This window comes from Rhizobium sp. 2YAF20 (assembly GCF_052114685.1).
Lineage (GTDB): Bacteria > Pseudomonadota > Alphaproteobacteria > Rhizobiales > Rhizobiaceae > Rhizobium.
Genome location: NZ_JBFRFF010000033.1, coordinates 1 through 56651, shown reverse-complemented (window position 1 = coordinate 56651; position 56651 = coordinate 1). Strand labels below are relative to the sequence as shown.

General features: G+C 56.2%; 55 protein-coding genes and 1 pseudogene (1 of these 56 running past the window's edge). 26 read left to right on the top strand and 30 right to left on the bottom strand.

Going from position 1 to position 56651, the window contains the following annotated elements; genetic code table 11:
* From AB4Z52_RS27500 to AB4Z52_RS27470, 7 genes are all read right to left on the bottom strand, one after another.
* Positions 1–182: the beginning of an AAA family ATPase gene (locus AB4Z52_RS27500; RefSeq protein ID WP_442221058.1), read on the bottom strand. 1807 nt of this gene lie to the left of the window's left edge; the window shows 182 of its 1989 coding nt (coding positions 1–182); the start codon lies at positions 180–182; its stop codon lies beyond the left edge, outside the window.
* A gap of 56 nt (positions 183–238) precedes the next feature.
* Positions 239–832 carry a hypothetical protein gene (locus AB4Z52_RS27495; protein ID WP_442221057.1) on the bottom strand — a complete coding sequence of 198 codons (594 nt, stop codon included), beginning with the start codon at positions 830–832 and terminating at the stop codon, positions 239–241.
* Between the two features lie 253 nt (positions 833–1085).
* Positions 1086–1859: an alpha/beta fold hydrolase gene (locus tag AB4Z52_RS27490; protein ID WP_442221056.1), complete on the bottom strand. Its 774-nt coding sequence runs from the start codon at positions 1857–1859 to the stop codon at positions 1086–1088.
* A gap of 66 nt (positions 1860–1925) precedes the next feature.
* Positions 1926–2444, bottom strand: coding sequence for a Dps family protein (locus AB4Z52_RS27485; RefSeq protein ID WP_442221055.1), 519 nt, complete (start codon positions 2442–2444; stop codon positions 1926–1928).
* A 27-nt stretch (positions 2445–2471) separates the two neighbouring features.
* A complete protein-coding gene (locus tag AB4Z52_RS27480; RefSeq protein WP_442221054.1) occupies positions 2472–2657 on the bottom strand; it encodes a hypothetical protein in 186 nt (61 codons plus the stop codon).
* A gap of 262 nt (positions 2658–2919) precedes the next feature.
* On the bottom strand, positions 2920–6108 hold the full coding sequence (locus tag AB4Z52_RS27475; RefSeq protein ID WP_442221053.1) for an efflux RND transporter permease subunit: 3189 nt from the start codon (positions 6106–6108) through the stop codon (positions 2920–2922).
* Between the two features lie 5 nt (positions 6109–6113).
* Positions 6114–7256: an efflux RND transporter periplasmic adaptor subunit gene (locus AB4Z52_RS27470; protein ID WP_442221065.1), complete on the bottom strand. Its 1143-nt coding sequence runs from the start codon at positions 7254–7256 to the stop codon at positions 6114–6116.
* A gap of 240 nt (positions 7257–7496) precedes the next feature.
* Here AB4Z52_RS27470 and AB4Z52_RS27465 point away from each other — a divergent pair, with 240 nt between their 5' ends.
* From AB4Z52_RS27465 to AB4Z52_RS27450, 4 genes are all read left to right on the top strand, one after another.
* Positions 7497–8459 carry a GlxA family transcriptional regulator gene (locus AB4Z52_RS27465; RefSeq protein WP_442221052.1) on the top strand — a complete coding sequence of 321 codons (963 nt, stop codon included), beginning with the start codon at positions 7497–7499 and terminating at the stop codon, positions 8457–8459.
* Between the two features lie 92 nt (positions 8460–8551).
* The gene (locus AB4Z52_RS27460) at positions 8552–9370 is read left to right on the top strand and encodes an alpha/beta fold hydrolase (RefSeq protein ID WP_442221051.1); all 819 of its coding nucleotides are present in this window, start codon (positions 8552–8554) and stop codon (positions 9368–9370) included.
* A 129-nt stretch (positions 9371–9499) separates the two neighbouring features.
* Positions 9500–10258 (top strand): SDR family oxidoreductase, encoded by a 759-nt coding sequence (locus AB4Z52_RS27455; RefSeq protein WP_442221050.1) that lies wholly within the window; start codon positions 9500–9502, stop codon positions 10256–10258.
* A gap of 79 nt (positions 10259–10337) precedes the next feature.
* The gene (locus AB4Z52_RS27450) at positions 10338–11576 is read left to right on the top strand and encodes an MFS transporter (RefSeq protein WP_442221049.1); all 1239 of its coding nucleotides are present in this window, start codon (positions 10338–10340) and stop codon (positions 11574–11576) included.
* A gap of 106 nt (positions 11577–11682) precedes the next feature.
* Here AB4Z52_RS27450 and AB4Z52_RS27445 read toward each other — a convergent pair whose 3' ends face one another.
* From AB4Z52_RS27445 to AB4Z52_RS27430, 4 genes are all read right to left on the bottom strand, one after another.
* The gene (locus AB4Z52_RS27445; RefSeq protein ID WP_442221048.1) at positions 11683–12549 is read right to left on the bottom strand and encodes an aldo/keto reductase; all 867 of its coding nucleotides are present in this window, start codon (positions 12547–12549) and stop codon (positions 11683–11685) included.
* A gap of 495 nt (positions 12550–13044) precedes the next feature.
* A complete protein-coding gene (locus AB4Z52_RS27440; RefSeq protein ID WP_442221047.1) occupies positions 13045–14328 on the bottom strand; it encodes a c-type cytochrome in 1284 nt (427 codons plus the stop codon).
* Between the two features lie 21 nt (positions 14329–14349).
* Positions 14350–16242: a monovalent cation:proton antiporter-2 (CPA2) family protein gene (locus AB4Z52_RS27435; protein WP_442221046.1), complete on the bottom strand. Its 1893-nt coding sequence runs from the start codon at positions 16240–16242 to the stop codon at positions 14350–14352.
* 3 nt (positions 16243–16245) lie between these two features.
* Positions 16246–16788: an NAD(P)H-dependent oxidoreductase gene (locus AB4Z52_RS27430; RefSeq protein ID WP_442221045.1), complete on the bottom strand. Its 543-nt coding sequence runs from the start codon at positions 16786–16788 to the stop codon at positions 16246–16248.
* Positions 16789–17679: 891 nt separating this feature from the next.
* Between AB4Z52_RS27430 and AB4Z52_RS27425 the strand changes: the two genes are divergently transcribed.
* From AB4Z52_RS27425 to AB4Z52_RS27415, 3 genes are all read left to right on the top strand, one after another.
* Positions 17680–20406, top strand: coding sequence for an ATP-binding protein (locus tag AB4Z52_RS27425; RefSeq protein WP_442221044.1), 2727 nt, complete (start codon positions 17680–17682; stop codon positions 20404–20406).
* 289 nt (positions 20407–20695) lie between these two features.
* Complete coding sequence (locus AB4Z52_RS27420; RefSeq protein ID WP_442221043.1) at positions 20696–20935, top strand: DUF2188 domain-containing protein; 240 nt, start codon at positions 20696–20698, stop codon at positions 20933–20935.
* A 4-nt stretch (positions 20936–20939) separates the two neighbouring features.
* Complete coding sequence (locus tag AB4Z52_RS27415) at positions 20940–21659, top strand: response regulator transcription factor (protein WP_442221042.1); 720 nt, start codon at positions 20940–20942, stop codon at positions 21657–21659.
* Positions 21660–21805: 146 nt separating this feature from the next.
* On the opposite strand, the gene AB4Z52_RS27410 is transcribed toward AB4Z52_RS27415, so the two are convergent.
* Both AB4Z52_RS27410 and AB4Z52_RS27405 read right to left on the bottom strand, forming a co-directional pair.
* On the bottom strand, positions 21806–22663 hold the full coding sequence (locus AB4Z52_RS27410; RefSeq protein ID WP_442221041.1) for an alpha/beta fold hydrolase: 858 nt from the start codon (positions 22661–22663) through the stop codon (positions 21806–21808).
* Between the two features lie 25 nt (positions 22664–22688).
* Positions 22689–24089 (bottom strand): dihydrolipoyl dehydrogenase family protein, encoded by a 1401-nt coding sequence (locus tag AB4Z52_RS27405; protein WP_442221040.1) that lies wholly within the window; start codon positions 24087–24089, stop codon positions 22689–22691.
* A gap of 223 nt (positions 24090–24312) precedes the next feature.
* Here AB4Z52_RS27405 and AB4Z52_RS27400 point away from each other — a divergent pair, with 223 nt between their 5' ends.
* The 8 genes from AB4Z52_RS27400 (at position 24313) to AB4Z52_RS27365 (ending at position 29225) form a co-directional block, all read left to right on the top strand.
* Positions 24313–25149 (top strand): alpha/beta fold hydrolase, encoded by an 837-nt coding sequence (locus tag AB4Z52_RS27400; protein WP_442221039.1) that lies wholly within the window; start codon positions 24313–24315, stop codon positions 25147–25149.
* A 133-nt stretch (positions 25150–25282) separates the two neighbouring features.
* A complete protein-coding gene (locus AB4Z52_RS27395) occupies positions 25283–25618 on the top strand; it encodes an SH3-like domain-containing protein (protein WP_130709462.1) in 336 nt (111 codons plus the stop codon).
* Position 25619: 1 nt separating this feature from the next.
* Entirely contained in the window at positions 25620–26273 is a 654-nt protein-coding gene (locus tag AB4Z52_RS27390) for a nitrile hydratase subunit alpha (RefSeq protein WP_442221038.1), read from the top strand.
* Entirely contained in the window at positions 26273–26614 is a 342-nt protein-coding gene (locus tag AB4Z52_RS27385) for a nitrile hydratase (RefSeq protein ID WP_442221037.1), read from the top strand. The genes AB4Z52_RS27390 and AB4Z52_RS27385 overlap by 1 nt, the downstream gene beginning before the upstream one ends.
* 1 nt (position 26615) lies before the next feature.
* On the top strand, positions 26616–27383 hold the full coding sequence (locus AB4Z52_RS27380) for an aquaporin (protein WP_442221036.1): 768 nt from the start codon (positions 26616–26618) through the stop codon (positions 27381–27383).
* On the top strand, positions 27380–27811 hold the full coding sequence (locus tag AB4Z52_RS27375; protein ID WP_442221035.1) for a DUF302 domain-containing protein: 432 nt from the start codon (positions 27380–27382) through the stop codon (positions 27809–27811). Before AB4Z52_RS27380 ends, AB4Z52_RS27375 begins: the two co-directional genes overlap by 4 nt.
* A 212-nt stretch (positions 27812–28023) precedes the next feature.
* Positions 28024–28665, top strand: coding sequence for a hemerythrin domain-containing protein (locus tag AB4Z52_RS27370; protein WP_442221034.1), 642 nt, complete (start codon positions 28024–28026; stop codon positions 28663–28665).
* Positions 28650–29225 (top strand): NADPH-dependent FMN reductase, encoded by a 576-nt coding sequence (locus tag AB4Z52_RS27365; RefSeq protein WP_442221033.1) that lies wholly within the window; start codon positions 28650–28652, stop codon positions 29223–29225. Before AB4Z52_RS27370 ends, AB4Z52_RS27365 begins: the two co-directional genes overlap by 16 nt.
* 44 nt (positions 29226–29269) lie before the next feature.
* Here the strand turns inward: AB4Z52_RS27365 and AB4Z52_RS27360 are convergent, their stop codons facing one another.
* The 10 genes from AB4Z52_RS27360 to AB4Z52_RS27315 form a co-directional block, all read right to left on the bottom strand.
* Positions 29270–30142, bottom strand: a complete 873-nt coding sequence (locus tag AB4Z52_RS27360; RefSeq protein ID WP_442221032.1) for a hypothetical protein — start codon at positions 30140–30142, stop codon at positions 29270–29272.
* Positions 30139–31218 (bottom strand): molybdopterin-binding protein, encoded by a 1080-nt coding sequence (locus AB4Z52_RS27355; protein WP_442221031.1) that lies wholly within the window; start codon positions 31216–31218, stop codon positions 30139–30141. Before AB4Z52_RS27355 ends, AB4Z52_RS27360 begins: the two co-directional genes overlap by 4 nt.
* Positions 31218–31913 (bottom strand): XdhC family protein, encoded by a 696-nt coding sequence (locus tag AB4Z52_RS27350; protein ID WP_442221030.1) that lies wholly within the window; start codon positions 31911–31913, stop codon positions 31218–31220. Before AB4Z52_RS27350 ends, AB4Z52_RS27355 begins: the two co-directional genes overlap by 1 nt.
* The gene (locus AB4Z52_RS27345) at positions 31913–32221 is read right to left on the bottom strand and encodes an XdhC family protein (protein ID WP_442221029.1); all 309 of its coding nucleotides are present in this window, start codon (positions 32219–32221) and stop codon (positions 31913–31915) included. The genes AB4Z52_RS27350 and AB4Z52_RS27345 overlap by 1 nt, the downstream gene beginning before the upstream one ends.
* A 72-nt stretch (positions 32222–32293) precedes the next feature.
* Complete coding sequence (locus AB4Z52_RS27340; protein WP_442221028.1) at positions 32294–34447, bottom strand: molybdopterin cofactor-binding domain-containing protein; 2154 nt, start codon at positions 34445–34447, stop codon at positions 32294–32296.
* A gap of 11 nt (positions 34448–34458) precedes the next feature.
* The gene (locus AB4Z52_RS27335) at positions 34459–34908 is read right to left on the bottom strand and encodes a (2Fe-2S)-binding protein (protein ID WP_442221027.1); all 450 of its coding nucleotides are present in this window, start codon (positions 34906–34908) and stop codon (positions 34459–34461) included.
* Between the two features lie 22 nt (positions 34909–34930).
* Complete coding sequence (locus tag AB4Z52_RS27330) at positions 34931–35401, bottom strand: c-type cytochrome (RefSeq protein WP_442221026.1); 471 nt, start codon at positions 35399–35401, stop codon at positions 34931–34933.
* On the bottom strand, positions 35376–36536 hold the full coding sequence (locus AB4Z52_RS27325; RefSeq protein WP_442221064.1) for an MFS transporter: 1161 nt from the start codon (positions 36534–36536) through the stop codon (positions 35376–35378). Before AB4Z52_RS27325 ends, AB4Z52_RS27330 begins: the two co-directional genes overlap by 26 nt.
* A gap of 84 nt (positions 36537–36620) precedes the next feature.
* Positions 36621–37448, bottom strand: coding sequence for an alpha/beta fold hydrolase (locus tag AB4Z52_RS27320; protein ID WP_026157650.1), 828 nt, complete (start codon positions 37446–37448; stop codon positions 36621–36623).
* 164 nt (positions 37449–37612) lie between these two features.
* Positions 37613–38059 carry a helix-turn-helix domain-containing protein gene (locus AB4Z52_RS27315; protein ID WP_017996728.1) on the bottom strand — a complete coding sequence of 149 codons (447 nt, stop codon included), beginning with the start codon at positions 38057–38059 and terminating at the stop codon, positions 37613–37615.
* Positions 38060–38424: 365 nt separating this feature from the next.
* On the opposite strand from AB4Z52_RS27315, the gene AB4Z52_RS27310 reads away from it, so the two are divergent.
* Positions 38425–39213, top strand: coding sequence for an SDR family NAD(P)-dependent oxidoreductase (locus tag AB4Z52_RS27310; protein ID WP_442221025.1), 789 nt, complete (start codon positions 38425–38427; stop codon positions 39211–39213).
* Between the two features lie 182 nt (positions 39214–39395).
* On the top strand, positions 39396–42152 hold the full coding sequence (locus AB4Z52_RS27305; RefSeq protein ID WP_442221024.1) for an ATP-binding protein: 2757 nt from the start codon (positions 39396–39398) through the stop codon (positions 42150–42152).
* 40 nt (positions 42153–42192) lie between these two features.
* Here the strand turns inward: AB4Z52_RS27305 and AB4Z52_RS27300 are convergent, their stop codons facing one another.
* Both AB4Z52_RS27300 and AB4Z52_RS27295 read right to left on the bottom strand, forming a co-directional pair.
* Complete coding sequence (locus AB4Z52_RS27300; protein ID WP_130794393.1) at positions 42193–42951, bottom strand: SDR family oxidoreductase; 759 nt, start codon at positions 42949–42951, stop codon at positions 42193–42195.
* A gap of 215 nt (positions 42952–43166) precedes the next feature.
* Positions 43167–45653: an MFS transporter gene (locus AB4Z52_RS27295; RefSeq protein ID WP_442221023.1), complete on the bottom strand. Its 2487-nt coding sequence runs from the start codon at positions 45651–45653 to the stop codon at positions 43167–43169.
* 272 nt (positions 45654–45925) lie between these two features.
* Between AB4Z52_RS27295 and AB4Z52_RS27290 the strand changes: the two genes are divergently transcribed.
* Positions 45926–46588, top strand: coding sequence for a response regulator transcription factor (locus AB4Z52_RS27290; protein WP_130732297.1), 663 nt, complete (start codon positions 45926–45928; stop codon positions 46586–46588).
* 6 nt (positions 46589–46594) lie between these two features.
* On the opposite strand, the pseudogene AB4Z52_RS27285 reads toward AB4Z52_RS27290, so the two are convergent.
* The 3 genes and pseudogenes from AB4Z52_RS27285 to AB4Z52_RS27275 all read right to left on the bottom strand — a co-directional run bounded on the left by AB4Z52_RS27285 (position 46595) and on the right by AB4Z52_RS27275 (position 47994).
* Positions 46595–47228 (bottom strand): annotated as a pseudogene (locus AB4Z52_RS27285) (nucleotidyltransferase family protein).
* 4 nt (positions 47229–47232) lie between these two features.
* Positions 47233–47592 (bottom strand): response regulator, encoded by a 360-nt coding sequence (locus tag AB4Z52_RS27280; RefSeq protein ID WP_017965619.1) that lies wholly within the window; start codon positions 47590–47592, stop codon positions 47233–47235.
* Positions 47593–47691: 99 nt separating this feature from the next.
* Positions 47692–47994, bottom strand: a complete 303-nt coding sequence (locus tag AB4Z52_RS27275) for a hypothetical protein (protein WP_442221022.1) — start codon at positions 47992–47994, stop codon at positions 47692–47694.
* 27 nt (positions 47995–48021) lie between these two features.
* Here AB4Z52_RS27275 and AB4Z52_RS27270 point away from each other — a divergent pair, with 27 nt between their 5' ends.
* From AB4Z52_RS27270 to AB4Z52_RS27235, 8 genes are all read left to right on the top strand, one after another.
* Positions 48022–49743, top strand: coding sequence for an ATP-binding protein (locus AB4Z52_RS27270; protein ID WP_442221021.1), 1722 nt, complete (start codon positions 48022–48024; stop codon positions 49741–49743).
* Positions 49744–49857: 114 nt separating this feature from the next.
* Positions 49858–50445 carry a TetR/AcrR family transcriptional regulator gene (locus AB4Z52_RS27265; protein WP_442221020.1) on the top strand — a complete coding sequence of 196 codons (588 nt, stop codon included), beginning with the start codon at positions 49858–49860 and terminating at the stop codon, positions 50443–50445.
* A 382-nt stretch (positions 50446–50827) separates the two neighbouring features.
* Positions 50828–51658 carry an alpha/beta fold hydrolase gene (locus AB4Z52_RS27260; RefSeq protein ID WP_442221019.1) on the top strand — a complete coding sequence of 277 codons (831 nt, stop codon included), beginning with the start codon at positions 50828–50830 and terminating at the stop codon, positions 51656–51658.
* Between the two features lie 28 nt (positions 51659–51686).
* Complete coding sequence (locus tag AB4Z52_RS27255) at positions 51687–52406, top strand: hypothetical protein (RefSeq protein ID WP_442221018.1); 720 nt, start codon at positions 51687–51689, stop codon at positions 52404–52406.
* Positions 52407–52596: 190 nt separating this feature from the next.
* The gene (locus AB4Z52_RS27250; RefSeq protein ID WP_442221017.1) at positions 52597–53010 is read left to right on the top strand and encodes a GlcG/HbpS family heme-binding protein; all 414 of its coding nucleotides are present in this window, start codon (positions 52597–52599) and stop codon (positions 53008–53010) included.
* Between the two features lie 391 nt (positions 53011–53401).
* A complete protein-coding gene (locus AB4Z52_RS27245; RefSeq protein WP_442221016.1) occupies positions 53402–53881 on the top strand; it encodes a sigma factor-like helix-turn-helix DNA-binding protein in 480 nt (159 codons plus the stop codon).
* Positions 53882–54257: 376 nt separating this feature from the next.
* The gene (locus tag AB4Z52_RS27240) at positions 54258–54560 is read left to right on the top strand and encodes a UBP-type zinc finger domain-containing protein (RefSeq protein ID WP_442221015.1); all 303 of its coding nucleotides are present in this window, start codon (positions 54258–54260) and stop codon (positions 54558–54560) included.
* Between the two features lie 23 nt (positions 54561–54583).
* Positions 54584–56239 carry an FAD-dependent oxidoreductase gene (locus AB4Z52_RS27235; RefSeq protein ID WP_442221014.1) on the top strand — a complete coding sequence of 552 codons (1656 nt, stop codon included), beginning with the start codon at positions 54584–54586 and terminating at the stop codon, positions 56237–56239.
* On the opposite strand, the gene AB4Z52_RS27230 is transcribed toward AB4Z52_RS27235, so the two are convergent.
* Together AB4Z52_RS27230 and AB4Z52_RS27225 are read right to left on the bottom strand one after the other, a co-directional pair.
* The gene (locus AB4Z52_RS27230) at positions 56145–56360 is read right to left on the bottom strand and encodes a hypothetical protein (RefSeq protein WP_442221013.1); all 216 of its coding nucleotides are present in this window, start codon (positions 56358–56360) and stop codon (positions 56145–56147) included. The genes AB4Z52_RS27235 and AB4Z52_RS27230 overlap by 95 nt on opposite strands.
* A gap of 40 nt (positions 56361–56400) precedes the next feature.
* A partial coding sequence (locus AB4Z52_RS27225; RefSeq protein ID WP_442221012.1) for a transposase domain-containing protein occupies positions 56401–56651 on the bottom strand: 251 nt, incomplete at its 5' end.

Sequence of the window (56651 nt, the reverse complement as noted above, 5' to 3'; positions counted from 1 at the left end):
AACGCACCGGCGGAGGGCCCATAATCTCTGGCCGGTTGGCCGGGTGGCGTCAACATAACCACCAACCCTGTCGCACCTAGTGCGAAGGCAGGATGGGCGTTTAACGCTCTGGTGAAGGTGCAGAAGAGTGCATAGTGCAGGACCGACGAGCAAATCGTCTCATTCTTGGTGCTAATAGGCATGGGTCATCCTTTGCTGCTCGCGGCAGCGACAAATACTGAATGGAAATGAAGGTTGTTCAGTCGCGCTTGCGGCGCACTATCGACTCGGGCCCGATCAAACGTTCGTCCAGGTCCATTTCGATGAACCTGTGCAGCACCATCGAGGCCAAACCGGCTACTGGCTTGATCTCTCGAAAGACGATGAGCGCTTCCGCTACCGTCAACCTAGAGCATTCGTCTAGAGCTGCGAGTAGTCGGATGCGATCTGATAAAGGAGCCCCATATCGGGCGTAGCGCAACAGATCCTTGGCGTTCTTCAGCCGAATACGTGGAAGCGCTGAAGCCGCGATAGCCTCATAAGGGAAACCAGCATCGATGGCTTTCGACTGCGTCCAATCCGGCGCGTCGTCGCGAACGCCATCGATCACAAAACGCAGGTGTGCCCTTTCGACCACGAAATCAGGTTTGTAGACCTGCCCATCGTGGGACAGCGCAAGGGACCGGCATGACCACGATAGAACATCGTCGTCGACGTCCAGCAGGCACCCGATGTCCCGTGCCAGCTGATCTCTGAACAGCACTGGTCCCACGCAACGAACCGTGCTGAGAGGATAGAAAATTTGGACAGAATTATTCTGCGCGAAATCGCGCGACGAAGAGACGCTCATCATGAACCCTCGAAAACACACGAAACAACAGCCTCCGCGATTGCGGAGCAGTTCAGCGTGCTATTCGTATCTGGGTCCGAGCGATCATCTTCATGATGAACAAATACGGAACAAAAATCAGGCTGTCAATTGAAAAATGCGGCCGTTAAGCTAGCGGCCGCACGTCATTTTGTCATTGAAAACTCGATCACGCTCCGACTTCATCAATGTGGGCGACGTCGAATGTGTGAGCTTCTCGAATCTCGAAGGCGTCAACTCACTTGGCTGTCGCCGCCTCTTCGATGATCTTCGCAACCTTGTCGGGATGGGAAACCATGACGACGTGCGATGCGCCCTTCACAACGACGGTATCTTTGGACTTGGCACGTTCCGCCATCCAAGCAATTGCTTTCGGCGGGATGTTTTTGTCGGCGTCACCGTAGATGAACCAGGAAGGGATGTTCTTCCACGCGGCATTTTCGGACTTCTCCCCGAGCGCAGCCGACGTGACGGGGCGCTGAGTTGCCGCCATCAATTTCGCAGAAGCTTCCGGAACGTCGGCGGCAAACTGGCTATGGAACTTGTCCTGCTGAATATACAGGTCCTCTCCTCCATCATTCAGCGCCACAGGTGCCGCAAGCGTGCCACCAAGCGTGCTCCCAGGAAACTTACCTGAGAGTTCGATGGCGGATTCGCCAGTGTCTGGCGCGAATGCGGAGACGAAGACCAGCGACTTTACCTTGAACGGGTCCGCAGCCTCGGAGATGACCGATCCGCCGTACGAGTGACCGACCAGAACCACCGGCGTCTTAAAGCTGGCGACGAGATGGCGCACATAGTCGCCATCGGATTTAACACCTCGGAGAGGATTCGCGACCGCTGTTACGGAGTATCCATCAGCTTCCAGCTTTTTGATCACGCCGTTCCAGCTTGACGCATCTGCGAACGCGCCGTGGACGAGGACGATTGCTGGCTTTTCGGCAGCATTCGCCGAACCGGTCATACCGAGTGCCGTGGCGCCGAGCAGCGCGGCAGTTATCAACTTGATCATGGGAATTACCTTTTTGCTTTAGGGAACGTTGTTCGGTGAGGCAGACCTTGCTTTTGCGGCTCAAGGTCACCCGTTTGTGGAACGAAGGGTCTCAAAGAGGAACCACACCCTCATCTCGCCTTGGTCGATCCAGTTTTCGAGTAGGCTGGCGGTCGCAACATCGCGATATTCGTCGCAGACCTCATGCAAGGCCCGCATCCGGGCGATGAGAACGCCGTTGTCCTCGCGTAGCTCGGCGAGCATCTCATGCGGGTGAACAAAGTCTGCGTCGTTGTCAGTGATACGCTGCCGTCGCGCTATATCGCCGATGGAACGCAGTGTCGTACCGCCGAGCTTTCGAACTCGTTCGGCCAAGGGGTCCGTGATGGCAAAGAGTTCTTCGCCATGGGTATCAAGGAGCAGGTGATAGCTCCGAAAATTCGGCCCCGACATGTGCCAGTGAAAATTCTTGGTCTTAATATAAAGCGCGAAGACGTCAGCTAGCAGCGTTGTGGCAGCAGCAGAAATGTCATTCACCGCTTCCTCGCCCAACCCAGTCGGCGTTTTAAGCGCAGCGGCGCGGTGCAAGTGATCGATTTGGTCCATTGAAAAGTCCTTCTGCGTTTCTAGAGTTCATTCCATTCTGCCCGATGCCATTGGATCGCTTGCTGGGAATGACTCCAGCAGCCCCTCATCAACGAGTTCATCTGCAGTGGTGCGTTTTGCGTGGGGCATCTCAAGTGGCATATCGGCCATCTCGGGCATGACTTCGATGCCATCGCGGACCTCGGCTCGACTGCCGAGATTTTTGCTGTCCATTTCTAGATCTCCTTTTGCCTTTGGTGATCTTTGCGAAATGCAACGAAAACATCTTGGACATTTCAGCTCCTGCGCGGTCTGCAACGGCGCCTTATCACCCTCGAAGATTGATAGCTGACCACCCATTTAGGATGTCGCGGCACCGCCAGCGACCAGATCGCTGTCTCGATCCGGCAAGCTAACCATCCTTTTTGGGGCCGCTTACAGGACCAAACAAAACGGCGCCCCAGAGGGCGCCGCATGGAAAGGTGCGATAGGGGGATCACTCGGCTGCTTGTTGATGCTCAATGATTACGTCGTTATCTTCCTCGGCTGTCCGCGGCGAATATCTCGATCGAAGAACCACATAAAAGACCGGCGTTAGAAACAGGCCAAACACTGTTACACCGAGCATGCCGCTAAACACTGCTGTTCCAAGTGACTGACGCATCTCTGCGCCGGGGCCTTCCGCTACGGCTAGCGGGAGCACGCCGAAGATGAACGCCAAGGCGGTCATCAGGATCGGCCGGAGGCGGAGGTGGCTGGCCTCCACTGCGGCCTCAACCGCAGACTTACCATTTTCCTGGGCCTGACGAGCGAACTCAACGATCAGGATTGCGTTCTTGGCCGCGAGACCAATCAGCACAACAAAGCCGATTTGCGTCAAGACGTTGTTGTCCATGCCTCTCAGGTAAACACCCGTGAGAGCTCCGAGAACCGCAAGTGGAACGATCAGAATGATTGCCAGGGGAAGTATCCAGCTCTCATACTGCGCCGACAGCGCCAGGAAGACGAACACCACGGAAAGGGCAAAGATCCAGAGCGCGCTGCCTCCGATATGCGTTTCCTGATAAGCGAGCTCGGTCCACTCGAATGTAGTGCCTGGCGGAAGAACCTTCGCTGCAATGCCTTGCATCTTGGCAATCGCCTCCCCTGTCGAGACACCGGGAGCGGCATTTCCCTGAAGCGGGACGGAAACGTACATGTTGTACCGCTGCACCAAAGTGGGCCCACTTGCCTCCCGTATATCTGCGAGGGTTCCGAGCGGCACCAGAGCGCCTGTTGCGGAGCGCACTTTCAGATCAAGCATGTCATCTTTCTCAAGTCTGAACTTCTTGTCCGCCTGAGCTCGGACTTGATAGACACGGCCAAAAGCATTGAAATCGTTGACGTATGATACACCAAGGTTGCTCGATAATGTCTCGAAGATGTTGGGGATCGGAACATTCAAGAACTGCGCCTTATCCCGATCAATCGACAAGAAATATTGCGGGCTCGATTCAGAAAATGTTGTGAAGACTCCAGTCAAGCCCGGCGTCTTGTTGGCCATCACTATCATCTGTCTTGCCAGCGCGAGCGCACGCGTCATGCTGGAACTGTCCTGGTCCATCACCTGCATTTTGAAGCCACCGGAATTACCGATGCCCTGCACTGGCGGCGGCGGAATAGCGATGATGAAGGCCTCGTCGACGGCCTGGAGATTTTTGTAAAGGGTTTGAATGATCTTCGTTGATGTGTCCCCGCTCTTCAATCGCTCGTCGAATGACTTGAACGGTGTGAAAATCACGCCTGCATTAGATGCATTGGTGAATGTTGCGCCGCTGAACCCGGCGAACTGAACGGCGTTAGCAACGCCTGGGGTAGCCCTCGCGATTTCACCCGCTTTTTTGATCACCGCATCGGTTCGTTCCAGCGAAGCTCCGTCGGGAAGCTCGACTACGACGATTGCATAGCCTTGGTCCATGATCGGGATGAAGCCACTTGGCACCTTCGTGCTCAAGAACCATGTGGCGACCAACAAACATGGGAAAACGATCAAGGCACAAGTCAGTCCGGTTTTCGTGCTAACGATATGACGGATGCTCGTTGAATAGGCACTACTCACTCTGTCAAAGCCGCGGTTGAAGAGCTCGGCCGACTTATGACCGATTCTTCCCGCGATGCTTCGCTTAGCAGATTCGTGTTCATGCCTCTTCAGCACCAGTGCTGCCAGAGCGGGAGACAACGTCAGCGAGTTGACTGCCGAGATCGCCGTTGCGATCGAGATGGTCACTGCGAACTGCTTATAGAACTGTCCGGAAATTCCGGGAATGAAGGCGGTCGGCACAAACACGGCGATAAGCACAAGCGAGATAGCGACGACGGCCGTCCCGACCTCGTCCATCGTCCGATGAGCTGCCCGCCGCGGACTCATACCCGCGGCGAGGTTTCGTTCAACGTTTTCCACTACGACAATCGCATCGTCGACCACAATGCCGATTGCCAGCACCAAGCCGAACAGTGTCAGCATGTTCAGAGACATGCCAAACGCCGCGAGGAAGGCGAACGTACCGACAAGAGAGACCGGGATGGCAACGATGGGCACTATTGCGGTTCGCCAGGATTGAAGGAAGATGAGAACCACGAGCGCGACGAGGACAATCGCTTCGCCGATGGTGCGGTAAACCTCATTGATCGAAGAAGCCACGAAGTCGGTGGTGTCGTAGATGATGCGATACTCAAGACCAGGCGGGAACTGAGCTGACAGGTCCTTCATGATCGACTTGATCTGAGCTGCTGTCTCCAGCGCGTTCGTCCCTGGCCGTGCAAAGATGCCCATACCGACCGCTGGCTTGTTGTTCACATAGGCGTTGGTAACGTAGTCGCGGGCTCCAAGCTCAATGCGAGCAACATCTTCGAGCTTCACGAGACGCCCGTCGGGTGTCGACTTGACGATGACATATCGGAATTGTCGGGCGTCGGAGAAGCGGCCATCTGTCCTGACAGTATACTGAAAAGGATTATCGACCGCTGCCGGAGGAGCTCCAATTGAGCCGCCGGAAACCTGAACGTTCTGGTCACGCAGTGCACTCACAACATCGTTCGATGTCATACCGTAAGAGGACAGCTTTTCCGGATCCAGCCAGATGCGCATAGCGTATTGGCGTTCGCCGAAGATTTGAATGTCGCCGACACCCTGCAGGCGTACCAGCACATCTCGAACACGGTTTCTCGCGTAGTTGGAGGTGAAGAGCTGGTCATACCTCCCGTTGGGAGAAAGCAGGTGGACCACCATCAGGAGGTCAGGCGAGCTCTTGTTCGTCGTCACTCCCAATCGCTGGACTTCTTGCGGAAGTCTTGGGAGAGCAATCGCAACGCGGTTTTGGACCAGGACCTGCGCCTTATCCAGATCAGTACCCAACGCAAAGGTTATTGTGAGGGTCATCGCGCCGTCGGCACTGGAATAGGACGACATGTACAGCATGTCTTCCACGCCGTTGACTTCCTGCTCAATCGGCGTGGAGACCGTGTCAGCTATCGTCTGAGAATCTGCGCCTGGGTATGAGGTGCGGACGACGATTGTTGGGGGCGCGATTTCCGGATACTGCGCGACTGGCAGTTCGAAATAGGCAATTGAACCCACGATAATCAGCAGGAGCGAAATGACCGACGCAAAGATCGGCCTATCGATAAAGAAGTGTGCGAACCGCATCTCAGCTACTCCGCATTCACGGCGGTCAGCGGTGCTGACTCAACCGGATCTTTGTTTTCAGGCGGAAGGGTCGTTTCTTTCGGGTCGACCTTAACGCCTGGGCGGACGCGTACGACGCCCTTCACAACTAGACTCTCGCTACCGTCGAGGCCGCTTCTGACAACACGGTATCCGTCGATTCTCGGACCTGGCCGGATCGCTTTTGTCGACACGACATTGTCCTTGCCAACGACGAAGACAACACGTTCGTCTTGATCGGAGCTAATTGCCTCGTCCGGTATCAAGATCGCCTTGTATGAATTTGAACCTTCAAGCTCGACCCTGCCGAACAACCCTGGCTGAAGCACAAAATCAGGATTTGCAAACCTGGCGCGGGCGCGAAGGGTTCCTGTTGCCGCGTCGACCTGATTTTCAGCAAAATCGAGCGTGCCGGTATAGGCCGTCCCGTCCCGGTCGCCCAGCCTAACCGAGACCTTCAAACCTCCGCCACCGCTCTGCAGGACGGAGCCGTTTTCGCGGGCGGTTTCGGCGTAGCTCAGAAGACGACGTTCATCTATGTCGAAATAGAAGTCGATCGGGTCAAGCATGACGATCGACGTGAGGACCGTCTGATCTGCGGTGACGAGGTTGCCGACAGAAATCATATGGCGGTCGATGCGGCCGCTCAGTGGCGCAACAATCCGGCTGTATGTCATGTCGAGCTCAGCGCGGTCGACACTCGCTTGAGACCCTTGGAGATTTGCTTGCGCCGAGTCCAGTTCCCTCCGCCGATCATCGAGGGTCGCAACCGTCTGGCTCCCCGACTTAACCAGAGCGTTAACGCGATCGAATTGGGCCTGCGCATAGGTTAAGCCTGCATTTGCTACAGCGAGGCTGGCCTTAGCTTGGCTCAAAGCAGTCACAAAGGGACGTTGGTCGACTTTGAACAGTTCATCACCGTCCTTGACCAACTGGCCGTCTTTGAAAGCAATGCTCTGCAGATAGCCACCGACGCGCGAACGGATATCGACCTGTTCGGCGGCTCGAAACCGGCCAATAAATTCATCCCTATCTGTCACGTCGCGAACCAGAGGCTTCGCTACAACCACCTGCGGAGCTACCTCTTGGGCATTGACGAAGTCCCTCAGAGCCAACGTCCATCCGGCCATACAAAGCGATAATACAAGAATTCGAGCTTTCATTTTCCACCTCACAAGTTGCAGCGTAACAAGGGCTGACGCCGACCGAGAATGAATGCGGGTCTGGCATTGTGAAAGCAGACTGACAGCACAGCAGTGCCAGTTATTGTACAATCAACGACTAATGTCCGGTCTTAGAACTGCGCTCTTGACCAAGACAGGCCCATGTCTCAAATACGGTGTATGCGGCACTTTAAGACGGAGCGATTGATGCGATCTGTGGGCTTTATTCTTGAAGACGGTTTTCAGGTCATGGGGCTTGCCGCCCTTTCGGCGTTTGAGTTCGCCAATCAGGATCAGGGTATGGAGGCCTATAAGCTGACGGTAATGTCCGAGAAGGGAGGCACCGTTCGATCGTCGCTGAAGATTGGCGTGGAGACCGAACCCCTTGGTGATTTTCCCGACACGCTAATGGTTGTTGGCGAGCTGACCCCAAGCCCCTCTTCCCCAATGTTGCGAGATTACATCTCCAAGGCGGGCACAGAATCGCGGCGAGTTGCCGGGCTTTGCACCGGAGCTTTTCTGCTGGCCGAAGCGGGACTGCTGGATGGGAAGGTGGCGACTACACATTGGGCACACGCTCGCGACCTCCAGAGACGGTTTCCCCTGGCGCATGTCGATGAGGATCGAATTTTCACGCACGATGGAAACATCTGGACATCCGCAGGCATGAGTTCGGCGATCGATCTCACGCTGGCTCTGATTGAGGACGACTTTGACGCGGCCGTTTCACGGTCGATTGCGAGGAAGCTCGTAGTCTATCACAGGCGGCCTGGAGGCCAGTCGCAGTTCTCGGCGCTCTTGGAGCTTGAGCCAAGGTCCGACCGAATTCGTCGCGCCTTGATTTATGCGAAGGAACATCTCCGCAATCCGTTGACAGTTGAGGAGCTGGCGGAGGCCGTCAGTTTGAGCCCAAGACAGTTCAGTCGCCTTTTTAGGGAGGAGACTGGCCAATCGCCAGCGAAAGCGGTCGAGATGTTACGTCTCGAGGCCGCGAAAGCCATGTTGGAAGACGGTCGCCACCCAATGGAGATTGTAGCTCGCGACACGGGATTTTCCGATCGAGACAGGATGCGCCGCGCGTTTCTTCGCACACTGGGACAACCACCACAAAGCTTGAAGCGGGCATTAAAGCTCATGGATGGCGAAGATGTCGAGTTAGCGGACGCATGAGTCAAAGTCCTAAAACGACGGATACCTGTCATATGAGACAAACTGAACTTTGGCTACAATGGGCCAGCAGTAGGTACGTCGGGAGCCAATAAATGCCTTCAGGGCCGGAGATCCACTCAGTCCAAACCAAGCATGGTGAAATTGCTATCCGGACCAATGGCCCAGAAAGGGGCACGCCGCTTGTCCTCCTTCCTCGTTTCAGAGCCACAATGGACGATTGGGATCCGGCGTTCATCAAATCGATTTCCCGCGACCACCAAGTCGTGCGGTTTGACAATCCGGGCGTCGGTTTGTCTCAGGGCAGTTCGCTCAACAGCATAAAATCCATGGCCAGCGTTGCCGCGGAGGTAATTCTCCAAGTCGCTCCGCGTCATGCTGATGTTTTGGGTTGGTCTCTCGGGGGCGCGGTCGCCCAGCAGCTTGCCTTGGATTATCCCCACCTATTGCGTCGGATGATCCTTGTCGGAGCGACGCCAGGCGCAATCGCCGAAGGACCGCGCCAACAACCCCGTGTTGCTACCGTTTTGGCGAAGCAGCAAAACGACGAACAAGACTTTCTCTACCTCTTTTATCCCGAGACGGAAGCTGCGGTGTCATGCGGTCGAACCTCGATCCGCCGGATCGCAAACCAGCCCGACAGATCTCCAGGAGTAAGCGCCCTCGCCTTTATGGAGCAAGTTCAAGCCTTCACGCGCTGGCCAGGAATACTACATCGAGCAAGAGAACTTAAATTGCCAATACTCGTCGTCGCAGGCGCACAAGATATTGTAGCCCCCGCCTATTGTTCGTTTGTCCTGTCTCAGCAGGTCCCCGACGCGAAATTCATCGTTTACCCAGACTCGGGTCACGCGTCGCTCTTTCAACATGCCGAAGAATTCATTGAGGACGCAACGCGCTTCCTCGAAGCGTAACGAGACATCGAATGTCCGAAATCGCCGTTTCAATGGCATTTGAGCCACCACGATTTTCCGCCATCATTCTCCCATCGAAACACGGTTGCCAAGCCAGAAAGTTGGCACCGAAAATAGATGGAGCGACTAATGAAAATGACTGGCAACACAATCTTCATCACGGGCGGCACTTCGGGGATTGGCCGCGCCCTTGCTGAAGCGTTTCACAAGCTTGGCAACAAGGTGATCATCGCCGGTCGCCGCAAGGCGATGCTTGATGAGGTTTCGGCCGCCAATCCAGGAATCGACGGAATCGAGCTGAATATCGCCGACGCTGCGGATATCGAGCGGGTGGCGACAAAGCTGATCTCTGAATATCCGAAACTCAACGTGCTCATCAATAATGCGGGTATTATGCCGTTCGACGATCCGGCAGGCAAAATCGACGATTCCGTTTCGCAGAATATCATCGAGACAAACCTGCTTGGCCCAATTCGCCTGACCTCGGCACTTGTCGACCACCTCAAGACCCAATCGGACGCGACTATCATTCATAACACGTCCGTTCTTGCGTTCGTGCCTCTTGCTGGAAACGCGGTGTACTCCTCGACCAAGGCTGCGCTGCATTCCTATTCACTGTCCCAGCGTTTTGCGTTGCGGGACACCAACGTGAAGGTTCAGGAGATCGCTCCGCCGTGGGTTGACACAGACCTCGTTAAGAAGAGCGGCGATCCACGGGCAATGCCGCTGGATGTGTTTATCGAAAAAACGATGGCGGGCCTCGCCACCGACGCTCCAGAGGTCTTCGTCGAAGAAATCACAGCTCTTCGCGATAACCCGGGCCTGAAAGAACATCAACTCGTTCACGACTTCAACGCGGCCCTCGTAGCAGACCCAATCCCCGTTTGAATATTGGACAGTAAACCATCGGCCTTCCCGCCGGTTAGACGGGAAGGCCGAGAAGAACGCAGTTAAGGGTACCTTCATCATGTCTGACCGCCTGAATCTGACACCGAAGATTGCCACTGAGACACTTTCCTCGACGTTGGGATCCCCTGATCCAACGCCATCTTTGATGCCTGCCTATTTTCTAGCGCTTGGAACATTCGCAATAGGCACAGAGGGTTTCATGATCGCGCCTCTGTTGCCGACAATTGCCGCTGATCTCGGCATGAGCCTGTCAGCGACCGCGATGCTCGTGGTTGTCTTCACGATCACTTTGGCCATAAGTTCCCCGACCACCACGGTGATCACTGGGCGTCTACATCGCCGCGACACATTGTTAGTTGCCATGACTATTTTCGCCGTGGGCAACTTCGTGGCAGCATTCTCGGCAACGTTCTCCACCCTTCTGGTTTCTCGCTTACTTATGGCCGTCGCAGCAGGACTATTCGTTCCGAACGCGAACGCTCTGGCTGGGGCAATCGCCAGGCCCGCTCGAAGAGGAAGAGCGCTTGCTATCGTCAGTGGTGGCATGACCATCGCGATCGCTTTGGGATTACCGCTGGGATCCCTGGTCGGTCACGCCTTTGGATGGAGGACGACGTTTCTCGCCGTCGCTGTGATGGGCCTTGTGGCGATCGTCGGTATTATTGTGGGGATCGTCCGCACGGCGGGTGAAGGCATGTCCGTCGCAAGTTTGTCGGAGCGCATAGGCGTCATTCGGCAAGCGCCAATTCTCAAATTGCTTGCCATCACTCTGTTCTGGTCAATTGGGGCCTATACCGCCTACCCTTACATCGCACCATACCTCACTACTGTCTTGGGTTTTGGTACCTCAGGGATTGGCGCTGCGGTCTCAATGTGGGGATTTGCGGCAGCGATAGGTGTGACCACTGGTGGCGCCCTGAACGACCGGTTCGGATCAGGAAGGGTCGTGACGGCGTCGCTCATTCTGCTCGGCTGCTCGTTTGCTGTTTTGGCAGCAGTGACCGTCCTTGGTCCAGCAGCGGCTCAAATACCTGCCTTAGTGGCTATCGGCGTCTGGGGTTTCAGCGTCTGGTCCTTCTTCCCCGCTCAGATGGCCAGATTGATTGCAGCATCGTCTCCTTCTCAGGCTTCGGTATCGCTATCCCTGAACACTTCGACAATGTATCTGGGCTTCTCGATCGGAAGTGCGCTGGGTGCGGGGATTATTGGCCTCGATGCTGTGTGGGCCATTGGTATTGCAGCTGCTGTTGCAGAAGCAATCTCGCTAACGCTAAACTACCTTTTCGCGAGGAAATAGAACTGGCATTGACGGCATAATTTCCCTGATGAAGTTATTCAAAAACATCAGCCTTTTGCCTGTCGGCCCGACAAACTCAAGCGAGCTTGTCGGGCCGATTGCTGTGTCACTGGCGACCGGCTGCATCGAGGGATGCGAACTCCTCGTCGCTAAGTTTGATGCCTGCCGCAGCGACATTTTCTTCCAAATGGCTTACTTTTGACGTGCCCGGAATCGGAATGATTACGTGGCTTCGTTTCAGCACCCATGCCAATGCGATCTGGCTCGGGGTCGCCCCGTGGTTCTCAGCAATAATGTCAAGCACGGAGCCACGCTTGGTGAGTTGGCCAGCTGCCAGAGGGAACCACGGGATAAAGCCGATCCCATTCTCCTCACAGTAATCAAGAACGTCCTCGCTGGAACGATCGACGAGATTGTATCGGTTCTGAACCGTAGCAACTTTGAAATATTTAGAAGCCGCCTCGATCTCCTCGACTGAGACCTCGCTCAGGCCAGCATTCGAAATAACGCCGGTGTCGAGCAGGCTTCGGATGGCGACAAACTGTTCATCGCGTGGGACACGCGGGTCGATCCGATGCAATTGCCACAGCCCAATTTTCTCGACACCAAGTCGCTCGCGACTTTCGTGAGCACGGGCCACCAGCTTTTCGGGACGGCCATCCGGTGCCCACTGATCGGGGCCGGGCCGGGTCAACCCGGCTTTCGTGGCAATCAACAGCCGATCGTAAGGGTGGAGAGCTTTTCGGATCAGTTCTTCTGATACGCCGGGCCCATAGGAATCGGCCGTGTCAATAAAGTTGACGCCCAACTCTGGTAATTTCTTGAGTGTCCGTTCGACTTCAGCTGGGTCTTGCGGCTGACCCCAAACACCTCGACCGGTGATCCGCATTCCGCCGAAACCCAACCGATTGACTACCGTCGAGCCTATCGCAAAGGTACCGGCTTCGGCTGCATTTGAATTCTTATCTGACATAGCTGAGATCTCTCAATTGCGACGATTTTCGACTGCCGACAGGCGCCTCCCTCCCTCGTATAGGCGCTGGCCGGGACTTTATTGTAAGATTGGAGCGTTTTGGGTTCGGTATGAACCGCCAACCCGCCGCTGGGGTGCCGGATACTACAGTCGATGCAAACAGCACCGCACTAATGTCCGCTTACAATCAGAGACACATCCTCGTTCGTCGAGCGGAGCAGATAATGTGACCTGAAGCGGCAAACTTTCTGGCGCTTCAGACGAAAGGAGCCGTTCAATTCAAATCTTCTTGGCGCTCACGTGACAAACGGCAACCCGCTGTGTAAGCGAAGGCCAGCGGCTTTGAACAATGTGCTGGGTCACAACGGCGGTGCAACCGCGAAAGCTGTCGGTGCACTTTCCGCGTCCGTCCGATCGCAACCCACCTCCTGAACGGCAGTCTTGAATCATCCTTCCGGCCCTTTGGGAGCCACTTTGTCAACATGACCTGGTAGTTCACTTCCGTGCCTTCGCAACGTCTTCTGCTGTAACGGCGCCCTTCTTCTTACCAATGTCGTCAATGACGAAGTTCGCCAACGCTGCGATCTCCGCGTCATTGTAGATCGCCCCAAACGCGGGCATCGTCCGACCCGGCGCTGCCATACTGTCTGAAGATCCTTGAAGGACAACCCGGATAAAATTGCTGCCATCGACATCAGCCAACGCATGGGCGCCAATAATATTTGCCCGGCTGTTCACCAATCCGTCACCGCCGAGCCCGTGACAGCTGGCGCACGCACCAGCAAAGATCCGCGAACCAAGCCCGTCCGAATTTTTGGACGAAGCGTTCTGGATCCAACTCGTGCGCTTCACTCGAACCTTCTCGTCGCTCTCTATTGGAGGAACCGTCCGTAGATATGCGACTATAGCCTCGATGTCCGATGTTGGGAGCTTGCTCAAGCTCAGGTCGACCGCTTCACGCATCGCACCGCCCGCGGGTCCGTGCCCGTTAGCATGCCCCTTTGATAAGAAGGAACTGATCTCATCGTTTGTCCAGAGGCCGATCCCGCTATCTGGATCGGACGTGATGTTCCAGGCTTTCCAGCCATCCACTTCGCTGCCCGACAACGCTTCGCTCTGTTTGCGCTGGAACATCAAACCTCTCGGTGTATGGCACTCGCCGCAGTGCTCGAGCGCCTCCACAAGATATGCTCCCCTATTCCATTGCTCATCCTTAGATGGGTCATTCTCGAAAGGACGAGACGGGAGAAAGAGGAGGTTCCAACCGCGCATAAGCCAACGTTGATTAAAGGGAAACGCAAGCGAGTTTGATGGCGCGTCCTCACTCACCGGTGCCAGTGTGCGGAGATACGCCCGGACCGCCAAGATGTCGTCAGTCGTCATCAGGGCGTAGGACGCATACGGAAACGCGGGATATAAGTTCTCGCCGTGAGCCCCTACCCCGGAACGCACCGCACGGACGAACTCGGCGTCACTCCAGGCACCGATCCCATGCTCTGGATCTGTCGTTATATTCGATGAGTAGATAGTCCCGAACGGCAGTTTGAAGGGCAAGCCTCCGGCAAACGGTTTCCCGCTTTTCGTCGTGTGACAGGCAGCACAATCCGCCGCGATCGTCAGATGTTCGCCTCGTGCAATCAGGGCTGCGCCGGTGGGCTGCAGTGCACTCGCCGAAACATCTGGCAGGGAATGTGGCCAGAAGAAAAAGAAACCGGCACCCGCCCCACCTACGCATCCCAGAGCCACAGCGGCGATTATCAGTTTCTGAAAACGCTTCATTCCAACCGCTCCTGTGGCAATTTACTGCCGCGATTGCTCAGCTTTCAGAGCGTGACTATCGTCGAGCACGGGTGGTGTCCAACCCCGTCGAACCAAGTCGTTGTACGCCGTTCGGTTGCCGAGCATCGCATTTTCGATGACTTTCCCGATGTCATTAAATCCGGCGATGAAGTCAGGATTGTCAGATACGGGCGTGACGCCATCAAAAAGGGGCGCCATCCGTTTCAATCCAGCTAGGTCTTGCTCGATAAACACGTTTCTTCTCTTTTCGACCTCATAGGGGTGCATGCCCAGCGACCGCAATGTCAGGACCGCGGCCTCCAAAGAACTACCGAAAAGTTCTCGAACGATGTAATCCGCGCCAGCATCGGAGAGGCGATAGTAGTGCAGCCGATCGTAAGCCCTGGCGACAATCTTGATACCCGGGTTGGTTCGTCGGGCGTAGGTCACGATCTGAACCGCGCGATCTGGATCGTCAATTGCAACAACGATGACGTCCGCTTTCGTGAGGCCCGCCGAGTCAAGGAGGTCAGGCCGCCCCGCGTCTCCAAAAAATGACCGTATTCCGAACTTTCGCAGATCATCAACCACGTCTGCGCGGAAATCGAGCACGACCGGCTTGTGTCCGTTCGCCAGCAGCATCCGGTTTACAATTTGGCCGAAGCGTCCAAGTCCGGCGACGATGACAGTGCCCTCTTCGGGCTCGTCGTCGGCCCGGGTCGCACCGCGACTGTCCAGCAAGGTCACGATGCGATCAAATAGGATGAACAGACCGGGCGTCAGGACCATCCCCAACGTGATAACAAGTATCGAAATCGAGACCATCTCCTCCGAAAAGATATTTCGTTCTCGTCCCAATGAGAGCAACACAAAGCCGAATTCTCCCGCTTGGGCGAGGCCGAGTGCGAATAGCCAGGCTGCCGTCGCCCGAAGTCGGAATAGCGATGCCAATGGTAGGAGAACGCCAACCTTGATCAACATCATCGCCAACGTCGCGACGAGGACGATCGCCCAATGCTGCAGCAGTATCGAAAGGTCGATCTTTGCACCGACCGTCATAAAGAAAAGACCGAGCAGAAGCCCTTTGAAGGGCTCTATATCGTTTTGAAGTTCGTGCTTAAACTCGCTGTTTGCCAACACGACGCCTGCGAGGAAGGCGCCTAGAGCTGGGGAAAGGCCAACTGCGGACATCAGGGCCGCTATGGCAACGACTACTAGCAGGGCGGCAGCGGTGAAAACTTCCCGAAGGCCTAGTTGTGCTATTGCGCGAAAGACGGGCCGCGAAAGATAGTGTCCGGCGGCCACAACGAAGACAACAGCTCCCAGCGTCAAGAGTGCAGATGCCCACCCCGGTATCGTCGCAAAAAATGTTTCTCCATGAGCACTGTTAGTGATAGTGGTGACCGAAGCAAGTATAGGAATACAGGCCAGCATAGGAATGACTGCCAAATCCTGAAAAAGCAGGACCGCAAAACTCGCCCTTCCACCGTCGGACTCCAGGAGCCCTTTCTCTTCAAGGGTCTGCAGAACGATTGCAGTTGAAGATAACGCGACGACACAGCCGAACAGTGCGCTTTGCTGCCAAGAGAACCCCAACAACCTTCCGAAGACGCCGACTGCCACGAGAGTCAGAACGACTTGCAGGCCGCCCAAGCCGATGAGCTTGCCTCTGAGCCGCCAGACCATCTGCGGATCGATTTCCATCCCAATGAGAAAGAGCATCATCACGATGCCAAATTCCGAGAATTGTTCGAGATATTCAGATCCCGCCCCAGAGACGTGAAGGACGGGACCGACAATCACGCCAGCGGCGATGTAGCCGACAACTGAACCAAGCCCAAGCCGCCGCGAGAGGATGACGGCGAAGACGGCTGCGGCGAGATATGCCAGGGCATAGAACGTTAAACCCTCCATAGCCTAGTGCTCCGCCATGATCGGCAAATCAGCCGGGAATATTGCGTCGCGGGCCAGCGCCTCATCAAGATCAAGCTGGTTGGCTGTGATCGCCCTTAAGAGAGCGCCGTATGATGCAATATGTCGCTGCGCCTCCATCGTGCCGATGTGATTGGCGGCGTGAAGAACAAATGGGGGCAGGAACTTCATTCCGCAGAGCGTCGCGGTTTGCTGCAGAGGCAGCAGGAACTGGCGAAGGGGGTAGTTATTGCCACCAGTGGTCGAGTAGTCGGTTTCGCGACCACCTGTGGTGACGCAAATAAGCGCGAACTTGTCAGCCAGCAGCTTCCCCTGTGGACCATAGGCGAATCCGTACTCCAACACGAGGTCCTGCCACTCTTTCAGAAGCGAAGGCGTCGAGTACCAGTAGATCGGGAATTGGAAGACAATGACATCGTGGTCCAGCAAGCGTTCCTGCTCTCGATCGATATTGATCTGGAAGCGAGGATATTCCTCATAGAGATCAACGAACGTCAAACCGTCGACTCTACGGGCCACATCGGCCATTGCGAGATTAATACTCGATTTCCGTTGTGCGGGATGCGCAAACAGAACTAGGACACGCATTCTGGTACCTTCTCTTGCCACACAGTCCGCGAACCAATTCGCCACCACGTCAACGGTGCGGTGTCATCGTCATTAAAGGGTTGGTCTCTCCATTTATTGGACGATCCGGCAGGAGCGAGCAAACACACACGCCGCACTCGATTTTGACAAGAATTCTCCACCCACTCGGTTAGCCTCCAACGCGTCAAAGGAGGCTCCGATGCCCGAAACGCTTACAATTACTGAGATGAGGTCAGATCCATTAATAGCACTGCTGAACCGAGCCGATGGTATCGACCCCAGAAGTTTCATGAAGCTGCTCGATGAGGCTGCGCAGAAATTGAATAAATACAGGGGTTCCGGCCAGGTTGGGCCAGCATTATGGCATCGCAAGTAGGAGGTTGAGGGGGGAGCATTTCTACCACCTTGCCCGAGAGGTCTTCGCGCTCGTCACCCGCGATCCTGTTATCTGATGGCTTTCTAGCGCTCCACACATCCTGCGAAAGCGCGGGATCTCGATCGGGGATTCGGAGACCCTACTCCACAGCCCGGCGTTTTTGTCATCGTTTCGCGTGCAGAGCCTGTTATTGCTCGCGGTATGGCTCCAAGTCGATTTCAGTCATCGATTTGGGGGCGCATATTTATAACGGGGCCGTTTATGATTCCACCACATCGACCTCTGGCGAGCTGATGAGAAATGAGGCAGTATTCTACAAGGCTGAAGAGGGAAAACTCGATCCAAAACTACGAATTAGAACTTCTTGAAAGACCGGCCGAAGACCTGTAAGGGCAGGCGCGGCGGTGCAGAACCCGAAACTGAAAAAGTAAGCCAAGCTGAATCTTGGGGGCGGCATGTCAGTCTTATATTTCGATAGCTTCGAGCTAGATATCGAAAATCGGCGGCTGTCTGCGGATGGGAAAGCACTTCGCCTTGGTAGCCGAGCCTTTGATATTCTTGCCGCACTTGCCACGCGGGCCGGACAGGTGGTCAGTAAAGAAGAGCTTATTCGGACGGTTTGGCCAACCACGATCGTGGAAGAAGGTGCGCTGAGAGTCCATCTCGTCTCGCTTCGGAAGTCACTCGGGGATGAAGCTCGGAAATTTATCGAAAATGTTCCTAGCCGAGGATACCAGTTTCTACCGGCTGTCAGAGTAAGTCCTTCCGCGACGACAAACCGTCCAGCGAATCCGATCGATAAGTCGACATTGCCGAGAACGGCTACCAAGCTCCTTGGTCGGGAAGATTTTATACGAACGACCGCTGAGTTTTTTAAGACAACGAGGCTCCTTACGATCGCTGGTGCTGGCGGCATTGGCAAAACATCCGTCGCAATAGCCGTGGCCAGATTGCTAAGCGAGCAGTATCGCGTGCTGTTCCTGGATCTCGCCGCCCATTCCACTGGCGAGACATTGCTGCCATCGCTGGCAAGCCAGCTGGGACTAAGTGTCTACGGATCGAATGTTCTCCCAGCGATTGTCGGCGAGTTGCAAAAGAGCGCCACCCTCTTGGTTTTTGATAACTGCGAGCATGTTGTCGATGAAGCCGCTCGTGCCGCCGAGGAAATTTTAAAGGCTTCGCCATTGACCACTATTTTGGCGACAAGCCGGGAGCCATTGCGGGCGTCTCTTGAGCGCGTGCGGCAACTTCCACCTTTGGAGGTTCCCCCTGAGGGTTCATCGGCCGTAAACCCATCAAAATATGCTGGATTAGAACTTTTCATTTCTCTCGCAGGCCTCGTGGCCGATGAAAGTGACTTTGCACGCCCCGAAGCAATGACTTTGGCGGCCGATATCGTCCGCAGGCTCGATGGCATACCCTTGGCTATCGAACTCGCAGCTGCGCGAGCGTTCGATATGGATCTCGAAAGTCTTCATCGCTCGGTCGCGGACCCGCTGGCTCTGTTACGGCGAGGTCGTCGTACCGCACCGCCCCGTCAACAAACGCTAAGAGCCGCTTTGGACTGGAGCTACAACACGCTAGAGCCCACCCAAAAGGACCTGTTAGACCGGCTTTCTGTTTTTGCTGGTACATTCACTGCGGACCAGGCAAGGTGGGTTGCTGCTGATGATGTCTCCGACGAAGAATTCTACGATGCCTTTGACGGGTTGTTTCTGAAGTCTTTGCTCAACGTCTCCGGCGCAGGCGGCAACTATCGGCTCTTGGTCACCACAAAGGAATATGCGGCGACCAAACTCGCCCACTCCGGTTTTGATCAATCCTGCAAATTGGCTCACGCCAAGCTTTGCCGCGTTCGGCTTGCTGAAGCTGAGCGCGATTGGACTGTTCTGGATACCGGTAGTTGGCTCAACGAACACGGAGGCTTGGTTCACGAACTCCGGAGCGCACTAGAGTGGGCATTTTCCAAGGACGGCGAGACGCGAGCCGGAATTGAGCTTGTGGCCAGTTCCAATATCATTTGGACCCAGCTTGGCCTGATGGCTGAGCAGCTCACGCACCTCGAACGCGCCCTCGCCTACTTCGATCAGCTAGACGAGGTCGACGCACTTACTGAGATGAACTTACGGGTCTCTCATGGCGGCACCCTATACCACATCAAGAGTTCGGAACGTGACCAGGAAGCAATCCAAGAGTTTTCCAAAGCCAAATCCATTGCCGAGAATTTGCGTGACCACATGAACACGCTCCGCGCGGTCGGAGGAATGACGGCAATCCACACCATGAATGGTGACTACGTCGAGGCGATATCACTTGCGCACCGTTTCAACGACCTCTTTGGGAACGTACTGCCGAATGCAGCGAGCCGCCTCCTTGCTCACAACTTCCATTACATAGGAAACTTTGATGCCGGGTTGACACACGCGCAAATTGCACTCGAACTCGCAAGGGGAGGTGTCCGCGGGACTCTCAACAACGGAGCGAGTTATGATCAGCGCATCAGTGCCTTATCGACGGTCGTCAAGACTCTGTGGGTTCAGGGAAAGCTTTCAGAGGCGAGGACCTTGCTTGCCTCGACATTTGACGAAGCTAGCGCATTAGATCACGCCATCTCGTACTGCCTCTTCCTTTCGGTTTCCGCATGTCCAACTGCGTTTGGCATGGGAGACCATGATCTCGGAGTTCGGCTTCTCAACCATCTAGCCGAAAAAGCAACGAAGAACTCGCTCCTTCGGTGGCAAGAATGGGCCACGACGTTCCATCATGTCGCTAAAGCCGTCCAGTCGGGCAACTCGGACGAGTTTAATCAAAGCCTCAGGAATGCGAAGGGTGCTCGGTTCGAAAATTGCCTTATGGCAGGCGGTCACCTCGCCGATGACGAGACGTTGGATCGTGCGCTTTCAAAGAACGCAGGGTGGTGCCGTGCGGAATTGTACCGATTGAAGGGAGAGCGACTTCTTCTTGAAAATGCTCAAGATGGCCGGGAACTGATACGTCGTGGATACGATCTTGCAACCGAACAAGGCGCAAAGTTTTGGGAACTTAGATCAGCGACCAGTCTCGCAAAACATGCGGCGGAACCTCATGGTCAGACAGAGCGCGAGAGGCTAGCGGAGACACTTTCCTTTTTTGAGGGTGAAGCTTTGTCCTTGGACGTCTCTGAAGCACGTAAATTCGCGTAGTCTCCAGCCATCTGTCACAGCCGAAACTTACAAGATCGTATAAGCATCCGCGGCGCATTATCGGATCGCCACTCGATCCGGATTAGCAAATGCGACACGATCAACAGCATATTCAGAGGTGGCTATTCGACGGGTTCCCTACTGCTGATCATCAGGTCAGCAGTGTTCTCAATCGCGCTCGATGCAATCCTCGGAAAGGCAGGTGCGCACCACACCCAGGTTCCCGCCCGCTACCGAGACCATCTTCATTAATCGGCGATGACTTCCAGCGACTTAGAGAGAATTTCGAATGCATATCACCTATCACATTGGCCCCCATGACGGTGGCTTTGCGTACCGTCTTGATGACGTTTGGTCAGAGCCCTTCAATACACATGACGATGCCTTGGAGGCTGCAAGGATTGCCGCGCAGCGACAGCAGATAGCAGGCCGCGACACCGAAATTGCTTTTGAGACGACCGACGGCAAATGGCATCGCGAATATTCCCTTGGCACCGACAGACCAGAGACTGAGGTCGTCGACGGCTAGCAAGATGCCTGCTCGTTGGGAACATCGAAAGACCAAGAGCTCTGATCCAGCTCGTATCGTAAGCGAGATTGCCCGGCTTAACGCCTTGCAATCGCGTTTCCGCTCGATGTTGAAGGGCTATAACTTTCGTTACTTTCTGTTCGGGACCTTCCCGGCGCCAGGGCGCCCACTGTTTGCCGACAACGTTCTGGCGACCAACTGGCCCACCGATCTGCTGAACGCCTACAAATCTCGAAACCTATTGACTGAAAGCCCCCTTATCAGGAGGCTTGAGCGGACCGTCCTTCCAGTGCCGACGATACCACTACTTCTCGCCCGAGCCCCTCACCCTGATCACAGACCTCAAGACGGGATTTTCATCAACGAGGGATTCTCGTTCACGTTCGCGGTTGCACTCTCAGATTCAGAACAGCGACGTTACGTTTGTCTAATGTCTGGTCGGCGAAAGATCGACCGCCACGAAGAGATGGCGATGCTTATGATGGCGCTTATGGGAGCGGTAGACTCATATAGTTCGCGTTCGCGGGCAAATGACGTTTTGACACCTCGCGAGAGAGAATGCCTCCGATGGGCCAGCGCGGGTAAAACGAGCCGCGAAATCGGGCAAATACTTGCGCTCTCCAATCACACAATCGATGGCTATCTCAGGGCCGCCATGGAAAAGCTCGATGCGGTAACGCGCACACAAGCGGTGGCAACGGCGTCAAGACTTGGATTAATCTGAAGGCGGATGCATCGCGAGGTGCTTGGCACCTCTGGCAACGGCATAGCAATGGCAAAGCCAGGGTGAGCTAAATGGACAGCTCGGAACGGCATTTTAAGTCTCCATGGTGGTAAGAAGGGCGATTAGAAGCTCACAGCAAGCGTTGATTATCGGATTCGCTTGACGAAGGACGCGATCACTTCCGCAGCGTATTCAGGCACCTGATGTTGGGGTGCATGACCGGCCTGCGGCACTGTTACGATGTGAAGCGACTGCCAGAAGGTCGATACCTCGAACCAATTGTCGACCGGGCAGGCGATGTCGTGGTCGCCGCTGATGACGAGGACCGGATGGCGTCCAGCGGCCATATCCTCCATCTGCTGCCCATTCGGGTCCGGGAACATGGTGGTACGGTCCTTTGCTTCACTCAGAAGCTTCATGAACGTTGCCTCCTGAATCATGGGCGAGCGGTCATTTTTTCGAGCAGCTATACGTTCGTGAGACAATCGTGCAGCCTCTTTGCTCCGGGGAGATTCAGGCTCGAAAAACAGGATTGCTTCGTCGGCGAGGTCGTTTACAGGCTTCATGGCGGTCTTCATGAAGAGTGGGTCTCCGCTGATCTTGGAATGGCCTGGAGGGGCAGTTCCGATCAAAACCAGATGGGAGACCAGTTCCGGATACGTCAGGCTGAAGACTTGAGCTACGACACCTCCGAGCGACCAGCCGCCCATCACAACCTTCTTGTATCCAAGAAAATCGATCAGGTCCTTGGCGTCCTTCGCCAGCGATGCTCTGTCGTAGGTTGGTTCTCCAGTGGATGCACCCAAGCCGGTATAATCGAAGGTGATAACAGTGAAGTCCTTGGCCAACTCGTCGAGAAACAGGGGATCCCAGGCATCAAGTGTCCCCCTGAAACGGACCGCTAGAACGAGTGGCGTTCCCTGCCCGATCAAACGGTAGGCAATGCGTCGCCCGTCCAAGTCTGCGTATTTCGTCTCGGTGTTTGTAGCGTTTTCCAAGGTCATTGATCTCTGTCCTATTAAATCGATGTCATGCGGCTTTGCGAACAACAGCTGATGCCGATACGTTCGCAAACAGCATATTCAGCCCCTCGGTAATGGTTGGATGGGCGAATATCCCGTCGCGAAGCGTTATGAAGGGCAGACCACCGAGCATCGCCATTTGAACGACGCTCATTACTTCGCCTGCGTTCACGCCGAGCATGCTGAAACCAAGGATCTCGTCGGAATCGACCGCGACGAGCGCTTTCATGAACCCCTTGCGTTGTGAGAGGGTTCTTGCTCGCGGCACGACATCCATCGGAAGCTTCGCGACGCGGTACCCAATGCCTTCCTTGAGCGCTTCCGCTTCGTTCATCCCGATCCGAGCAAATTCCGGATCGATAAAGACGCAGTATGGGATCATTCGACCCTTTGTGGTTCGGTTGCCGCCCGTCATCGTGCTCTTGACCACGCGGTAGTCATCGAGGGACGCGTGGGTGAACATAGGAGTTCCGGCCACTTCACCCATCGCCCAGACGCCGTCGGCGGTCGTCCGAAGATGGTCGTCAACCTTGATGAAACCTCGATCGTCGACCTCTACACCTGCCAGTTCGAGCCCGATGCCCGCTGTTCGGGGACGTCGGCCCGAGGCCACGAGGATGTGCGATCCCTCGAATACTCGACCATCCGCGCTACGAACAGTGACACTCTCGCCTGAGCGCCCGCTAACGGAGAGGTCGTAGGCGCTGAGCGCCACCTCTATCCCCTCGCCACTGAGGATCTTCAGAATGCCTTCGCTGACGTCTATGTCTTCCCGCGGAGCAAGCCGAGGTCCCCGCTCCAGTATGGTGACTTCTGAACCCAGGCGACGGAACGCTTGGCCCAGCTCCATTCCAATGTAGCCACCGCCGATTACGATCAACTTCGTAGGAAGGTCGCCAAGCTGCAGAGCTTCGACGTGGGTGATCGGAGCTGCGTCCGCGAGACCCGGAAGATCTGGTACGTCTGCTGTCGTTCCCAAATTGATAAAAACTTGTTCTCCCGAAACAGTTCTCGTTCCAGACGCGGTCTCAACCTGAATTGTTTTCGGGGCGATGAACTTACCCCAGCCCAAGACAAGATCGAAGCCGCTTGCGTCGAAACCGGCTTGGTTTGTGGCAACCATCTCCGCCACGACACGCGCGGTGCGATCGCGAACAAGATCGAGACTGCTACGGACGTTGTCGGCCGTGATCCCGAACTCGGAAATTCCCTTCATCGAATGCACGACTTCGGCGCTACGGATAAGTGTCTTGCTGGGAATGCAAGCAATGTTGATGCACGAGCCACCAATGAGACCCGCCTCAACGACCGCTACCTTCTTGCCCGCCTTCGCTTGGTCCATGGCCAGCGTCTTGCCAGCTTTGCCACCGCCAAAGATCAAAATGTTGAATTTGTCGACCGAATTCATGGTGCACCTCGTTACGTTGATGCCCCTATGAAGCTGAAATCTCAGAACGCGGTCTTGTAAAATTCGATCTCTAGCCGCGACCAAGCGTTCATAGCCACCAGCGCCGAGACAAGCATACCCTCCTCAAAACAAAAGCCGGATCGTCAAAGACCGGAGCGGGCTCACCTGCGAGTTTGGGGGGAATTCAGTCGCGGCCAAGGTGCCGAAAATGAGGAGTATTCACATGGCTAACGGCATCTTTATCAAAGAGAAGATCGACCACCTGTCCGTCGATGGCGTGTCGGTACGATACGTGAAGGCGGGGAAGGAAAATGGCATCCCGTTGCTTCTGACGGCTCCCTGGCCGGAGAGTATCTTTGCTTTCAATCGCGTTTGGTCGGACCTCTGCAAGCTCGGATCCGTTATCGCGGTAGACCTCCCGGGATTCGGTCAATCTCAAGCCCGGGAAGATTTGATGTCGCCGGACGCGATGGGTAATTTCGTGATAAAACTCATGGCTGCCTTCGGAATCGACCGGGCGCACGTTATCGCACCCGACGTGGGTACCTTGGCCGCGCTGTTCGCCGCATCCAAACGGCCAGACCTTTTCGAGAGCATCGTTGCAGGCAGCGGAGGCGCCAGCATGACCCTGCTGGGCGAGTCGTTGGCACAGGTGGTGGCATCGAAAAAAGCCGCATATGTCGGCTCGGACGGCGGCGAACAGGTCGTGAAATTCGTTTCAGGTTCAGCGAGAGTTACAGTTCCAACGGAGATCCTCGAAGACTACCGACTGTCTTCTGAGGGCCAACGCTGGAACGAAGCTGCAGATTTCGTTCGGGCCTATTCCACCGATTTGCCCCGGCTCGAAAAGCTCCTTCCCGACATTCAGACGCCAGTTTTGGTTATTTCCGGCAAAGATGACCCGCTTGTTCCCCCATCAAATGGGGACTTCCTGGCAGGACTTCTTCCCCACAGCCGGGCCGAGATCGTCGAGGCAGGTCATTTCGTTTGGGAAGATGCCTCGGCGGACTATGCACGACTGGTCTCAAGCTGGATCATGGACGGTTACAGGTCGGTATAAATGGAGCGTGCAAGTTTGAGTTGCCGACGTTCTTCACCCACTTTGTGATCCGAATTCCGCGGCGACAGCATCTTACAAGAATGTGGCTCGCGCTCAGTCATTTTGAAGCCAATTGCTCTCAAGGAGAATCCTTATGCAGACTGCGGCAACGCATATCGGCGGAGTTGTGCCAGCGCTAGGCGAGGTACCCGCTTTCGCGCCAGGCGATCGCGTAACGATCGCTACCCGCTCGCCTGTTGGGCACTACCGCATGCCAACTTACCTGCGCGGGAAACTCGGAACCGTAGAGGCAGTCATCCCTACGATGGCCGTCGATAACGAAGAAGAGGCCTATGGACGCAACGCCGGTTCCAAAGGGCACTACTACCGCATCGCCATCCCGATGACGGAGATTTGGTCCGACTACGTGGGCTCGCCCAACGACGGCTTGAGAATTGAGATATTCGAAAATTGGCTGGAAAGGATTTGAGATGACCGACCACGGCCACGATCATGATCATGATCATGATCACCCTCACGAGGCTATCACGGCCGACGAGCATCCTGGATACTACGAGATAATGGAAACCGCAGTCAGAGAACTGCTGGTTGAGCGCAAGCTTTTCGGTGCCGACGAGATCAGAAGGCAGATCGAAGTCCTCGACTCTCGAACTCCCGCACTCGGCGCCAAGGTCGTCGCCAGGGCTTGGATGGATCCCGCTTACAAGGAACGGCTCCTGGAAAACGGACGCACCGCCTGCGAAGAACTGGGCATCACATTCTATGACGATACCCAACTGATCGTGCTTGAGAACACGGCGGACGTCCACAATCTGATCGTCTGCACCTTGTGCTCCTGCTATCCCCGGCCCGTCCTTGGTCTGCCACCAGACTGGTACAAACTGAAGCCGTACCGAGCTCGCGCCGTCCACGAACCGAGAGCGGTGCTGGAGGAGTTCGGCACTCACATCCCGGACGACGTTGAGATCCGCGTCAGCGACTCCACGGCTGTCATCCGATACCTGGTCCTGCCTTTGCGCCCTGTTGGAACAGAAGCTCTGAGCGAAGAAGAGCTCGCCGACCTCGTCACACGCGACGCGATGATCGGCGTGATCCCTGTACGCTACGAAAAGGAGGCCGCGTGATGGGCTCAGAACTACTCGTCAAAAAACTACCGAACGATATCGGTGGCGAGTCTGCCGGAAAAGTCGAACGCGTTGAGCACGAGCTACTTCCTTGGGAGAAGCGTTGCCATGCTCTGGCTGACGTCCTCGACTTTCACAAAATAATCAACACCGAGGAAAAGCGCCGCGGTGTTGAGGCACTCGGCTCTGAAATGGTCGGCAAGCTCTCCTACTATGAGCGATGGATCGTCGCATTTGCCAATATCCTCTTCCAGAAGGGTATTCTGACGCCCGGTGAACTCGCAGTCACAATGGAAGAGGTCGAAGGGCGTTGGCTCGCAAGTCAACACTCGGCATCCTAAAATGGCCGAGACCTCTCTCTCCATAGACGTCCGGTGCTTTTTCGAACGCGACCGCGCCCTATCTCTTTTTAGACGGGCCTTTGTGGAGAGCGTGGGAACCGGGCTTCTTGCGATTGCCATGGTCGGGTCTGGCCTCGCGGTCTCGACGTTCGCGAAAGCTCAGCCGTTGGCAGCATCGCTCATAATTGCGATTGCGATCGCTGGATCCCTGGTTGGCCTGATCGTTGCCCTGGGGAAGGTTTCCGGCGGCCATTACAACCCGCTAATAACATTCGCACAGTGGCTTGGGGGCGAGCGCAAGGGCGACTGCACCATAGGCTACGTCATCGCTCAAATAATTGGTGGCGTTGTCGGGGCATTGGTAGCTGGACAGATGTTTGGAAGCCCGTTTCGGATGGTCTCTCCTGAATTTCCCTCCTTCGGCATGCTCCTCAGCGAGCTAGTAGCCTCTGCTGGACTTATGACAGTCGTCTTCGGATGCGCCCGAAGCAGCAGATGGGACACCGCCCCCTTTGCAGTCGGCTCTTGGTTGGTCGCCGCGATCCTCGCCACTCCATCCACCTCTTATGACAACCCAGCGGTGACGCTAGCTGCCGCATTCGCTTCAGGGCCTGTTGCCTTGACACCCATGACTGCCATCGCTTTCGTCGCGGCCCAGGTGATGGGGATGGTCGTGGCGATCGGCATCAATAGTATCGCCTTCGGCTCCACCACTGAGCCTGCAGGAAACGCCGCACTCGCTGGCTCTTCTCAGGAGAAGCTCACATGACGCCGGGGCTGACTGTTCTGAAGGCCCGTACCAGCCCAGCCGATACTATGGCGGCATTCGAGCGAGCGATTGTCGCACGCGGGATGAAGGTTTTTGCTCGAATAGACTTCGCTGCCGACGCGGAAGCCGTGGGATTGCAGTTGGGCCCCACTTTGCTGACGATATTTGGCAATCCCAAAGTCGGTACCCAATTGCTCCAGCGCGACCAGCGGGCGGGCATCGATCTGCCGCTGAAGGCATTGGCTTGGAGCACCCCCGACGGACATTGGCTTTCGTATAACGAGCCGTCTTTCGTCGCCGAGCGGCACGAATTGGATGCGAAAGCCGTCATCCTCAAAATGAGCCAGGCGCTTGCTGGCGCCGCTGATGAAGCCGTCAACACCGTCTCGCCCTCGCTTGACGAAAGCACCATGGGAGTAAGAAAATGACCGCTATTACCGTTAATGCAGGCGCCAAGGCGCCTGCAACCACTTCTTGCTCCGCGCCGTCACAGCGCCCCCCGGGTTAATCAAGACGGGCTAAATATGGTTCTAGTTTCCCAGCGATACAATGGGATCATTTGGATACCGACCCTCCGAATGTTGGTTGCAGGGGAACTGCACCATCTGGTTCAATGACGAAATGAACGGCAGTGAATTTCATGAAAGTGTTCGATCTTCTCGACGATAAAACACGGCCAAAGGCCCCACCAATTCCCGGCGCGACGCTCGCACATCGAACGACAGGCAAGAAGCTGGCGATGATTCACGAAATGCACGTTGTTGCTCTGGACGAGACCAAGGCGATGATGGACATGGTCGAAGCTGGTGAAATTGCTGCTGGAGAATGGGCCGGGCACATCGATTCGCTCGAGCTTTTGAAGAACTACAGAGCTTTCGGCAATCTGTGCGGCCGCGAATGCCAGTTCCTGGATTTTCACCACCGAGCAGAGGACGAAGAATTCTTTCCGATTCTCCATGCGAATGGCGCCGAGGGACTGAAGCGAGTTGTTGAACGCCTTGCAGACGAGCATTGGATAATTGGCCAGATCCTGGACGAGCTCTCGGCCAATGTTGCGTTGATTTTCACGCAACCCGGTCCCGACACCTTCTCCGCAGCCAAAACGACGTTTGACGTCCTCGACAAGGTAGTTCGCTCGCATTTTAGCTACGAACAGGCGGAGCTGGAAGAAGCCCTTGGTTTCTACAGCATCCTCTTTAGCGAGCCCGCACGTCAGAAAATCCGAACCGGACCTTTAGGGCCCATTGACGCCAGAGAGGTAACCAGATGGCACTTAAGTTGAACGTTATAATCGGCAGCACTCGCCCGGGCCGCAACGGTCCGACGGTGGCAAAATGGGTCGAACAATTCGCCAAGGAGCACGGCCAGTTCGACGCCGAGCTGGTGGATCTCGCAGATTTCGCGCTGCCGCTTCTGGATGAACCAGCCCATCCTGCAATGCGCAAGTATGAGCACGAGCATACGAAGCGGTGGGGCGAAAGCGTAGCCTCAGCTGACGCGTTTTTGTTTGTTGCACCGGAATATGACTACTTCGTTTCGGCAGCTCTCGTGAACGCAATCCAGTGCCTCTTCCACGAGTGGACATATAAGCCAGCAGCAATCGTCAGCTATGGCGGCGTTTCAGGCGGCCTACGCGGCGCCCAGGAACTTCGTCAGTTGCTAGGAAACGTAAACGTGGTGGCAATCAACCAGCCGGTTCCCGTGCCTTTCTATACCCAATTCATCAATGACGAAGGCATTTTCACGCCTAACGAAGCAGTCACCTCTGGAACGACCACGCTCCTGGGAGAACTGCACAAGTGGGCGGTGGCCCTGAAGCCAATGCGTCAGCCCGCCCAGTAATTATCGGCCGAAGAAGAAGCGTACCATCAGGTTGCGCTTCTTCACTACATCATCAAAACGGGCGTTGCACCGCGCAGGACGTTCGGATCCCGAGCGAAGTTCGCCGAATAGTGCTGAACCTCAAAGCCCGCCCGCTGATAATTCCTGAAGCTCGTGCCCAATGGACTATCGACGGTCGCAGGTCGACCAGTCTCGGCCATTGCGATGACGGCTCCCTTGTCCCTGACATCGCGTAAACGCCGCGCTATCACTGCTGACTGGAGGCCCTTCGCCCTCGCGGTGGCAAGAGTCGCATCGATGCCGAACCATGCCCCAGCAGATCCGACGAAAGCCGCTCCTGCTGAGCAAGGCTCATCATCAACGTATGCGACATAGCAGGTCCACCTGTCCCGGTTGGCAAGCGCCTTGAACCACTCGAAGGTCGCCGTTGGAAAGCCATACCCCGCGTTGATCACGTTGGCGAAGTCGGTCGCCTTGCGGCCGCCGTCGGCTATTTCGATCCGGGGTTCGTTCGGCACAATGTGATCGACCGGTCTGGAGAAGAATTTTATCCAACCACTGTCCTCCTGGACGATCCCCATTCGTAGCAGAGCGGCACTGGAAGCGTTGAAGCCCTCCTCGTCAACTTGAATTACCCATGTTTTCGATGCGTTGCGATCTAGCCATCGCAACCCTTCCATCATCTCCTTATCGTTAGCCGACCACTGCGGTCCAACGGCAAATCCGCGATTGAAGGGCACGGCAGGAAGCTCGCGACAGGCTAGGAAGCACGCATTGTCGCTCCGGAAAGTCGCGATTCCCAACTGCTTCCGAGCCAACGGCGGTGCGGCATCCAGCATGTCGATCCATGCTTCGGCCTCGATTGCGCGGATTGTCCCGGAGGTGCTTGCTTGAATTTCCGTTGGCTGGATGTTCATATGGTTCTCTCACGTTCGCGCAATTGTGCGCTTACCGACTCTTCATCCAGAAAATGAGCGCCCCGAGCTGGCTCTTCACGGAGTTGCGGGCGTGCCGAAATTTCCTTGAGCAAACCTCCTACCCCCATCCGACTGATATCCAGGCCATCGAGGTGATCGCCCGCGATCAACCTATCCAGGACCCAATCCAGTCCGTTTTCAGACGAACTGCGAGCGCAACCCGGCGCACCGATCACAGGAATATCGCCGACCCTGCCGAGAACCAGGAGATTGCCTGGGTCCACAGGCATGCCGACGCGTTCCACCACACCACCTGCCAAGCGTATGGCCTCCGGAATTACGTCGTTTTTGTCGACAACTGCGGAAGCCCCAAAGATGACAATCATGTGGTCACTGCGCGGGCGCGTCTCGACCTCTACTTTCAAAGCCGCGGCAACTGCCTCCGCGGAATGAGCCACCCGTGTTTCGGGCAGAAGGAGGCTGTTCCTCTCCATGAGCCGCCCACCAAGAATGCGAGCTGTCTTGCTCATCGTTTTTTCGGATAGGCTGGGCAACTGAGTGGCGATCAAACTGACCGTGTGGCGACGGAACGGCATGACCTTGATCATGCATCCTATCTTTGCGACCGACGCTGCAGCTTCGACCGCCGACCTTGGGGCTGCGAGCGGAATGATCTTCACGGTAGCGATCATTTCTCCCGCCTTTACGGAAATGCGATCTGCCAAGGAGGCGAACGTGATGGCGTGGTCAATGCTGTTGAATATGTCGACCAACTTTTTGTCGGCGACGAACAGTCCATCCGCCTGGCTGTAGAAGTTCATCCGACCACCCACGGCCGGGGCAATTCTCATGTACTCTGCACCAATCGCCCTACTAACAAGATCTGCCGCACTCTCCTCGTCAACCTCGTCGGGTTCGATACGGTGTGCCGTGACCTGTGAGATTCCTAAAGAGCCCAGGAAACTCAGATTTTCCCGGGTAAGCTTATGTCCTTTTTGAAAAGTTCTGCCTTCCGCACTGACCTTGTGTGCCAAGATAGCTCCGAGAGCTGTTCTGGTTTCCATGATACCGAACATCAGATCAGCTCCCTACCTACCCTGCCCGTCTGAAAAGCGATGACTTCGGCGAGGATCGACACAGCGATCTCCGCTGGCGTGCGAGCACCGATGTCCAAGCCGATTGGCGCCCGGATAGGCAGTAGTTGCTCACGAGAGAACCCGTGACTTTGCAATCGATCAAGACGAGCAGCGTGTGTCTTTCTGCTTCCGAGGGCGCCGACATAAAAGCAACCGTGCGAGAGCGCTGCAACAATCGCCGGGTCATCGATTTTCGGATCGTGGGTGACCGCAATAACTGCGGTCGATCTATCGAGTTGAATGGCAGCGAACGCCTCCTCCGGCCAAAGCGAATATATCGTCGCATCGGGAAATCTCGCGGCGGAAGCAAACGCTTCACGAGGGTCGATGATTAAAACTTCCAAGCCTGTTGCAGATGCCATTGGAGCGAGGTGCTGAGTGATGTGGACGGCCCCGACGACGACGATGCGCCTTTTGGGGACGTGAACTCTGAGAAAGTAGTTTTCCGTTCCCACCGAGACCCGGCGAGAGATACCGTCAATCAAGGCGATCTCGATCTCAACGCGGAGGGGATCGTTCTCTGGAATTCGATCCAGATGAAGAGTTTGGTTGCCCGATCTTAAATCGACGATCTCAACAATCGGCGTTCGACTGGCCCTAAGCTTGTTTGTCTTTGTAAGTTCGGAGAATTGCATCAGTCGACCCTCTCCACAAAGACTTCGATTCTGCCGCCGCATGAAAGGCCGACTCGCCACGCTGTTTCGTCTGCCACGCCGAAATCAAGAAGGGTGGGACGGCCGGTCTCAATCACCGAAATCGCTTGCGAGATGACCTCGCCCTCAACACAGCCGCCCGAGACTGACCCCTCAAAGTTGCCCTCCTGATCGATAACCAAACAGCTGCCGACTGGTCTCGGTGCAGATCCCCATGTCTTCAAAACTGTCGCGACAGCAACCTGTCGGCCAGAAAGAAACCACTCCTCCGCCAATCGCAAAGGATCCATTTCCAATCTCCAGAATGTTCGTCGAGGGTGTTGCAGGCCGCGCTCGACGGCGCGGCCTGCAGTCTTGCGACACTAGGCAAGTGCCTCGGCAAGCGGTAAGGAGCGAATCCGCTTGCCAGTTGCGGCAAAGATCGCGTTGGCAAGTGCCCCGGCTGCAGCGGCCGTTCCTGCCTCGCCGACACCTCCGGGCGCTTCGCCACTCTTGATCTGATAGACCTCGACCTTGGGTGCCTCGTTGATACGAAGTACCCGATAGGTGTCGAAGTTTGTCTGATCGACAGCTCCATCAGTGAAGGTGACCTGGTTGAACATCGCGCTGCTCAGACCAAAGATCACTCCACCCTCCATTTGGGCGACAACGGTGTCTGGATTGATCACAACCCCGCAATCAACCGCGATAACCGAGCGAAGGAGGCGCACCTCCTTTTCATCGGTAATCTCGATTTCCAGGATGTGCGCGAGATAGCTTCCAAAAGCCACTTGAAGGCTGATGCCCTTGCCCCTTCCCGGCGGCAATGATTGACCCCAGCCCGCTTTCTCCGCAGCAAGGTTCAGTACCGCAAGTGCTCGCGGATTCTTCGTGAGCATCTTCCGGCGAAACTCAAGCGGGTCCTGCTTTGTCGCCGTCGCCATCTCATCCACAAAGCTCTCGACTACAAAAAGATTGTGCGATGCCCCGACACCTCTCCACCAGCTGGTATTAACACCCGCTGGCTCGTCGCGAACATAATCCGCAAAAACGGCCTCTTCATCGTAGGGGGTCTCCGACGCGCAATCGACGGCATCAGGATCGATGCCATTCTTGAACGCTGCTGGCGCCCACCGTGCAAAAATGGAGGACCCGGTCACCCGATGCGTGCGGCCAATCAAGCGGCCGTCCTTGTCGAGGCCTGCCGCCACCCGGTCGTAGTAATATGGCCGGTAATAGTCGTGGGTCATGTCCTGCTCGCGCGTCCAGACCAGTTTGACCGGGTAGCGGATGTCCTTCAGGAGCTTGGCCGCCAGCTCAATCGTATCGACGTCCAACCGGCGTCCAAACGCTCCACCCATCAGCTGATTGTTCACGGTGACTTTTTCGACCGGCAGCCCTGTGATGTCGGCGACCGCCTTTTGTGTGCGGACAGGCACCTGTGTGCCTACCCAGACCTCTGCCCGATCGTCCTGAATATGCAGGGTGCAATTCAAGGGCTCCATCGGTGAATGCGACAGGAACGGCGAACGGTAAACCGCCGAAAGCTTTGTTGGAGCGTTTGCTACTACCTCAACCGCATTATTTTCGTCGCGGATGACGACCCCCGGCTGTTGCGATACCTGGTCCATCTTGGCAACAATAGTGTCCACGGTGACGGCGCCGTTTTCACCCGGGTCCCATTCGATATTGAGGGCGTCAAGGCCTTGCTTCGCCGCCCACATGTGTTCGCCGATCACCGCAACAGCGGCATTATCTGCGATAACGATGTCGAGGACCCCTTTCACGGCGCGAGCCGCAGCTTCGTCCATTTTTGTGAAACGGCCACCGGTCACCGGAGATATCGCCAACGTCGCATATTTCATGCCGGGGACCCTGATATCCATACCGTAGACGACCGAACCGTCGACTTTGCCGGGAGTGTCAAGCCTCTTCGCTCGCGTTCCGATGACTTTGAACTGAGATGGGTCCTTCAATGGAACGTCGGCGGGAACGGGCAGCTTTGCCGCCTCGGCGGCAATATCATAGTAGGTCGACGATTGATTTGTAGCGTCGTGATAGATCGTCCCCTCGTGGACCCGACATTGGGCCGGATCGACCCGCCATCTGGCGGCCGCCGCTCCAACAAGCATGATACGCGCCGTAGCGGCTGCCTGCCGTAGCCGCATCCAGTCGGAACGCGTGGATGTCGATCCACCCGTCGCCTGGTCGTACAGGATAGGATCCATATATTTCGAAAGGTCCGGCGGAGCGGCTTCCACTTTCAACTGGTCAAGCCGTAGCTCGAGCTCCTCAGCCATCAACATCGCGCTGGATGTATAGATACCCTGCCCTACCTCCGTGTGTGGCATGATCAGGGTGATGCCACTTTCATCAATTTTCACGAAGGCGTTGGGCGTGAAGGCGGCCTCTTCAGAGGAACTCGCTGCGCCGGTTGCTCGCCCCATCCGTGGCAGTTGAACCGCCAGCACAAGACCTCCGGTCGCCAGAACGGTACCTTTGAGGAAGCCGCGACGGGAATGAAGATTGTTGATCATGTCCGTCCCCTCTATGCCGCTGCCGTGTGGATCGCATCGCGGATCCGGACATAAGTGCCGCAACGGCAAATATTGCCTGCCATTGCCTCATCGATGTCGGAGTCTGTGGGCTTTGCATTGGTATTAAGAAGCGCGGTTGCCGACATGATCTGGCCGGATTGACAGTACCCGCACTGGACGACCTCCTTTTCGAGCCACGCCATCTGGATTTTGCGCCCATTTTCGGTCTCACCGATGCCCTCGATCGTGGTGATCTGTTGAGCATCGATCATATCCATGGTTGTCTGACAGGATCGAACTGCCATGTCATCTATCAGGACGGTACATGCTCCGCATTGGGCTATACCGCAACCGTATTTGGTTCCGGTCATGCCGAGCACGTCTCTCAAAACCCAAAGCAGTGGCATGTCATCAGGAACATCGACTTCATGTGTTTTGCCGTTGATGGTGATCGTCTTCATTGGTCTAACCTTCCTGGGTTCTCTATTGCGCTGTCAGTGTTTTCAGATAGCTGATGACATCTGCTCGATCCTGGTCTTTCGGGATTGACGCGCTCATGCGGGTCCCCTTGACCAAGGCGGCTGGCGCTTTAAGGAAGGCGTCGAGAGTAGGCTCATCCCAAGTGAGACCAGACCCTTTCAACGCAGCGGAATAGTTGTACCCAGCAATGCTTCCAGCGGGTCGACCGACAACATTCAAAAGACCCGGGCCGACCTTGTTTTGCTCGGTCGTCGCGTGACAGGCACTGCAGCGGGCAAAGACCTTTTTGCCCTTGTCTGGATCTCCATCGGCTTGTACCGACGAGGCCCCAAGCACGATCACCCCCGCGGCAATCATAACGGCCCTCATTTTTTCCATGGTTCCCTCCTTCGGAAAATCGGAATGGCGAAAGGGGCAGCAATCTTGCCACCCTTGTTGAATTCGATTGTTAAGTTGCACTTCGAGGCTGCCCAATCCTCGAACTCGCGTAGGTAGCGATGAGAAGAGCGATACCTTCCCCAATCACGCCGGTGATGCCCAGGTCACCAACACCGCCTCTCGAAAGCACGGCGGATCCGATGGCGCTGCCCACGGCAAAGCCCAGGTACATGAACGACGTGCTGAGGGAGACTGCGATTGGGACCGCGGGCTGGCCGACCTGAATCAATGTGGCAATCTGTGCTGGATAGAACGCCCAGATCGCGATACCCCAAAAAGCAACCGCAATGACCGTCGGAGCAATGGCCTGATCGGGCGTCAGAACTCTTGCAAAGAATATAAGCGAGAGGAAAACTAACACCGCGAGGGTCAGGCTTGCGGCGACGACCGGTCTTGCTCCCATGCGATCATTCAGGGTGCCACCAAGTACGATGCCGATTGCAGCGCCGATCCCCCAAACCGAGACAACGGCGCTAATTCCATTTGGCCCGAGGCCATCGACCTGGTTCAGATATGGAGCGATGTAGGTCCAGACCGAATAGGTACCGAGCGCCCAGAAGAAGATCACAGCCAGTTCCCGGAAGACTAGGGGGCGTTTAACGATCGCGAGGCGGTCGGAGACCGACGCAACATGCATTTCGGTGCCATCGGTACGAGGCAGCCTTGCAACCAGCGCAACCACTGCGATGATCGACAGGGCTGCGACGCCAAGGAAAGTCACCCGCCACCCAAGGGCGTTTCCAACGAGTGAGCCAATAGGCAGCCCGATTGCGATTGCTATCGTCAAACCACCATTCAAGATGGCAAGGGCCCGTCCGCGTTTCTCTGGCACAACTAAGGCGCCCATCAAGGCGTTTGCGTTCGGGGTGTAAAGTCCCGCCGCCATGGCAAGCAGGACACGGGCAGAAAAAATTCCCCAGTATCCTTGGGATGCCCAGGCCACTAAATTAGCCAACGCGAAAGCCGCCATGGTCAGGACGAGCAGACGTTTGCGGTCGACCCTTCCGAACAGGATGGTTAGGAGCGGCGATGTGATCGCCAAGGTAAGGGTGAAGACGGTGACCAGGCTACCCAGTGCCGAGACTGGAAGTGAAAGATCCTCGCCCATTTTTGGCAGAAGGGGAACAATCATGAACCCCTCCGTGCCAATAGCAAAAGTACCTAATGCCATGATGTAGGCTGGCGCGAGCGACTGACCTGCCGCGCGTTCGCTGGAAATAGAAGTCATTTGGATCGCCTCTGCGCCAGCCTGCAGTTACGACGCTGCCTTGATGAAGGCCATCACGTCTGCATTGAACTTCTCAGCCTGGGTCTGAGCTAGACCGTGAGGCGCACCCGGATAGACCTTGAGCGTCGCATTCTTGACGATCTTTGCGCTCTTGAGGCCAGCTGCTGCGATCGGCACGATCTGATCGTCATCCCCATGAATGATGAGGGTCGGCTTGTCGATCTTCTTGAGGTCGTCGGTGTAGTCGACTTCCGAAAATTCGCGAATGCAATCGTATTCGCCCTTGATTCCGCCTTCCATTCCCATCAGCCAGAACGTTTCACGGAGTCCTTCGTTAACCTTGGCGCCCTCGCGATTGAAGCCATAGAAAGGCATCGTCAGATCCTTGTAGAACTGCGAGCGATCGGTCGCAGTGCCCTTTCGGATGCCGTCGAAGGCTTCAATGGGAGTGCCTTCAGGATTGGCATCGGTCTTGAGCATCAGCGGCGGGACTGCGCCGACCAGCACCACTTTAGAAACCCGCTTAGTGCCGTGACGGCCAATGTAATGCGCGACTTCGCCGCCACCGGTGGAGTGGCCGATCATGACCAAGTCCTTCAGATCGAGATGCTCGATGACCTCAGCGAGGTCGTCTGCATACTGATCCATATTGTTACCGGTCCAGGGCTGATCAGACTTTCCATGGCCACGACGGTCGTGAGCAATGACCCGGAAGCCATTCATGCCGAAATACAGCATCTGTGCGTCCCAGGCGTCACTCGAAAGTGGCCAGCCGTGCGAGAAAAGGATCGGCTGCCCCTTGCCCCAGTCCTTGTAAGCGATTTTGGTACCGTCTTTGGTCGTGACAAAGTTCATGTGATGGTTTCCTTGTTTTGTTTTGGCTGCAGCTTGAGTCTCTCGCGGCAAGCCGACTGCAAATGATGCGGTTACGGCGGCACCGGCCAGCAGCGTATCGCGGCGGCTGATGAGAAATTCATTGGACATTTTCGTTCCTCTCGTCAGGGGATAAGCGCCTCTAATCAGGCGTTTGCGGATGCGTGCACGTCTGCGGAGCCCAGGCGACGCCACGAAGCTGGAGTGTGTTGAGTGGTGCACTTGCCAGCGCTCAGGCGCCGCCACTTGAGCGGGGTGACACCAACCAGACGCTTGAACACCTTCGAGAGATGCGCCTGGTCACTCAAACCACATGCCTGGGCGATTTGGCTCAGCGGTTCGTCGGTTGAAGAGATGAGATATTTCGCGGCATCAACGCGGCGGCTCAAAACGTAGTCGTAGGGCGAGCGGCCGAAGGAGACCTTGAAACCCTTCGAGAACCGGCTTGCGCTCAAGCGCACCTGGTCGCCCAGCTCCTGGACACGGATGCAGCCATCAATGTTTTCATCAATATAGCGGACAACCTTGTTCTTTTGCCAATCGGAAAGGCCCGCAACGGTCTTGTGGGAATTTCGGAGGGAGCCGTGGGCCATGTCCGCGAGCCGAACACGACTTTCCGGACGTAGATCGATTGCAGTGTCTTGAGGTCCTAGACCCCAGACGCGTTCACCGCCCGGGCCTACGAGGAATGGTATGAATGAAACCGTTCGTGTCATGGCAGTGTCCTTTCTGCTTCGATGGCTGAAAGGTAGCTGCAGGCTGCCCCGTAACACGAGCTAAGCGATGTTAAGAGATGTTAGGGCGTCAACGACCCGGAGCGCGTTCCGGTAACAACCCCGATTTCGCCACCACGGTTGCCTGCTACTTGAAGGTTCGCGTGGGCGCCCGATGATACAATAAACGGTTCTAGGGCGAGCCTATATGTGAAGCGAGGCGGATAGGGAGCTCCAAGCACCAAATGCAACAGAATGACGTCACTTTGGATGGACGGACTGATAGTCTCCGGCCCCTGGCTGGACAAGTAGTGCTTTTGACCCGAGCGAATGAAGGGGTCGGCATGGCCACAGCCACCGCGTTGGCTCGATGCGGCGCCAATCTGGCATTGACGCTTCGCGACACGGAAGTTGAGCCTGCTTTGCTAGACGAACTCCGTGGCATCGGCTGTAAAGTCGTCGTGTTTAGAGCGCCGACGGATTCGAGCTCAACACAGCATACCCAGCTGGTTCGACAGGTGATGGCGGAATTCGGCAGGATTGACGTCTTGGTTGCTAACTCTGAATATCGTGTTCAATGGCAAGTTGACGACGATGACCTCGATGAGGACCAAGTTGAGTTCCAATATTCCATGAACGTGAAATCCAATATTGCTCTCATAAGAGCCGTGATCAGAGTGATGACTGACGGCGGACGCGTTATTGCACTTGGGTCGAGCCTGGCTGATCGCGTCGGAACCCCTGGCCTCGCCGATTTTGCGGCAACCCGCGCCGCGTTGGCCGCCTTCTGCAAGGGCGCGGCGCATGATCTGGGGCCGCGCGGAATATCAATCAACGTCGTCCAGATGGGCGCCATCGCATTCGACGCCGTTGCAGTTTCACCGGACATCATCGAATCCGAACGCGCGTCAACTGCCCTCAAGAGGCTTGGAAGGCCGTCGGAAGTTGCAAGTGCAATCACATTTCTTGCTGGGCCGAGCGCCTCTTTCATCACAGGCAGCGTGTTGAACGTCGACGGCGGGTATAACGCATAGCCCGCTTGTTCACGCAGAGGTTCATTGAACCCATGAACCAGTTGGTTTATAGACCATTCAGATATCAAGAATGGGCTGAGCATGAGAGTGGCATCCGTACAAGCGTTGGACCTTTCAGCTTCAGCAGCAGGTGAAAACGACCGCATTTTTGTAGTCTCTCGACCGATCAGGTCTCGCGACTAATGACTGTACTGAGATTTGGTCGTTTCGAACTCGATATCGCTCATCGCAGCCTCTCCGAGTCGGGGAAAATCCTTCACCTTGGCGGCCGTGCTTTCGACATTTTGGCCGTTTTAGTTGCACGAGCTGGGCAGATCATCAGTAAAGATGAACTGATTAAAGCCGTTTGGACGACTACGGCCGTCGACGAAGGCGCTCTGCGCGTCCATATGGTGACGCTTCGAAAGTTGTTGGGGGATAGAGAGGCCGGGCGATATATCGAAAATATCCCTGGACGTGGCTACGCCTTTGTCATGCCGGTCCAATCTGTTGAAGATGGTGAGAGCAGCAGTGACGTGCAGCCGGTTGCGGTTCCAAAGGCGAACATCTCAAGCAGTTTGCCCCGTCTTGCAGGACGATTGATAGGCCGGGAGACTTTTGTTGAGGAGACCGCACGACTTGTGGCCTCGAACCGCCTCGTCACGATCGCTGGTGCCGGAGGAATTGGAAAAACGTCCGTGGCTCTTGCTGTTGGCGAGATCCTGAGCGAGTCACGGCCTGTCCTGTTTGTAGATCTTGCTGCACTCACCGACGGGCGGCTCATCATGCCGACACTTGCTTCGCTGCTTGGAGTCACAGTGTTTTCGGACGATGCCGAGCCCGGCGTCTTGCGGGCATTGGAAGATAGCAATGTTCTGCTTGTTTTCGACAATTGCGAGCACCTGATTCTGGAGGCCGCGTCTTCGACCGAAGACATTCTGACTGCTACGCCTAACGTTTCGATCTTGGCTACCAGCCGTGAACCTCTGCGCGTTTCAGGCGAAAGGATCCGGCAACTGCCCTCGCTGGTCATTCCGCCGGAGGACGTCACCAACGCTGATTGGTCCTCCTTTTCAGCCATGGAACTCCTTATCGACAGGATGATGCTTTCATCTGATGTCGACAGGTTTGATCGGCCTGAGGATTTTGAGACCGCTGCGTCAATCGTGAGGCGGCTTGATGGAATTCCGTTGGCGATCGAATTTGCAGCCTCCCGCGTCGCCCACCTTGGCCTTGTCAATCTTGCCAACTCCCTGGATGACCCGCTGACCGTGTTGCGACGGGGGCGCCGTACCGCCCCACCCCGCCAACAGACCCTGCGAGCCACGCTGGACTGGAGCTTCGATAGCCTGACGCCCACAGAGAAAACGCTTTTCGAATACGTTGCCGTGTTTGCCGGTTCATTTTCGTCGGATGCAGCTTTCTCTGTTAGCGGAGGCCGTCTCTCCGAGGACGACTTCTACGAGGCTTTTGACGGTCTGTTCCTGAAGTCATTTCTATCCGTGAGCGCCGGAGACGGAAGCTATCGACTTCTCGAAACGACCAGGCGCTATGGTCTTGAGAAGCTGGAGAAGAGCGGTCAGTCGGATGCGATCAGATCCGCGCACGCTGTCTATTGTGAAAAGGAGCTGCAAAGCGCGGAAGCCGATTGGAAGGTTCTGGCCACTCCGCAGTGGATGCGACGCTACTCATCTCTGATTAATGACGTCCGGGCTGCGATACAGTGGAGCTTCGACAATGAACGCGACGCCGATTTCGCGATCCGTCTCTCGGCGAAGTCAACGGTTCTGTGGGCGCAACTCGGCCTCATGAACGAACAGACGAAGGTGGTCGAGCAAGCCTTAGCCAGACTTCCAGGTTCCCAGCACGTAGGGACGCGCGTCGAAATGGAGCTTCGGATATCGAGGGGTGGAGCGTTATTCCACGTCCGAGGCTACCCTGCCGACCCTGAAGCCTTGGAGGAATTCGATCGCAGTGCCGAGATTGCGGAATCGCTGGGCGACATGCCCACATTCATAAGAGCTACGGCGGGCCGAGCCTCCATTTGGGTTTCAAACGCGCGATACGCTGAAGCTATTGATATGGCGCTCAAACTCGGAATTCGTTTTCCCCAGATGTCGTTGGGATCTTTCAGCCGGATGCTTGAGCACGGATACTTCTTCCATGGCAACCTCAAGCTAGCCTCTGAACATGTGAACGGATCTCTTCGGGATGCTGAGGGGTCTCTGCGACGGACCCTAAACGATGGTGTCGGTTTCGATCAGCGCATCATTTCACGAGCGGTGCTCATTTTCGTGAAATTCTTGCAGGGTGACACCTCTGAAGCATTCGGGGAACTCGACTCCGCCTTGGAAGAGGCCCGTGCTCTCGATTATTCGATATCAACGTGTTTACTTTTGTTTTTGACGGCATCGCCGATCGCGTTCTTGTCTGGCGATCAAAAGCGAGCGGGTGAGTATCTAGATATAGCCGAGACACTCACCAAAAAGCATGACCTCCACAGATGGTCGCTATGGGTGGCTGCCTATCGGTCCTTTATCTCTGATGGCATTCAACAGCCAGAGACCGAAGAAATTTTCCGTTCGGCAGTCGGAATGAGGTTGGAATACCTGCTCGTCTTGGCGGGCGTTCGGGCGCCGTTAGAGGCCTTGGATCGAGGCATAAAAGGAGAAGGCGGCTGGTGCCGTCCAGAACTACTGCGGATAAAGGCCAAGGTATTAAACAAGTCCGATCCAATTCTAGCCCAGTCGCTGGTGGAAGCTTCCCTGGATGAAGCACGTCGGATGGAAGCCCCCTTCTGGGAACTGAGGGCGGCCAACACAGCCTATGAACTGGCGGGGCCTAATCAGGAGATCAAAGCGCGTAACATGATCAAGAGCACTCTCGATAGAGTCGACGGAGCCTATTTGACCGCCGATATTGCGAAGGCACGGGAGATTCTCGACCTCGGTGATCTCTGACGGACGGGTCGACCGCCCGCCAGAAACACGACGATCAGACTTAGCGCGGAATCGGATTGTCGATCAGGCTTTGGTTGAACTGCGTGAAGAAAACGTGTTCGCCGGAACCGGGGTTGTCGCGCAGCGGTTTGACCATGTCGACGACAATTTCGGGCGACTCACTCGCAAGCTTCGCCATCGTCTCGTTGATGAAAGCTTCCAGCGGCATCGCCCGAGGATCACCGCTCTTCTTGATCAAATCGGTGTCAACCCACGGCGGAGCGATCTCCTGCACCGAGACAGAGGTCTCGCGAAGTGCGAAACGCAGCGACAGCGAATAGGAGTGCAATGCTGCCTTCGTGGAGGAGTAAACGGCATTGTAGGCGATCGGCACGTAGGCGAGCACCGACGTGTTGTTGATGATCACGGCGTCTGCCTTCGTCTTGAGATGCTCGACGAGTGCAGACGTCATCCGGATGGGACCGAGAAGGTTGGTGTTTACGATGCTTTGGAGAACTGTCTCCTCGATGGGATGCGCGGCGTCATCAAACGGCATGATGCCAGCATTGTTGACCAGGACGTTGAGGTCTGGGTAGTCCGCAACAATGCGCTTTGTCACCGAGTTGATGCTTTCGACATCGGTTATGTCCAGCTCGTAAGCCGCCATCCCGGGATTGGCGTTGATGACGTCATCGAGATATGACTTTCGGCGCCCTGAAATGATCACCTGGTTCCCGAGCTTGTGGAACGCTTCAGCGAGGCCGCGACCGATGCCGGAACCGCCACCAGTGATGAAAATCGTGTTTCCCTTAAGGTTCATTGCTATTCTCCTTGGAAAATTGAGCGATGCTGCCCGACCCCATTCAGGACCGGCGCAGCGTTGAGATCGACCAATCTGGCGGAGAAAAGGCGCTTAGGTTTGCTGGCCCGTGCGCCGTCGCTGCAATCCGTGTTGGCTCGACAACATCACGATCGAGCAACGGGGGCGATATTGCGAGTTAAGGCTTGCTAAGAGAAATTAAGGTCCTGAACGCCCTATTGAGCGGGAATTTGCACAATTTCGGAAGCCGCGGCGGGGTCGCCTGAGGTTGCGATTGGAAGGACGATTTCGAATATCGCGCCACCTTCGCCGTGGTTCCTAGCAGACAACGACCCACCATGAGCCTCAACGATCGTCTTGCAGATCGCGAGGCCCATCCCCATTCCATCACCCTTCGTTGTGAAGAACGGAGTGAACAACTTCATGATATTTGCTTCATCTATGCCTGTGCCGTGATCCCTTACCGATACCTTTAAAAACTCTGAGTCATCGCCATGGATTTGCAGGGTAATCTCGCGCGATGCGTCAGGCACATCCTTCATTGCATGAAGGCCGTTCGTGATCAGATTTGCGATGACCTGCTGTAGCTCGACCTTATCGGCGACCACAGCGCCGCTCCTCGCGAAATCAATCCGAACCGTCGTCGCGCTGCTGGTCGTTTCCCTCTCGAGCAAGCCCACGACATCCAAGACGAGTTCGCCCAGATCAAGGATCTCAGGCCGCTTGCCACCACCCTTCAGCCTCTCGCGGGTTCTCTGGATAATCTGGCTAGCCCTGACGCTGTGTTCAACAGCTCTTTCCGCGGCCTTGGTCGCCGCCGCAAGATCGGGCGGGCTCGTTTGAAGCCATCGAACGCACGCTTGGGCAAACATGACAACCGCACCGATCGGCTGATTGACCTCATGAGCAATCGATGCTGAAATTGCGCCGACAGTTGCAACACGGCTGGCGCGTGCGAGTTCGCCTTGGGCAACGAGCAGTGCTTCCTTCGCCTGTTCGCGTTGGGTAACGTCGATCATAGCGCAGGCGACACGGTCATATGCCGCGGCATCATCTGGGAAAGCGATATAGAAAACCACGATAACTTCACGCCCGTCGTGGCGCAAAAGCTTGGTTTCGATCTCGAGATTATGAACCTGGTTCGACATCGCTGTAACGATCGAAACAGCGAGATCATTGCTAGGCGGTAAGAAACGGTCAATTGATCCCAGAACGTCGTGACGGGACGCGCAGCCCAGTAGCGGGACCGTTGCTTCGTTAACGTCAACAAAGCGTATCAGCTGTGAGCATTCATTACCAAAGCCAGGATCCGACACAAGAAGTGCGGAGATATCGACCCTATCATTCCGCAGTTTTTCAATGCGTTGATATAGTTCGGCGAGTTCAACCTCACCTAGCGAGACGTGCGACTGTTCAAAGATCGAACGGTAGCGCTTTTCACTCTGCGCGAGCGCACCAAGGGTACGGCGCCTTGCGCTGGCATCGAACGCGACCCAGCTCATTCCGCCGGTGATGGCGAGATAGAACCCAACGGCCACGAGACCGCTGTAATCAGCGAGCGCCTGGGCCGCCACTGGCGAGAAAGCACCGCCGATGATGCCACCAATGTTAAAAGCGATCGACGTTCCAGTGTACCGGACCCGTGCCGGAAAGAGGCCTGGAAGCCAAGCTCCCAACGGCCCGTTCACGAAGCCCATCGAAAACAGCGAGAACGCAAGGAACAGGAAAATGACGAAAAGCGATCCGCTGCCCAGCATTGGAGACAAGGCAATACCCGAGACAATCGTCCCGAAGCAGCCGTAGATGAGAACGCGCTCAGGCTCCATGCGATCTGACAGCCAACAAGCGAGGACGATGGCGACAGCCATGAAGCCGATTGCGCCCAGCTCGACCATCAGGAAGGTTGGTCGAGAGTAGCCGAGCGTGGATGTTCCGTAGCCAAGCGCGAAGGCTGTTACGGTGTAATACAGCGAAAAGCATGCGACGACGCCGAAAACGCCAGCAACGACGGCGCCCATGTGGTCGCGAAGGACCTCGACCAATGGCACGTTTGCTGGCTGCGCCTCGGCCATTGCCTCCTGGAATTCCGGCGTCTCTACGAGATTGAACCGGACCCAAAGCCCCATAACGACCAAAGGAGCACTAGCAAGGAAGGGTACTCGCCACCCCCAGTCGACGAACTGCTCCGGTGATAGAGCGAGGGTTAGGCACAGAAATAATCCATTGGCTAGAACGAAGCCGATCGGTGCACCGAGCGGCGCAAACATAGCGAATCGAGCTTTCCAACCAGGAGGCGCGTTCTCCAGCGCCAGCAAAACAGCGCCTGTCCACTCGCCGCCGAGTGCCAGGCCCTGTCCGAACCGAAGCATGCACAGAAGAAGTGGAGCGACCCAACCAACCACTGCATAAGTCGGCAACAGGCCGATTGCCGCTGTGGAGATCCCCATCATGAGTAGCGATGCCATCAAGGTGGTCTTACGGCCGACCCGATCACCGAAATGTCCGAAAACGGCTCCGCCGAGGGGGCGGGCAATAAAGGCGATGCCGAAGCTCGCATAAGCGCCTATTAGCTCCAAAGAGCTGACGGAAGCTGGGAAAAACAGCGGACCGAAAATCAAGCTGGCAGCTGTGGCGTATATGTAGAAGTCGTAAAATTCGACAGAAGTCCCGATGAGGCTGGATAACAGGACCCGGACCGTCATTGGCCGGTCAATGCTTGGATGGAAACTCCTCGCGGGCGTCAAAATCGCGCTATCGATCATAAAATTCTAAGCCGTTCCTGGAGTTGTCGGCAAAATGCGTCGTTGGTTCCCGTAGGCTCCGGATTTTTTGTAGTCAATGTCCGACGCTCAAATCCAATACCATTGGATAGGGTTGGCTTGCTACGGTCAGCGGCCAATTCATATTGACGGGTTCGATCCGCAGAAGCTATGTGTCGAGCTGGACACGAAATGCTTCTTGAAGGGTTCAACCGATGACAACGCGCCCATTAAAATCCGCGGCGGTTAGCCCAGCCGATAGTTCGGCCGCGTTGGTTATTGTCGTCGATGATGACGATGGTATGCGAGAGGGTCTTCGAGAGATCCTGCAGTCGGTGGGAATTGAGACCCTTGGCTTTGGATCAACTGCGGAACTACTGGGAGAAGCACTTCCTGATCGTCCCGGCTGCCTCGTCCTCGACGTCAGGTTGCCGGGCCTAAGTGGGCTCGATCTGCAAACCAAGCTCAATGCATTGGGTAATCAGTTGCCGATCATATTCATGACAGGGTATGGGGACGTCCCAATGAGCGTCAGGGCAATGAAAGCTGGTGCAGTCGACTTCCTGACCAAGCCCTTTCGCGACCAAGAAATGCTGGACGCCGTGGCGATTGCCATTGAAAAGGATCGGGCCCGACGCTCAGAGGTTTCGGCAAACTCTGAAGTTACCGCCTTGGCCGCAACGCTCACCCCCCGCGAAAAGCAGGTGATGGCGGCCGTTGCCACGGGCCTTCTAAACAAGCAGATCGCTCACGAGCTGGGACTTAGTGAGATCACGGTCAAGATTCACCGTGGAAACGTCATGCGGAAGATGAAAGCCACATCAATCGCCGATCTGATTCGTAAGGTAGACAGCCTGCAACCTGCCAGCGTCGGTTAGCGAGATCTAGCGAGTGAGTTTTCCACCTGCTTTGATAAGATCTTCCACGGTGTCCACGTCGAGGCTGGCCGCGGCGCCGATCTCAACTTCAATGATCGGGACGCCAGAACTCTCAATGATCTGACGGGCGCCGATATCGCCTTTCAACTCCATCACAGACACGCAGCGACTGCGGGAGAATAATTGGATTTCCGCGTTTGCCATGAAAAGTGGCGCGGACAATAGCCTTTCCGCCAGAATTCGCAAAAGCCTGGATCAGCGGCGCCAGGTGGTCGGCTGTAAGGCCCGGCATGTCCGCTAACATGATGAGAACCCCATCAGCCGAAATAACCTCGGAGGCGGAAAATCCGGCGGTCAATGAGGTCGCCATACCGCTACGGCAATGTGGATTGTAGATAGTCTTAACTGGGATACCTGATAAGGCGGCAGAGATTTCATCGTGCCGATGACCCACTACCACAGCAACCGAGCTGGCGCCGCTCCTCAGCGCCGCAATGGCTGAGCGGCGAACGAGGGGAACATTATCAAATTCTGCCAGGAGCTTGTGCTTTCCGCCCTCGCCGATTCTGCTGGCCGTTCCGGCGGCGAGCAGGACAACCGCGACCGAAAATGATTTCGCAGAAGTCGGCGCAACGCTCACGCCTTCAGCCTTCGATACACTTCACGAGGTCATCTGCAAGGATGGGCTTTTGCAGTAGAGCTTGCGCTCCACCGGCAAGAGCCTTCCGAATGATGCTTTCGTCCTTCAGGGCCGTCATCATCACTATTCGCATGTCGGGGTGATTTTTTCTAACAATGTCCAGGAGTTCGAAACCGCTCATGCCGGGCATGTTGATGTCTGACAGCAGCAAGGTGAGACCCTCTTTCTGATCGAAGGTCAGGAATGACTCACCTGACGGGAATGGCAACGGCTCGTAACCCATCGCTTCCAGAAAGCCGCTTGTTGCCTCAAGCAGCACTTCGTCGTCATCGACGATCGCTACGGATTTCTTAACGGCAGACACTGGGCTTTTCCTTTCACGGCTGCCGATGCAGCCTCGCGGCGACAGTAGGACTTTTCCGAGCCCTCCGAAATCATACGATGGTTTGTATTTCACGCATTGCTAATGAAGCGTATTCCCGCCAACGGACACGACCCACTCGCGCCGACGCTGAGGTCTGACGGTTGCACCAATCACTTCGCCGCCGACATCGTTGCGAGATCGGCTTGCGGCCCGCATGATCTTGCTTCTCTGGAACGGAGATAGAATGCCCTGATAGACGATCTCGTCGGTGAGGTCTGGAAAATGGATCGGGATGCGCTCGAATACAGTCTCTGAGGGCGTATCAAAGGCCAAGCCGCTTCCGTACGCTGCAGCTTTCATGATGCCAGAAGAGCGTGCGATGGTGCCGAGATAGACATTCATAATAAAATTCCTTGGGCTGATTTGTGAATGAGCAAGAGATGCCCTGTTCCCGTCCACGTTTCGATTGAACAGTGGTTTCGGCACCCCAAACTATTGTATGGGGTGATGAATGCTGATCCTGAGATCTGCGCCTTCACGTCCCCGCCGTTGTTCAGAACAGCGTCTCGTACCCGCCGCAGAATCTCCTATTGCTTGGGGGTCAAAGCGAGGCCGACCTATACCGGCGTATGGGGTGGCAGCACCTTGGTTGTGATTGAACCATCCCTTTCATCGGGTAGCCTCCCACTTCATCACCGGTACCGCGATCGCCATTTTTTAAACGATCGCATATCGACAATGACCTGGGAGAACACAATGAACAGCTCGTCATTCGGCGAATTCGCATTCGACCTCCAAGCTCGACAGCTCACCCATCTGGGAGAGCGCGTGCACTTGGGGCCAAGGGCATTCGATATCTTCGCTTCGCTTGCGAGCCGCCCGGGTGAGATCATAACGAAAGACGAGATCATCAAATCGGTATGGGGCAGCACTCATGTCGACGAAGGAGCGCTGCGTGTTCACCTGGTTGCCCTTCGAAAGGCATTCGACGATAAGGGCGCCACCGGGATCATCCGCAACGTCGCGGGAAAGGGTTACGTTTTTGCCGCCTCTGTGACCCGCAAACAGCCCTTGGACGCGGCGGTGCAACAGGCTCAGGAGGGCAACCTCCCCTGGCTACGCCGACCTTTGGTCGGTCGCGATGCAGTTTTGGCACGGTGGGCACATGAGCCTCACCGTTTGGCGACCATCGTCGGCCCCGGAGGTTCTGGAAAGACTGCGGTTGCAATCGCGATTGGGAACCTCCTGCGACTGGAAAGGAAGGTGTTCCATGTTGACCTAACTGAGGCTCGCGACGAAGGGGACTTACTCTCGGCTGTAGGAAAGGCGCTACTGCAGCACTCGCGCACTACATTGACGGTCGCGAGAATCGCTGATGCGGTAAGCGATGACGACATCATGCTTATTCTGGATGGCTGCGAACACATCGTGGACGACGTCGCAACGTTCGCCGAAACGTTTGTCGCCAGCACGGGCTCTGCCATGGTTCTCGCGACCAGTCGCGAACCACTACGCAGCGTTGGCGAACGCGTCAGGTACCTAACCGGACTCGAACTCCCGGGAAATGGCGACACGGAATGCTTGGAAGCCTCCCCCGCCCTCACTTACTTTCTGGAAGAAGCCTTAGCTGCGGGCGCTGAGATCGATGCTGCTGACCCACGGACAATCATGCTTGCTGCCAATATTGTCCGTCGATTGGACGGCCTGCCACTTGCACTCGAACTCGCAGCGCACCGCGTAAGGGACCTTGGCATTTCTGGTCTCCACGCAGCACTAGATGAGCCTCTGGGAGTTCTTCGCTTTGGCCGCCGGACTGCGCCCGAGAGACACAAGTCCTTACGTGCGAATTTGGATTGGAGCTACAGGTCTTTGACGTCAGAAGAACAGGACGCGTATTGCACGCTTGCGAGCCCTGAGTCGACTGGATCGCGCCATCGCCGCATCGATGATGAGGCAATGGAAGGATTGATTTCGAAGTCCCTGCTGAAGTTTTCTTCTGGATCCCATTCCTGGTTTCTATCTGAGGCGTCGGCACAATTCGCCGCCGAATTGGTCGCGAAGCAAGGTCGTGACAACTTCGGGATGCCGGGAATGCCCGGCCGTAGCCTGCATCCAACGCCTGAAATGGGTTCGGGACCAAGGCCTAGCTGATTCAATCGGCTCAGATTCGCGAATCTGCACCCCTCAATTTTCAGCTACTTTAAGCTCGCGGGGCTTGAAGGCTGACGGCTGCGTTCGTATCCCCTTTTGAAAAGGGAGATGACAATGGCACCGTCTGTGAGGGAACGGATCTTGGCGGCTGGTCTCGAGCGCTTTCACGCGCTTGGATATAATGGTTGTGGCGTCCAAGAAATTTCTGACACCGCCGGAGTTCCAAAGGGAAGCTTCTATAACCATTTCAAATCGAAGGAAGAGCTGGCCATCGCGGTGTTGGAACAATACGCGGCTTCCTTTCAACGGGAAGTTCTCTTCGACGCCAACCTCGCACCCATAGATCGGATACGACGCCACTTCGAATTTTGCCTGGCGCGTCATCAGCAAGCCGGTTTTGACCGCGGTTGCTTGATTGCCAATCTAACCGCGGAGAGTTCGACGACGGTTCCTGATTTACAAGCAGCCCTCCGATCGGATCTCGACAGCTGGACAAAGAGCTTGGCAGCAGCCGTGAAAGCAGCACAAGAAATCGGACAAGTTCGTTCAGATATCGAGGCGAGCGAACTCGCCCGATTTTTGGTGAACAGCTGGGAAGGTTGTGAACTTCGCACGAAACTATCCGGCGACCATGGTCCGCTGGATGACTTCTTCAAAATGGCCTTTGCAATGCTCAGCAATGTAGGTCCGCATCAACTTTAGAAGCGCCCCATAATGTTAAACGGTAGCTTGCTCATCGGTGGAACCGTCCGGATGGACAAAGGAAGGGGTTCTTTGCAGTCGAGGCTGCGACCGGCGACAGCTTGAAGCGCTGGCGCACGATCCCTTGCAAGGCCCAAACCCCCAGCACCGTCATCTGGACAGCCTAGCGGGGGAAATCCGGCACCTCTTTCGAACAGATCCCGAATGCGTCAAGCCAGGTGCCAACGCCTCCCCCTTGGCCCGCAATTTGACGGCTGCCCCCGGTTATTTCGACCTTAACATCACTTAATATGCCTTAACTCGCGTGATTGGCACCCGGCAGGCAGTATCTCCTCGGAAACACCACACGGCTCAAGCCGCATCACCGAGGAAGGAATACAGCATGTCCGTCACATTGGAGACAGCACCTACCGAATACGTCGAGGCAGGGGGCCTTCGGTTCGCCTATCGCCGTCTTGGGCCGACGACCGGCGTGCCGCTCGTCTTTATGCAGCATTTCACCGGAACGATGGATGCTTGGGATCCGATCGTTGCCAATTCACTTGCAGCGGACCGCCCGGTGGTGATCTTCAACAACGCAGGCGTCGGCACATCCGGCGGCAAGACGCCCGACAACGTCGATCAGATGACGACCGACGCTGAGAACTTCATCAACGCACTTGGCCTTGGTGAAGTCGATCTCCTCGGCTTCTCGCTCGGCGGTTTCTTGGCGCAGATCATGGCCGCCCGTTCCGCCGTCAAGGTCCGCAAAATCATCCTGGCTGGCACCGCGCCAAAGGGCGGGGAAGAGCACCTCATGGAGGTCGTCGAGGATGCGTTTTCCAAGAATGCTCCTGATGTGCGCCTCCCCCTCTTCTTCCCGCCGTCAAACGCAAGCCAGGCGGCAGCGAGAGCCTTCGTTGCCCGAGCTACTGTCCGCAAAAACGATCGTGACCCCGAGAGCGGCGACGACGTCAGCAATCCTCAGGCCGCGTCCATTATCGGCTGGTGCGCTGAGCAAGACCCGGACCATGCCTCCCTGAAAGCCATCAAGCAGCCTACTCTGATTGTTCACGGAAGCGACGACACCATGTTCCCGTCGATCAACGCGTACGAGATGTTCAAGAACATGAGTGCGGCCACCCTGATCATCTACCCCGACTCGGGCCACGGCGCACTCTTCCAGTATCCAGAAACCTTCGTCACCCACGTCAAGACATTCCTGGACGCCTAATCGCGTCACGACAACACGGAGAAATACCATGAACGCACTTGCAAAGAAGATTATCGACGCCCACGGCGGTCTCGATCAGTGGAAAAAGTTCTCTCAGCTGTCCGCCCACCTCGTTCAAGGCGGCGCCCTTTGGACACTGAAGGGCCAGGCAGGAAAGCTTGACGAAACGAACGTCACCGTCGGTCTCGGCGATGAATGGGCATCGCACTCCCCTTTGGGTCCCGAGGCGAAGATCACACGCTTCGAACCAGGCGAGGTCACCATCAAGGACAACGGCGGGAATATCGTTGGCGAACTCGAAAGCCCTCGCGCGTCGTTCGCTGGCCACACCTTGGAAACACCGTGGTCTGAGGAGCAGCTTGCCTACTTCGCCGGGATCGCCATGTGGACCTATCTCAACATGCCGTTTCTGCTCGCGGCGCCGGGTGTCAAAGCCGAAGAGCTCGGCGACTGGACGGAGAAAGGCGAGACCTGGAAGCGCCTTAAGGTGACGTTCCCGAAAGAAATCGCGACCCACAGCACCGTCCAGACGCTCTACGTCGATGAATCCGGTCTGCTGAAGCGTCACGATTACGACGTCGAGATCGCTGGTAACACACCTGGTGCGCATTACATCAGCGACTATATCGAAGTTCAGGGAATCAAGTTCCCTACCGTGCGCCGCATCTTTCCGCGCCAGCCCGATGGACAATCGATGGCCGAGCCGTTGGTCGTTTCCATCGATCTCTCTGACATCAAACTAAGTTGATCGCCCGGCGGGCGAGGCACTGCCCTCGCCCGTCCTCAAATGGTCGCGTACGGTGGTCGACCTGCAATCGGCCGCTCGTCACACAAGCCGCACGAGCCATCACCGTACCCGATCTAACAATCGCGCTAATCGCGCCCAGCCACTGCTGAGTGCAGTGTCGCCCCGATCCCTCAAAGCACTGGATAACAGCATGAGTGTCGTCGACCTCCCCCTCGCCAGAGCCATGATCGAAAAAGCCGAACACGCGGCCAAACAGATCGGCGTTAAGTCCACAATCGTCATTCTCGATGGTGGTGGAGACCTGGTCGCCATGGCGCGGATGGACATGGCTTGGCCAGGAGCATTCGATTTGGCGATCGGCAAAGCCCGGACAGCCAGAGCGTTCCACGCCCCGTCCGCCGTCTTCGTTCCGATGATCCAGCCAGGACAATCGCTATTCGCCGTCAGCTCGGTCAATGGCGGGACTTTCGTCATCCTTGGTGGGGGCATCCCGATCCTTCTCGATGGCAACGTGGCAGGAGCCGTTGGCGTCAGCGGCGGCTCAATCGATGAGGATATCGCGGTTGCTGAAGCCGCGCTTAAAGCTCTTCCGACCCCAAACTAGCAGAAGAAATCCAATAACTAGACGGCAAAAGGGAGCCGGTATGTCCGGTTCCCGAAGATCGACGCGGCTTCTAACTGCAGGATACTTCGAAGATTTTGCGGCCCCTCGTTTTGATGAGGGGATCCAAAACGAGAGGCCGCGACGCGAATGCGGGTTGGAGAGCATTCGCCGCGAGGGCCTTGCCCTTACGACCAGCGGCTAGCGGGAGGGCGGTCCCGTGCGGCTGATGAGACGAATGTACCCAATTGCGCGGCCAATTCTTTGACGATCCGATCCTTTGACTACGCTTCCTACCGACTCCCCACTCAGGCGCTTCGCTAGTTGAAGCATCAACGACGCGGCGGCGAAATCATCCAATATTTGACCCCGTCCGGCACTTTAAGGAGAACCTATGAAAAACTTTAGCGAAGCAGTTGTCCCACACCTTCCGTCGTTGAGGCGTTTTGCGCGAGGCCACTGTCAAGACGTGGATGCAGCGGATCTCCTCGTGCTCACCACTCTAAAGAAATTGCGAGCTCGGTGGCTGTGGATGGGACACTCGAATGTACGACTCAGCGCTCTTAGGTTGATGTCTGGCCTGGTGGAAGGGCAGGTGTCGGCAACGCCGTCCGCTGACCATTCTGAAAACCATGGGCAAAAAGTCATCGGACCAGCGACCGCTTTGTCAAAACTGGCGCCGTTCCAACGAAGCTCGATCCTTTTAACTTCGGTCGAACGGCTCTCTCATCGCGAGGCTGCGCAGGTCCTGGATATTTCGGAGGGCGAGCTTCTACGTTTGCTGCCGCAAGCGCGGGAGCAGCTCAGGCTCGTTGTCGAAGCGCCGTTCCGGCAAACTCTCATCAAAGGGCATTACCTGCGGAGGGTAAAGTGACAGTTCCGGTAATCACAGAAGCAGACCTTCAATCCTTCATCGATCACAGTCTCGCTCCGGAGAAAAAACTCGAAGTCGAGAAATATCTCCATAACGATCTGGGCGCCGCCCAGCGTGTAGGCACCTATGAACGGCAGGCCGAAGCTCTTCGTCGAACGCTTGATCCCGTCGGGGCTGAAGATGTTCCCGCGAGCCTAAACGTCGCACTCCATAATGCAGGATATCATCAGCCGCGACCGACGGCGCTCGTCCTTGGGGCGGTGGCGGGCATTTTTATCGGGTGTTTAGCCGGGTGGATCTCCCGCCCGTTGCTAGAAGCAGGCACTTCGATACAATCCCCCGGTCAATCACCACAGCCAACCGGATGGGGGGCCCCATGAGTACGTGCAGCCATGGATCTAGCGTACACAGAGTGAAACCTCGTACACTGGGCTGCGAGGAATGCCTGGCGATTGGACAAGGCTGGGTACACCTCAGGCTCTGCCGGGAATGCGGCCATGTCGGATGTTGCGATGACTCCATCGGTCACCACGCCACCAAGCATTTTCAGGAGACCGGCCACCCGATAATCGAGGGCTACGATCCTCCCGAAGGTTGGGGGTGGTGCTTCGTCGACGAGACCATCGTCGAACTTCCTGATCGGACACCACACCCGGGACCTATTCCCAAATTCTATTGAAGCCGGACCGGCGGAGCATTCTCATGGCAAATTCGAATAATCGCGCGGAACAGATGTTCCCGGTCTTGAGCCCGACACAGATGATATCGGCCCAGAGGTTCGCCAACGGGGAACCTCACCACTTCTCTGCAGGCGAGATAGCGGTGCATTTCGGCGAAAAAGACGCGCCAGTCTGGCTCGTGCTTGAAGGAAGCTTGGACGTCTTTCGACACGACGGCCTTTCGCATGAATTGAATGTGGTGACCCATTCGCCCGGCCAGTTCACAGGCGAGGTCAGTCAACTGGCAGGTCGACCTTCATTGGTGAGAGGCGTCGCCGGTGCGGAGGGATGCGTTGCGCTACCCTACGACGGATCACACCTCCGGGCGTTGGTTATTGGTTCAGCCGACATTGGCGAATTGGTGATGCGAGCCTTTATCCTTCGTCGAGTTGCTTTGATCGACACCGGAGGTGCTGGTTCGATCCTAATTGGCACCCCCGGAAGCGCCGCAATCACCCGTCTGCAGGGATTTCTCACGCGTAGCGGCTATCCGCACTTGGTTCTCGACGCCTCCGCCGACGAGAGTGGCCGTGAACTCGTCAAAAAGCTTGGCGTCTCGGCCGACACGTTGCCTGTCATGGTTTGTCCTAGCGGCAGTGTGCTCAACAATCCAAGCAATCAGGAAGCCGCTCTTTGCTTGGGGATCACACCGGACATTAACACTGACGTTCTGTACGACGTCGCAGTCGTGGGGGCAGGCCCCGCTGGATTGGCCACATCGGTCTACGCCGCATCCGAAGGCTTGAAAGTTATAGTCTTGGATGAACGAGCTGTCGGCGGCCAAGCCGGGGCGTCGGCTCGAATCGAGAACTACCTTGGCTTTCCAACGGGAATATCGGGACAAGCTCTCGCTGGCAGAGCGTTCAACCAAGCCCTCAAGTTTGGTGCAGAGATTGCGCTGCCAATCGAAGTTCGAAAATTTGTGCCCGCATCAGATGGTTATCACTCCTTGGAACTGGATGACGGTCGGTCCGTTCGCGCCAAAACTGTCGTAGTCGCGTCAGGTGCTCGGTACCGCCGACCAGCCGTCGCGGACATTGATAAATTCGAGGGATCGGGGATTTCCTACTGGGCCACATCTGTTGAAGCCCGCCTCTGCCAAGGTGAAGAGATCGCGCTTGTTGGCGGCGGCAATTCCGCGGGTCAGGCGGTCGCCTATCTGGCGCCGCAGGTAAAGAAGCTGCATCTGGTTGCCCGCCGCCCCCTGGAAGAAACAATGTCTCAGTATTTGGTGGACCGCATCGGGCAGCTACCAAATGTCGAAATCCATATGGGCTGCGAGATCGACGCTGTATCCGGCGACACCCGCTCTGAGCTTTCTGGAGCCGTCGTTAGGAACAACGCGACGGGTGAAAAGCGAGATCTCGAGCTGCGCCATATGTTCCTCTTCATCGGTGCGGATCCCAACGCGGGGTGGCTGGTCGAGCATGTGAAGCGCGATCGCTCTGGCTTTATTCTCACAGGCCCCGAGACTACCGGCGCCAACGACGGTCAACGCACATCTCTTGAAACTAGCCTTCGAAATCTTTTCGCGATTGGCGACGTCAGGTCCGGTTCAACAAAGCGCGTCGCTGCCGCTGTCGGCGAAGGCGCAGCCGTCGTATCCCAAATCCATGCCGCATTGAAGGCATTCGCCTAACACACATGTGGCTCGACAACCATTTTATCTCAGGACGACGCTCCCGAGCACGGACGATGTCACCAGGCTTGAAGCCCGGATGCCTGGAGCGAGTCACTTCGCACACCGTCTCCCCCTCCATGACGCCGTCGATCGGTACTGTAAGCGGTGAACCCAGGCCGTTATTTTTGGAAGTTCCACGGCATGAGAGCCTCGATATCGCTGGCTGGCCATCCGGCCGCGATGCGTTCGAGAGTTTGTGTCAGCCATGCGAGCGGATCGACATTGTTCATTTTTGCGGTCTGAACGAGCGTTGCGATCGTGGCCCACGTCCGACCGCCGCCAGCACTGCCGGCGAAGAGCGAGTTTTTTCGAACGATAGCTTGGGGCCTGATAGCCCGCTCGACGATGGCCTGATAGCCCGCTCGACGAT

Bases quoted from the DNA above. Each gene is read 5' to 3' on its own strand.
- AB4Z52_RS27400 (WP_442221039.1), top strand. From the start codon at position 24,313: ATGGCTAACGGCATCTTTATCAAAGAGAAGATCGACCACCTGTCCGTC.
- AB4Z52_RS27320 (WP_026157650.1), bottom strand. From the start codon at position 37,448: ATGAACTTTGTCACGACCAAAGACGGTACCAAAATCGCTTACAAGGAC.
- AB4Z52_RS27440 (WP_442221047.1), bottom strand. From the start codon at position 14,328: ATGAAGCGTTTTCAGAAACTGATAATCGCCGCTGTGGCTCTGGGATGC.
- AB4Z52_RS27485 (WP_442221055.1), bottom strand. From the start codon at position 2,444: ATGGACCAAATCGATCACTTGCACCGCGCCGCTGCGCTTAAAACGCCG.
- AB4Z52_RS27245 (WP_442221016.1), top strand. From the start codon at position 53,402: ATGAAAAACTTTAGCGAAGCAGTTGTCCCACACCTTCCGTCGTTGAGG.
- AB4Z52_RS27415 (WP_442221042.1), top strand. From the start codon at position 20,940: ATGCCTGCTCGTTGGGAACATCGAAAGACCAAGAGCTCTGATCCAGCT.
- AB4Z52_RS27250 (WP_442221017.1), top strand. From the start codon at position 52,597: ATGAGTGTCGTCGACCTCCCCCTCGCCAGAGCCATGATCGAAAAAGCC.
- AB4Z52_RS27260 (WP_442221019.1), top strand. From the start codon at position 50,828: ATGTCCGTCACATTGGAGACAGCACCTACCGAATACGTCGAGGCAGGG.
- AB4Z52_RS27325 (WP_442221064.1), bottom strand. From the start codon at position 36,536: ATGGCATTAGGTACTTTTGCTATTGGCACGGAGGGGTTCATGATTGTT.
- AB4Z52_RS27495 (WP_442221057.1), bottom strand. From the start codon at position 832: ATGATGAGCGTCTCTTCGTCGCGCGATTTCGCGCAGAATAATTCTGTC.
- AB4Z52_RS27395 (WP_130709462.1), top strand. From the start codon at position 25,283: ATGCAGACTGCGGCAACGCATATCGGCGGAGTTGTGCCAGCGCTAGGC.
- AB4Z52_RS27425 (WP_442221044.1), top strand. From the start codon at position 17,680: ATGTCAGTCTTATATTTCGATAGCTTCGAGCTAGATATCGAAAATCGG.
- AB4Z52_RS27350 (WP_442221030.1), bottom strand. From the start codon at position 31,913: ATGCAATTCTCCGAACTTACAAAGACAAACAAGCTTAGGGCCAGTCGA.
- AB4Z52_RS27470 (WP_442221065.1), bottom strand. From the start codon at position 7,256: ATGGCCGGATGGACGTTGGCTCTGAGGGACTTCGTCAATGCCCAAGAG.
- AB4Z52_RS27315 (WP_017996728.1), bottom strand. From the start codon at position 38,059: ATGGCCCACGGCTCCCTCCGAAATTCCCACAAGACCGTTGCGGGCCTT.
- AB4Z52_RS27355 (WP_442221031.1), bottom strand. From the start codon at position 31,218: ATGTTCGGTATCATGGAAACCAGAACAGCTCTCGGAGCTATCTTGGCA.
- AB4Z52_RS27295 (WP_442221023.1), bottom strand. From the start codon at position 45,653: ATGACGGTCCGGGTCCTGTTATCCAGCCTCATCGGGACTTCTGTCGAA.
- AB4Z52_RS27410 (WP_442221041.1), bottom strand. From the start codon at position 22,663: ATGACCTTGGAAAACGCTACAAACACCGAGACGAAATACGCAGACTTG.
- AB4Z52_RS27255 (WP_442221018.1), top strand. From the start codon at position 51,687: ATGAACGCACTTGCAAAGAAGATTATCGACGCCCACGGCGGTCTCGAT.
- AB4Z52_RS27430 (WP_442221045.1), bottom strand. From the start codon at position 16,788: ATGGCCGATGTGGCCCGTAGAGTCGACGGTTTGACGTTCGTTGATCTC.
- AB4Z52_RS27290 (WP_130732297.1), top strand. From the start codon at position 45,926: ATGACAACGCGCCCATTAAAATCCGCGGCGGTTAGCCCAGCCGATAGT.
- AB4Z52_RS27240 (WP_442221015.1), top strand. From the start codon at position 54,258: ATGAGTACGTGCAGCCATGGATCTAGCGTACACAGAGTGAAACCTCGT.
- AB4Z52_RS27455 (WP_442221050.1), top strand. From the start codon at position 9,500: ATGAAAATGACTGGCAACACAATCTTCATCACGGGCGGCACTTCGGGG.
- AB4Z52_RS27385 (WP_442221037.1), top strand. From the start codon at position 26,273: ATGGGCTCAGAACTACTCGTCAAAAAACTACCGAACGATATCGGTGGC.
- AB4Z52_RS27310 (WP_442221025.1), top strand. From the start codon at position 38,425: ATGCAACAGAATGACGTCACTTTGGATGGACGGACTGATAGTCTCCGG.
- AB4Z52_RS27435 (WP_442221046.1), bottom strand. From the start codon at position 16,242: ATGGAGGGTTTAACGTTCTATGCCCTGGCATATCTCGCCGCAGCCGTC.
- AB4Z52_RS27340 (WP_442221028.1), bottom strand. From the start codon at position 34,447: ATGATCAACAATCTTCATTCCCGTCGCGGCTTCCTCAAAGGTACCGTT.
- AB4Z52_RS27270 (WP_442221021.1), top strand. From the start codon at position 48,022: ATGAGCAAGAGATGCCCTGTTCCCGTCCACGTTTCGATTGAACAGTGG.
- AB4Z52_RS27465 (WP_442221052.1), top strand. From the start codon at position 7,497: ATGCGATCTGTGGGCTTTATTCTTGAAGACGGTTTTCAGGTCATGGGG.
- AB4Z52_RS27405 (WP_442221040.1), bottom strand. From the start codon at position 24,089: ATGAATTCGGTCGACAAATTCAACATTTTGATCTTTGGCGGTGGCAAA.
- AB4Z52_RS27450 (WP_442221049.1), top strand. From the start codon at position 10,338: ATGTCTGACCGCCTGAATCTGACACCGAAGATTGCCACTGAGACACTT.
- AB4Z52_RS27460 (WP_442221051.1), top strand. From the start codon at position 8,552: ATGCCTTCAGGGCCGGAGATCCACTCAGTCCAAACCAAGCATGGTGAA.
- AB4Z52_RS27390 (WP_442221038.1), top strand. From the start codon at position 25,620: ATGACCGACCACGGCCACGATCATGATCATGATCATGATCACCCTCAC.
- AB4Z52_RS27275 (WP_442221022.1), bottom strand. From the start codon at position 47,994: ATGAATGTCTATCTCGGCACCATCGCACGCTCTTCTGGCATCATGAAA.
- AB4Z52_RS27360 (WP_442221032.1), bottom strand. From the start codon at position 30,142: ATGAACATCCAGCCAACGGAAATTCAAGCAAGCACCTCCGGGACAATC.
- AB4Z52_RS27305 (WP_442221024.1), top strand. From the start codon at position 39,396: ATGACTGTACTGAGATTTGGTCGTTTCGAACTCGATATCGCTCATCGC.
- AB4Z52_RS27445 (WP_442221048.1), bottom strand. From the start codon at position 12,549: ATGTCAGATAAGAATTCAAATGCAGCCGAAGCCGGTACCTTTGCGATA.
- AB4Z52_RS27480 (WP_442221054.1), bottom strand. From the start codon at position 2,657: ATGGACAGCAAAAATCTCGGCAGTCGAGCCGAGGTCCGCGATGGCATC.
- AB4Z52_RS27235 (WP_442221014.1), top strand. From the start codon at position 54,584: ATGGCAAATTCGAATAATCGCGCGGAACAGATGTTCCCGGTCTTGAGC.
- AB4Z52_RS27230 (WP_442221013.1), bottom strand. From the start codon at position 56,360: ATGGAGGGGGAGACGGTGTGCGAAGTGACTCGCTCCAGGCATCCGGGC.
- AB4Z52_RS27475 (WP_442221053.1), bottom strand. From the start codon at position 6,108: ATGCGGTTCGCACACTTCTTTATCGATAGGCCGATCTTTGCGTCGGTC.
- AB4Z52_RS27300 (WP_130794393.1), bottom strand. From the start codon at position 42,951: ATGAACCTTAAGGGAAACACGATTTTCATCACTGGTGGCGGTTCCGGC.
- AB4Z52_RS27370 (WP_442221034.1), top strand. From the start codon at position 28,024: ATGAAAGTGTTCGATCTTCTCGACGATAAAACACGGCCAAAGGCCCCA.
- AB4Z52_RS27420 (WP_442221043.1), top strand. From the start codon at position 20,696: ATGCATATCACCTATCACATTGGCCCCCATGACGGTGGCTTTGCGTAC.
- AB4Z52_RS27380 (WP_442221036.1), top strand. From the start codon at position 26,616: ATGGCCGAGACCTCTCTCTCCATAGACGTCCGGTGCTTTTTCGAACGC.
- AB4Z52_RS27365 (WP_442221033.1), top strand. From the start codon at position 28,650: ATGGCACTTAAGTTGAACGTTATAATCGGCAGCACTCGCCCGGGCCGC.
- AB4Z52_RS27375 (WP_442221035.1), top strand. From the start codon at position 27,380: ATGACGCCGGGGCTGACTGTTCTGAAGGCCCGTACCAGCCCAGCCGAT.
- AB4Z52_RS27490 (WP_442221056.1), bottom strand. From the start codon at position 1,859: ATGATCAAGTTGATAACTGCCGCGCTGCTCGGCGCCACGGCACTCGGT.
- AB4Z52_RS27335 (WP_442221027.1), bottom strand. From the start codon at position 34,908: ATGAAGACGATCACCATCAACGGCAAAACACATGAAGTCGATGTTCCT.
- AB4Z52_RS27265 (WP_442221020.1), top strand. From the start codon at position 49,858: ATGGCACCGTCTGTGAGGGAACGGATCTTGGCGGCTGGTCTCGAGCGC.
- AB4Z52_RS27345 (WP_442221029.1), bottom strand. From the start codon at position 32,221: ATGGATCCTTTGCGATTGGCGGAGGAGTGGTTTCTTTCTGGCCGACAG.